52 protein-coding genes and 1 pseudogene (2 of these 53 cut by a window edge) are annotated in these 56,202 nt (G+C 72.3%); 28 read left to right on the forward strand and 25 right to left on the reverse strand.

Going from position 1 to position 56,202, the window contains the following annotated elements:
- The 4 genes in view from O7620_RS14870 to O7620_RS14885 are tightly spaced (at most 35 nt apart) and all read right to left on the reverse strand, a layout consistent with a single transcriptional unit that may run on beyond the window.
- Positions 1-202 carry the 5' end (the start) of an LLM class flavin-dependent oxidoreductase gene (locus O7620_RS14870; RefSeq protein ID WP_278123495.1) on the reverse strand. Its footprint begins 1,133 nt before the window's first position, so only the first 202 of its 1,335 coding nucleotides appear in the window; it begins with the start codon at positions 200-202; its stop codon lies beyond the left edge, outside the window.
- Between the two features lie 35 nt (positions 203-237).
- Entirely contained in the window at positions 238-1,101 is an 864-nt protein-coding gene (locus O7620_RS14875; RefSeq protein WP_278123496.1) for an ABC transporter permease, read from the reverse strand.
- Entirely contained in the window at positions 1,094-1,939 is an 846-nt protein-coding gene (locus O7620_RS14880) for an ABC transporter ATP-binding protein (protein ID WP_151492677.1), read from the reverse strand. Before O7620_RS14880 ends, O7620_RS14875 begins: the two co-directional genes overlap by 8 nt.
- Entirely contained in the window at positions 1,936-2,967 is a 1,032-nt protein-coding gene (locus O7620_RS14885; RefSeq protein WP_278123497.1) for an ABC transporter substrate-binding protein, read from the reverse strand. The genes O7620_RS14880 and O7620_RS14885 overlap by 4 nt, the downstream gene beginning before the upstream one ends.
- A gap of 458 nt (positions 2,968-3,425) precedes the next feature.
- Between O7620_RS14885 and O7620_RS14890 the strand changes: the two genes are divergently transcribed.
- Complete coding sequence (locus O7620_RS14890; RefSeq protein ID WP_030333600.1) at positions 3,426-3,605, forward strand: DUF4236 domain-containing protein; 180 nt, start codon at positions 3,426-3,428, stop codon at positions 3,603-3,605.
- Between the two features lie 182 nt (positions 3,606-3,787).
- Here O7620_RS14890 and O7620_RS14895 read toward each other — a convergent pair whose 3' ends face one another.
- Both O7620_RS14895 and O7620_RS14900 read right to left on the reverse strand, forming a co-directional pair.
- A complete protein-coding gene (locus O7620_RS14895) occupies positions 3,788-4,672 on the reverse strand; it encodes a hypothetical protein (RefSeq protein WP_278123498.1) in 885 nt (294 codons plus the stop codon).
- A gap of 24 nt (positions 4,673-4,696) precedes the next feature.
- Positions 4,697-5,218, reverse strand: coding sequence for a VOC family protein (locus O7620_RS14900; protein WP_151493279.1), 522 nt, complete (start codon positions 5,216-5,218; stop codon positions 4,697-4,699).
- A 49-nt stretch (positions 5,219-5,267) separates the two neighbouring features.
- On the opposite strand from O7620_RS14900, the gene O7620_RS14905 reads away from it, so the two are divergent.
- Complete coding sequence (locus tag O7620_RS14905) at positions 5,268-5,729, forward strand: MarR family transcriptional regulator (RefSeq protein WP_278127007.1); 462 nt, start codon at positions 5,268-5,270, stop codon at positions 5,727-5,729.
- 57 nt (positions 5,730-5,786) lie between these two features.
- Positions 5,787-7,349, forward strand: coding sequence for a tetratricopeptide repeat protein (locus O7620_RS14910; protein WP_278123499.1), 1,563 nt, complete (start codon positions 5,787-5,789; stop codon positions 7,347-7,349).
- A 10-nt stretch (positions 7,350-7,359) separates the two neighbouring features.
- Here the strand turns inward: O7620_RS14910 and O7620_RS14915 are convergent, their stop codons facing one another.
- Positions 7,360-8,805: an ATP-binding protein gene (locus tag O7620_RS14915; protein WP_278123500.1), complete on the reverse strand. Its 1,446-nt coding sequence runs from the start codon at positions 8,803-8,805 to the stop codon at positions 7,360-7,362.
- A complete protein-coding gene (locus tag O7620_RS14920; protein WP_151491219.1) occupies positions 8,802-9,458 on the reverse strand; it encodes a response regulator transcription factor in 657 nt (218 codons plus the stop codon). Before O7620_RS14920 ends, O7620_RS14915 begins: the two co-directional genes overlap by 4 nt.
- 96 nt (positions 9,459-9,554) lie before the next feature.
- Here O7620_RS14920 and O7620_RS14925 point away from each other — a divergent pair, with 96 nt between their 5' ends.
- On the forward strand, positions 9,555-10,664 hold the full coding sequence (locus tag O7620_RS14925) for a sigma-E factor regulatory protein RseB domain-containing protein (RefSeq protein WP_278123501.1): 1,110 nt from the start codon (positions 9,555-9,557) through the stop codon (positions 10,662-10,664).
- Between the two features lie 261 nt (positions 10,665-10,925).
- Positions 10,926-13,151: an ATP-binding domain-containing protein gene (locus O7620_RS14930; RefSeq protein WP_278127008.1), complete on the forward strand. Its 2,226-nt coding sequence runs from the start codon at positions 10,926-10,928 to the stop codon at positions 13,149-13,151.
- Positions 13,152-13,257: 106 nt separating this feature from the next.
- Here O7620_RS14930 and O7620_RS14935 read toward each other — a convergent pair whose 3' ends face one another.
- Positions 13,258-13,677 carry a hypothetical protein gene (locus tag O7620_RS14935; protein WP_278123502.1) on the reverse strand — a complete coding sequence of 140 codons (420 nt, stop codon included), beginning with the start codon at positions 13,675-13,677 and terminating at the stop codon, positions 13,258-13,260.
- 191 nt (positions 13,678-13,868) lie between these two features.
- Here O7620_RS14935 and O7620_RS14940 point away from each other — a divergent pair, with 191 nt between their 5' ends.
- Together O7620_RS14940 and O7620_RS14945 are read left to right on the forward strand one after the other, a co-directional pair.
- Complete coding sequence (locus tag O7620_RS14940; RefSeq protein WP_278123503.1) at positions 13,869-15,911, forward strand: glycerophosphodiester phosphodiesterase family protein; 2,043 nt, start codon at positions 13,869-13,871, stop codon at positions 15,909-15,911.
- Between the two features lie 177 nt (positions 15,912-16,088).
- A complete protein-coding gene (locus O7620_RS14945; RefSeq protein ID WP_278123504.1) occupies positions 16,089-16,457 on the forward strand; it encodes a hypothetical protein in 369 nt (122 codons plus the stop codon).
- A 69-nt stretch (positions 16,458-16,526) separates the two neighbouring features.
- Here O7620_RS14945 and O7620_RS14950 read toward each other — a convergent pair whose 3' ends face one another.
- The 4 genes from O7620_RS14950 to O7620_RS14965 all read right to left on the reverse strand — a co-directional run bounded on the left by O7620_RS14950 (position 16,527) and on the right by O7620_RS14965 (position 19,893).
- Positions 16,527-17,480: a sporulation protein gene (locus O7620_RS14950; RefSeq protein WP_278123505.1), complete on the reverse strand. Its 954-nt coding sequence runs from the start codon at positions 17,478-17,480 to the stop codon at positions 16,527-16,529.
- Between the two features lie 193 nt (positions 17,481-17,673).
- On the reverse strand, positions 17,674-18,702 hold the full coding sequence (locus tag O7620_RS14955) for a HEAT repeat domain-containing protein (protein ID WP_278123506.1): 1,029 nt from the start codon (positions 18,700-18,702) through the stop codon (positions 17,674-17,676).
- A 103-nt stretch (positions 18,703-18,805) separates the two neighbouring features.
- Entirely contained in the window at positions 18,806-19,027 is a 222-nt protein-coding gene (locus O7620_RS14960; RefSeq protein WP_151491211.1) for a DUF397 domain-containing protein, read from the reverse strand.
- Positions 19,024-19,893 (reverse strand): helix-turn-helix transcriptional regulator, encoded by an 870-nt coding sequence (locus O7620_RS14965; RefSeq protein ID WP_278123507.1) that lies wholly within the window; start codon positions 19,891-19,893, stop codon positions 19,024-19,026. Before O7620_RS14965 ends, O7620_RS14960 begins: the two co-directional genes overlap by 4 nt.
- A gap of 334 nt (positions 19,894-20,227) precedes the next feature.
- Here O7620_RS14965 and O7620_RS14970 point away from each other — a divergent pair, with 334 nt between their 5' ends.
- Together O7620_RS14970 and O7620_RS14975 are read left to right on the forward strand one after the other, a co-directional pair.
- On the forward strand, positions 20,228-20,500 hold the full coding sequence (locus tag O7620_RS14970; RefSeq protein ID WP_151491209.1) for a DivIVA domain-containing protein: 273 nt from the start codon (positions 20,228-20,230) through the stop codon (positions 20,498-20,500).
- 41 nt (positions 20,501-20,541) lie between these two features.
- Positions 20,542-20,823: a hypothetical protein gene (locus tag O7620_RS14975; RefSeq protein WP_278127009.1), complete on the forward strand. Its 282-nt coding sequence runs from the start codon at positions 20,542-20,544 to the stop codon at positions 20,821-20,823.
- 263 nt (positions 20,824-21,086) lie between these two features.
- Here the strand turns inward: O7620_RS14975 and O7620_RS14980 are convergent, their stop codons facing one another.
- A complete protein-coding gene (locus O7620_RS14980) occupies positions 21,087-21,860 on the reverse strand; it encodes a DeoR/GlpR family DNA-binding transcription regulator (RefSeq protein ID WP_278123508.1) in 774 nt (257 codons plus the stop codon).
- Positions 21,861-21,897: 37 nt separating this feature from the next.
- On the reverse strand, positions 21,898-23,889 hold the full coding sequence (locus tag O7620_RS14985) for a beta-galactosidase (RefSeq protein WP_278123509.1): 1,992 nt from the start codon (positions 23,887-23,889) through the stop codon (positions 21,898-21,900).
- Between the two features lie 285 nt (positions 23,890-24,174).
- On the opposite strand from O7620_RS14985, the gene O7620_RS14990 reads away from it, so the two are divergent.
- The 5 genes from O7620_RS14990 to O7620_RS15010 all read left to right on the forward strand — a co-directional run bounded on the left by O7620_RS14990 (position 24,175) and on the right by O7620_RS15010 (position 30,066).
- On the forward strand, positions 24,175-25,500 hold the full coding sequence (locus tag O7620_RS14990; RefSeq protein ID WP_278123510.1) for an ABC transporter substrate-binding protein: 1,326 nt from the start codon (positions 24,175-24,177) through the stop codon (positions 25,498-25,500).
- 21 nt (positions 25,501-25,521) lie between these two features.
- A complete protein-coding gene (locus O7620_RS14995) occupies positions 25,522-26,478 on the forward strand; it encodes a sugar ABC transporter permease (RefSeq protein WP_278123511.1) in 957 nt (318 codons plus the stop codon).
- Positions 26,475-27,356 (forward strand): carbohydrate ABC transporter permease, encoded by an 882-nt coding sequence (locus O7620_RS15000; RefSeq protein ID WP_151491206.1) that lies wholly within the window; start codon positions 26,475-26,477, stop codon positions 27,354-27,356. The genes O7620_RS14995 and O7620_RS15000 overlap by 4 nt, the downstream gene beginning before the upstream one ends.
- The gene (locus tag O7620_RS15005; protein ID WP_278123512.1) at positions 27,353-29,488 is read left to right on the forward strand and encodes an alpha-galactosidase; all 2,136 of its coding nucleotides are present in this window, start codon (positions 27,353-27,355) and stop codon (positions 29,486-29,488) included. The genes O7620_RS15000 and O7620_RS15005 overlap by 4 nt, the downstream gene beginning before the upstream one ends.
- Before the next feature lie 257 nt (positions 29,489-29,745).
- On the forward strand, positions 29,746-30,066 hold the full coding sequence (locus O7620_RS15010) for a multidrug efflux SMR transporter (protein ID WP_151491204.1): 321 nt from the start codon (positions 29,746-29,748) through the stop codon (positions 30,064-30,066).
- Between the two features lie 49 nt (positions 30,067-30,115).
- On the opposite strand, the gene O7620_RS15015 is transcribed toward O7620_RS15010, so the two are convergent.
- Entirely contained in the window at positions 30,116-31,462 is a 1,347-nt protein-coding gene (locus tag O7620_RS15015; protein ID WP_278123513.1) for a cellulase family glycosylhydrolase, read from the reverse strand.
- 378 nt (positions 31,463-31,840) lie between these two features.
- Between O7620_RS15015 and O7620_RS15020 the strand changes: the two genes are divergently transcribed.
- From O7620_RS15020 to O7620_RS15030, 3 genes and pseudogenes are all read left to right on the forward strand, one after another.
- Positions 31,841-32,803 carry a TIGR03557 family F420-dependent LLM class oxidoreductase gene (locus tag O7620_RS15020; protein WP_278123514.1) on the forward strand — a complete coding sequence of 321 codons (963 nt, stop codon included), beginning with the start codon at positions 31,841-31,843 and terminating at the stop codon, positions 32,801-32,803.
- 47 nt (positions 32,804-32,850) lie between these two features.
- A pseudogene (locus tag O7620_RS15025) lies at positions 32,851-33,138 on the forward strand (alpha/beta fold hydrolase); the annotation flags it as partial.
- A 17-nt stretch (positions 33,139-33,155) separates the two neighbouring features.
- Positions 33,156-33,506 carry an alpha/beta hydrolase gene (locus tag O7620_RS15030; RefSeq protein ID WP_278123515.1) on the forward strand — a complete coding sequence of 117 codons (351 nt, stop codon included), beginning with the start codon at positions 33,156-33,158 and terminating at the stop codon, positions 33,504-33,506.
- 132 nt (positions 33,507-33,638) lie between these two features.
- Here O7620_RS15030 and O7620_RS15035 read toward each other — a convergent pair whose 3' ends face one another.
- The 6 genes from O7620_RS15035 to O7620_RS15060 form a co-directional block, all read right to left on the reverse strand.
- The gene (locus O7620_RS15035; protein WP_278123516.1) at positions 33,639-34,448 is read right to left on the reverse strand and encodes an endonuclease/exonuclease/phosphatase family protein; all 810 of its coding nucleotides are present in this window, start codon (positions 34,446-34,448) and stop codon (positions 33,639-33,641) included.
- A 10-nt stretch (positions 34,449-34,458) separates the two neighbouring features.
- Positions 34,459-35,949: a phosphatase PAP2 family protein gene (locus O7620_RS15040; protein WP_278123517.1), complete on the reverse strand. Its 1,491-nt coding sequence runs from the start codon at positions 35,947-35,949 to the stop codon at positions 34,459-34,461.
- A gap of 71 nt (positions 35,950-36,020) precedes the next feature.
- A complete protein-coding gene (locus O7620_RS15045; protein ID WP_278123518.1) occupies positions 36,021-37,022 on the reverse strand; it encodes a YihY/virulence factor BrkB family protein in 1,002 nt (333 codons plus the stop codon).
- Positions 37,015-38,019 (reverse strand): diacylglycerol kinase family protein, encoded by a 1,005-nt coding sequence (locus O7620_RS15050; protein ID WP_278123519.1) that lies wholly within the window; start codon positions 38,017-38,019, stop codon positions 37,015-37,017. Before O7620_RS15050 ends, O7620_RS15045 begins: the two co-directional genes overlap by 8 nt.
- Positions 38,020-38,112: 93 nt before the next feature.
- Positions 38,113-38,691: a Clp protease N-terminal domain-containing protein gene (locus O7620_RS15055; protein ID WP_278127010.1), complete on the reverse strand. Its 579-nt coding sequence runs from the start codon at positions 38,689-38,691 to the stop codon at positions 38,113-38,115.
- Positions 38,691-38,927 carry a helix-turn-helix domain-containing protein gene (locus tag O7620_RS15060; protein WP_151488855.1) on the reverse strand — a complete coding sequence of 79 codons (237 nt, stop codon included), beginning with the start codon at positions 38,925-38,927 and terminating at the stop codon, positions 38,691-38,693. Before O7620_RS15060 ends, O7620_RS15055 begins: the two co-directional genes overlap by 1 nt.
- 94 nt (positions 38,928-39,021) lie before the next feature.
- Here O7620_RS15060 and O7620_RS15065 point away from each other — a divergent pair, with 94 nt between their 5' ends.
- The 5 genes from O7620_RS15065 to O7620_RS15085 all read left to right on the forward strand — a co-directional run bounded on the left by O7620_RS15065 (position 39,022) and on the right by O7620_RS15085 (position 44,712).
- Positions 39,022-39,588 carry a TetR/AcrR family transcriptional regulator gene (locus O7620_RS15065; RefSeq protein WP_278123520.1) on the forward strand — a complete coding sequence of 189 codons (567 nt, stop codon included), beginning with the start codon at positions 39,022-39,024 and terminating at the stop codon, positions 39,586-39,588.
- Complete coding sequence (locus tag O7620_RS15070; RefSeq protein WP_278123521.1) at positions 39,585-40,409, forward strand: oxidoreductase; 825 nt, start codon at positions 39,585-39,587, stop codon at positions 40,407-40,409. The genes O7620_RS15065 and O7620_RS15070 overlap by 4 nt, the downstream gene beginning before the upstream one ends.
- A 116-nt stretch (positions 40,410-40,525) precedes the next feature.
- Positions 40,526-41,386 carry a universal stress protein gene (locus O7620_RS15075; protein WP_278123522.1) on the forward strand — a complete coding sequence of 287 codons (861 nt, stop codon included), beginning with the start codon at positions 40,526-40,528 and terminating at the stop codon, positions 41,384-41,386.
- A 64-nt stretch (positions 41,387-41,450) separates the two neighbouring features.
- Positions 41,451-43,844: a phosphoketolase family protein gene (locus O7620_RS15080; RefSeq protein WP_278123523.1), complete on the forward strand. Its 2,394-nt coding sequence runs from the start codon at positions 41,451-41,453 to the stop codon at positions 43,842-43,844.
- A gap of 10 nt (positions 43,845-43,854) precedes the next feature.
- Positions 43,855-44,712 carry a universal stress protein gene (locus O7620_RS15085; RefSeq protein ID WP_278123524.1) on the forward strand — a complete coding sequence of 286 codons (858 nt, stop codon included), beginning with the start codon at positions 43,855-43,857 and terminating at the stop codon, positions 44,710-44,712.
- A 45-nt stretch (positions 44,713-44,757) separates the two neighbouring features.
- On the opposite strand, the gene O7620_RS15095 is transcribed toward O7620_RS15085, so the two are convergent.
- A complete protein-coding gene (locus O7620_RS15095) occupies positions 44,758-47,103 on the reverse strand; it encodes a heavy metal translocating P-type ATPase (RefSeq protein ID WP_347403767.1) in 2,346 nt (781 codons plus the stop codon).
- Between the two features lie 181 nt (positions 47,104-47,284).
- Here O7620_RS15095 and O7620_RS15100 point away from each other — a divergent pair, with 181 nt between their 5' ends.
- Both O7620_RS15100 and O7620_RS15105 read left to right on the forward strand, forming a co-directional pair.
- Entirely contained in the window at positions 47,285-48,301 is a 1,017-nt protein-coding gene (locus O7620_RS15100; protein ID WP_347403768.1) for a nitroreductase, read from the forward strand.
- 142 nt (positions 48,302-48,443) lie between these two features.
- Entirely contained in the window at positions 48,444-50,075 is a 1,632-nt protein-coding gene (locus O7620_RS15105) for a GAF domain-containing sensor histidine kinase (protein WP_278127013.1), read from the forward strand.
- 15 nt (positions 50,076-50,090) lie between these two features.
- On the opposite strand, the gene O7620_RS15110 is transcribed toward O7620_RS15105, so the two are convergent.
- Complete coding sequence (locus O7620_RS15110; RefSeq protein ID WP_151488863.1) at positions 50,091-50,729, reverse strand: response regulator transcription factor; 639 nt, start codon at positions 50,727-50,729, stop codon at positions 50,091-50,093.
- Positions 50,730-50,942: 213 nt separating this feature from the next.
- Here O7620_RS15110 and O7620_RS15115 point away from each other — a divergent pair, with 213 nt between their 5' ends.
- On the forward strand, positions 50,943-51,917 hold the full coding sequence (locus O7620_RS15115) for a nitroreductase (protein ID WP_278123525.1): 975 nt from the start codon (positions 50,943-50,945) through the stop codon (positions 51,915-51,917).
- A 12-nt stretch (positions 51,918-51,929) separates the two neighbouring features.
- Here the strand turns inward: O7620_RS15115 and O7620_RS15120 are convergent, their stop codons facing one another.
- Complete coding sequence (locus O7620_RS15120) at positions 51,930-52,922, reverse strand: NAD-dependent epimerase/dehydratase family protein (RefSeq protein WP_278123526.1); 993 nt, start codon at positions 52,920-52,922, stop codon at positions 51,930-51,932.
- Positions 52,923-53,177: 255 nt separating this feature from the next.
- Between O7620_RS15120 and O7620_RS15125 the strand changes: the two genes are divergently transcribed.
- The 3 genes in view from O7620_RS15125 to O7620_RS15135 are tightly spaced (at most 7 nt apart) and all read left to right on the forward strand, a layout consistent with a single transcriptional unit that may run on beyond the window.
- Positions 53,178-54,110: an ABC transporter ATP-binding protein gene (locus O7620_RS15125; RefSeq protein WP_278123527.1), complete on the forward strand. Its 933-nt coding sequence runs from the start codon at positions 53,178-53,180 to the stop codon at positions 54,108-54,110.
- Complete coding sequence (locus tag O7620_RS15130) at positions 54,107-54,829, forward strand: ABC transporter ATP-binding protein (RefSeq protein ID WP_278123528.1); 723 nt, start codon at positions 54,107-54,109, stop codon at positions 54,827-54,829. Before O7620_RS15125 ends, O7620_RS15130 begins: the two co-directional genes overlap by 4 nt.
- A 7-nt stretch (positions 54,830-54,836) precedes the next feature.
- A protein-coding gene (locus O7620_RS15135; RefSeq protein ID WP_278123529.1) for an FtsX-like permease family protein crosses the window boundary here: on the forward strand, positions 54,837-56,202 show its beginning. 1,820 nt of this gene lie beyond the right edge of the window; 1,366 of the gene's 3,186 nt are visible here — the first part of the coding sequence; its start codon is at positions 54,837-54,839; its stop codon lies beyond the right edge, outside the window.

Raw genomic sequence — 56,202 nt, forward strand, 5'->3', positions numbered from 1 at the left:
TGTTGTGCCGGGGGTTCGGCCCGACCGACAGCCCGTCGGCGAGGAACAGCGAGTCGAGGGTGCCGCGCTCGGCGATCCGGGCCAGCTCCTGGAAGTGCCGGACGTCGGTGACCCGACGCGGGTCGGTGCGGGGGTGCCGCCAGGCCGCCTCGTGGTGGCCGACGCCCATCAGGAACGCGTTGAGGTGCAGGGTACGAGTCATTGGTGTCTGTCCTATCCGGCTCATTGGTGTCTGTCCTATCCGGCGGATACGTCGACGCGCCAGGTGGAGAAGCGGCGTTCGAGGGCGACGAGGAGCTGGTTGACGACCAGGCCGATGGCGGAGATCGTAATGATCCCGGAGTACATGTCGGGGATCGCGAAGTTGTACTGCGCGTAGTTGATGAGGTAGCCGAGGCCGGCCTTCGCGCCGACCATCTCGGCCGCGACGAGCACCAGGATCGAGTACGCCCCGGCCAGCCGGACGCCGGTGAAGATGGTCGGCACCGCGGCCGGCAGGATCACCTTCTGGAACAGCCGCAGGTGGTTGAGCCCCATCGAGCGGGCCGAGCGGATCAGCAGCGGGTCGACGCCCTTCACGCCGGCGATGGTGTTCAGCAGGATCGGCCAGGAGCACGCGTACAGCACCAGGGCGATCTTGGAGGTCTCGCCCAGGCCGAGGATGAGCACGAAGACCGGCAGCAGGGCCAGCGCGGCGGTGTTGCGGAACACCTCCAGCAGCGGGCTCAGCAGCTCGGCGAGTGGCCGGTACCAGCCGATGAGCAGCCCGAGCGGGATCGCGGTGAGCACCGCCAGGCCGAGCCCGGCCAACGACCGGGTCAGGCTCGCGCCGACGTGCTCGGCGAGCTGACCGGTACGCAGCAACTCCCACCAGGCCACCAGCACCTCCGACAGTGGGGGCAGGAACACCCGGTCGACGAGCCCGAGCCGGGGCGCGCCCTCCCAGATCGCGGCCAGCGCGGCGATCGCGACGGTACGGTGCAGCACCTTCGCGCCGACGCCGAGCAGCCGCCCGGCTCGGCCGGGGGTGACGCGGCCGGCCACCTCGGGCGCGGCGGGCGGCGCCGCCAGTCGGGTGGGACGTTCGGCGATGTCAACCAACGCGGGCCTCCTCGGTGTGGTGGACGCCGGTGCCCTCGGCCGCCTGGGCGGCGCGGACCTCGTCGCGCAGCAGCGTCCAGATCTGATGGCGGTGGTGGCGGAACGCGTCGGTGGAGCGGACGTCCTCGACCGCGTCCCGGTCGCCGAGGTCGACGTCGATGACCTGCTTGAGCCGCCCGGGCCGGGAGGTCAGCACCGCGACCCGCTGACCGAGGTAAACGGCCTCGTCGATGCCGTGGGTGATGAACACGATCGTCTTGCCGGTACGCGACCAGATGCGCACCAGCTCGTCCTGCAACGAGTCGCGGGTCTGCGCGTCGAGGGCGGCGAATGGCTCGTCCATCAGCAGCACGTCCGGGTCGTACGCGAGGCTGCGGGCGATGGCGACCCGCTGCTTCATCCCGCCGGACAGCTCGTGCGGGTAGCGGTCGGCGAAGCCGCGCAGGCCCACCAGGTCCAGGTGGTGGGCGATCAGGTCGGCGCGCTCGGCCCGGGGCACACCCTTGGCCTCCAGCCCGAACGCCACGTTGCCGGCGGCGGTGCGCCAGGGCAGCAGCGCGTACTGCTGGAAGACGATGCCGCGGTCCAGGCCGGGCCCGGTGACGGGCCGTCCGTCGACGAGCACCTGCCCGCCGGTCGGCCGGGTGAGCCCGCCGAGCAGGTCGAGCAGGGTGGACTTGCCGCAGCCGCTGGGGCCGACGACGACCAGGAACTCGCCGGGGCGTACCCCGAGGGTCACCTCGTGCAGCGCGGTGACCGCACCGGCGTCGCCGCGCCGGGTGGCGCGGACCGGGAAGGTCTTGCTCACCCGGTCGAAGAGGATCTTGTCGGTGCTCACGCGCCGCCCCCGTCCACGAACGGGTTGAACCGGTTGGTGAAGATGTCGGTGGGCTTCGGACGGTCGCCCTTGATCTCGCCCTCGGCGGCGAGCCAGTCGATCCAGGTGCCGAACTCCTGCTCGCCGATCACGCCGCCCCGGCCCGCGACACCGCTGCTCTTCCAGTACGAGACGAGCGACGGGTCCTCGTTGCGGCCGCGCTTGGCGATGATGTCGCGCATCCGGGCGACCACGGTCTCCCGGGGCTGGGTGCGGGCCCACTCGATGGCCTTGCCGACCCCGGTGACGAACGCCTTCACCGTCTCCGGGTTGCGTTTGATGAAGTCGTCGCGCAGGACGTACGTGCCGGCGCTGAACGCGCCCAGCAGTTCGTAGTCGGTGACGATGGTGCGGATGCCGCCGCCGGCGATCGCCTTGTCCCGGATCACCCCGCCGAGCACCGCGACGTCGATCTGCTTCTGCCGCAGCGACTGCTCGGTGTTGACCGGTGGCAGGGCGACCAGCTCGACCTGTTTGATCTCGGCGGGGCTGAGCCCGCCACGGGCGAGCCAGGTCTTGAGCACGGCCTCGGCGTGCGCGCCGAGGGTGTTCATGCCGACCTTCTTGCCGATCAGGTCGCGGGCGGTGCGGATCGGGCTGTCGTCGAGCACGTAGTAGCCCTGGAAGGTCTGCGCGTCGGAGCCGTAGTAGCTGACCACGGCGGTGATCGGCGCGTTGGCGGCGGCGAGCTTGACGATCGCGCCGTTGAACGCGCCGCCGAAGTCGCTCTGCCCGGTGGCGGTGGCCTGGATGTCCTGCGGACCGCCGGTGACGTTGCCGATCCACTTGAGCTTGACGTCGCCGAGGTAGCCGAGGTCGGCGGCGAGTTCGGGGAGGGTGACCTGGCCGACGGAGCCCTGGTAACGCAGTTCGGTGGCCTGCCCGGCACCGGCCTCGGCGTCGCCGCCGCAGCCGGCCGCGCCGGTGAGCAGGGTCAACGTGGCGGCGGCGGCGAGAGCGCGCAGGAGGGTACGACGGGGTGGGGACATGGGGTGTCTCCTGATCTGTCCACGATGGGAGCGAGGAACGCCCGGATGCGGGGCGTGGAGGCACGCCGCTCCGCGATGAGCGGGCGAGCGGTGTGAGTGCGGCGATGGAGCCGAGCCGGATGAACCGGTCAGCTCAACAGAGCGCGCTCGCGTGCCGGACCAGGTCGACGTGCACGCAAGCGGTGAGGAGGAGCTCGTCCCGCTGCGACATGACCTCATGCTGCCGGCCGTGGGATCTGCCGGTCAACGGTCTTCCAGAACGTGAGACTTGTATCGCTGGCGATGTTACGACACGCCCCCAGCAGCGTTTACCGCCGCGCAACACCTATCTGTTTGATGGGGTTTACGGCCCCGCAGCCGCACCGTCCAGGCCGGACACCGAAGGGGTTTCAGACGTTGCCCGTTCGGGAATGTTCGATCTCGACACGGCAGGGAACGGTGACGAGGGGAGTCCTCCGATGGGCCTCATGTTTCGCAAGCGCAAGAAGTACGGACCGATCATCCTGAACTTCACCGAGAACGGCTTCTCCTCGTGGAGCATCAAGATCGGGCGCTGGTCCTGGAACTCCAAGGCACGGGCGCACCGGGTCGACCTGCCGGGTCCGCTGTCCTGGAAGCAGGACAAGTCCCGGTCGTAAGACATCCCGGGAGTCGAGCGGGGTGCCGGTGATTCACCGGCACCCCGCTCGGCGTCCCCGCCCAGCCCCTGCCCTGCCCCCACCCCCGACTCGTCGATCTTGCACTTTCGGTTGCCGTTTTGCGTGGAACACCCCTTAGGCCACCGCAGAAAGTGCAAGATCGCGGCGGGGGTGGGGCGGGGTTAGCTCGTTGGGGTGATGATCTCGTCGCCGGCTAGTCGGCCCGTCTCGCGGTCGCGGCGCAGGTCGCCCGCCTCGAGCAGATCGGCCAGCGCCCGGTTGGTGTCGGCGGCCCGGTAGACGGTCGCGGTCAGGGTGTGTCGGCGCAGCTCGGTGACCGGCCGTGGCCCGCCCGCGCGCAGCTCGGCCAGCAGCTCGTGGGCCAGCGAAGCGAGATCGGGATCGCCGACCACGTCGACCGTCGTGCCGGTCGGGTCGAGCGGGTCGCGGTAGCGCGCGCCCAGGTCCGCGCCGACCGCCCAGAGCGCCTCGCGCACCGCCTCCAGACTCCGGTCGGAGCGGCTGCCGAACGCGATGACACCGGCGGCCCCGCTGTCCGGCAGCACCAGAGCCACCTCGGCGACCAGGGGGAAGCCGGCGGAGACGAGCACATCCCGGGCGCTGTCGTCGGTGTGCAGCAGCACCTCGCCGGTCCGGCCGTTGGCCGCGGCGGTGAGCAGCTTCGGCGTCACCGCGCCGGGCACGTCCACGAAGGAGAACAGCGGCGCGCCGGCCGCCCCGGCGGCCTTCACCGCGACCGGCAGCCGGTACGGGTCGCCGGGCAGCAGGTGCACGGTGACCTCGGCGGGTAGCTCCGCCTCGATCGGGCCGAGTCGGGCCGGCAGGTCGGCGGCGCCGTCGGCCAGCACCAGCACCGTCACCTGCCGGCCGCGCGCCTGGTCGCCGTGCGCGGCGACCAGGCGAAGTGCGGCCTCCGCGCTGCCCGCGTCGACGCCGGCGAGAGCGACGGTGGCTCGGCGGGAGCGGTGCAGGGCCGCGGGCAGCCAGGTCGTCAACTGGCGGACCAGCAGCTCGCGGAGGAAATCAGTGGTCCGGTCGGTCGGCATCGGTCCGTTCTACCGCATGCCTGCTCAGGCCGGGACGGAGATCCCCACCCCGCCGCGGGTCTGCCCGCCGTAGCGCCGCCGCTCGGCGTCCAGGTCGAGTCGACCGATCTGCTTGCGGGCGGCCAGTGCGGCGTCGTCGAGCAGGTCGGCCGGGATCAGCCAGACCACCTCGAACTCCAGGCCGTCCGGGTCCTTGCCGTAGAGGCTCTTGGTGGTGCCGTGGTCGGAGGTGCCGACCAGGGCGCCCGCGGCGACGAGCCGCTCGGCTGTCGCGGCCAGCTCGTCGAGGGTGTCGACCTCCCAGGCCAGGTGGTAGAGGCCGACGGTGGCCCGTCCGGCGGTCGACCGACCGGCGCCGGCGCCGATCTCGAACAGGCCGAGGTCGTGGTCGTTGGTGGAGTCCGGAGCCTGGAGGAAGGTGGCGCCCCGGAAGCCGTCCGGGGTCATCGCCACCGGGCGGAAGCCCAGCACGTCCCGGTAGAAGGCGACGCTGCGGGCGAGGTCGCTGACGTAGAGGACCGCGTGGTTGAGCCGGTGGATACCCATGACCTCACAGTAGCGCCGTTTAGTTGAGCGTTCAACCATCGCGGGTATGATGGCCGTCATGACCCGCTGGCTGGACCCCGACGAGCAACGCACGTGGCGCGCGTACCTCGCCGCCTCCCGGGCGCTGATGGACACGCTCGACCGCGAGCTGCAACGCGACGCCGGCATGCCGCACGCCTACTACGAGATCCTGGTCCGGCTCTCCGAGACCCCCGGCCGCCAACTGCGGATGAGCGACCTGGCCCAGGCGGCGGGGTCGTCGCGCAGCCGGCTCTCGCACGCCGTGGCCCGCCTGGAGGCCGCCGGATGGGTACGCCGCGAGGAGTGCCCCACCGACCGCCGAGGGCAGATCGCGGTGCTCACCGACGAGGGATTCGCCACCCTCGCCGCCGCCGCACCCGGCCACGTCGAGGGGGTACGCCGGCACCTCTTCGACGCGTTGAGCCCGGCTCAGGTCGACCAACTGCGCCGGATCAGCGAGACGTTGGCCGAGCACCTGACGACATCCTGACCGATCGACACCGCCGTGGGTCTTGTACTTACCGTCGTCGGATGAGCACGATGGGGCGTGCCCTCCGGCTTCGGCGAACTGACTGATCAGGCGCACCACCTCGTCTCCTCCGGTGACCTGGCGGGCGCGCAGCGGCTGCTCTCCGACGCGCTCACCGACGCCGACCCCCGGCCGGCCAACGCCACCGAAGAGTTGGCCGAGGCCGCCAGCCTCCAGGCGCGGGTGCTGGTCGCCCTCGGCGAGCCGCACTCCGCCCGTGGCTGGGCCGCCTTCGCGTACGCGGCCACCACCCGGCTGCACGGCCGATCCGACCCGCGTACGGTCGCCGCGGCGGCGACCCTGGCCGCGGTGCTGCACCGGGTCGGCAGCCACTCGCGAGCCGCCCGGCTCTACCAGGAAGTCATCATCGAGCTGACCGCGCAGGACGGGCCCGAGTCGCTGCGGGTGCTCGCCGCGCACGCCGACCTGGCCACCGTCGAATACGCCCGCGGCCAGTGCACGGTGGCCCGCGACCGACTCCAGGACGCCTGGGAGCTGCACCGCGAGGTGTACGGCGACGGGCACCCCAGCGGCATCAAGATGCTGGCCCGGCTCGGCGCGATGCAGCGCGACTGTGGCCAGTTCGCCGAGGCTCACGACAATCTGGCGCTGGCCCGTGAGCTGTGCCGGCAGCACCTGCCCGCCGACGATCCCCTGGCCGTGCAGGTGGCGGCGCTGGCCCGGGCGGCCGCGAACCCCGACCACGTCTGCGCCGACGAGCCGTCCACCCCCCGGGACGCCCCGACGGTGCCGGCGGCCCGCGTCCCCCCGCTCGACGACCGGCCGGTCGACTCCGGCTATCACCCGCCCCACCACGCCGGATCGACGGCGGCGGGCGGGACGGTTCCGAACCCGCGCACACCCTCCGACGAGCCGGGCGACGCCACCTGGCCACCCGAGCCGGCCAGGGAGTCCGTGTCCCCGTCCAGCGAGGCGCCGGTCCCGCCGTCGGTCGTCGGGCTGGCCGGGGCGACGCAGGAGCAGTCCGGGGTGTACCGGCTGCACCGCCCCTCCGCCGACCCGTACGCGCCGCTCGAGCCGTACACGCCGTCGCGCCTGCTGCCGGTGCCCGTGCACCGGGCCCCGCCGCCGCCCCGCAACCGCCTGGTGCCGGTGCTGGTGGCCGGCGTGGTCGTGGTGCTGCTCGGTGCCGCCGCGGTGATCGCCGGGGTGGCCCGCGTCGACGGCGACGACGAGCCGACGCCGCCACCGGCCACCGGCTCCCCCACCGCCGGCCCACCGGCGACCACCGCGCCCGCCCCGGGCGCCGCACCCACCTCCGCCGGCGCCGCGCCGGCCGCGGCCCCACCCGGCAGCCCGCCCAGCGCGGTGACCCTGCGCGACAGCCGGGACAGCATCACGCTGCGGTGGACGTACCCGGCCGGCGGCGAGGGTCCGGTGGTCATCGCCGGCGGCCGGACCGGCCAGGACCGCAACGTCTTCGCGACCCTGCCCGCCGGCACCACCACCTACGTCATCTACGCGCTCAACCGCACCAACGACTACTGCTTCACAGTGGCCGTCGTCTGGTCCACCGACACCGTGGCCAGCTCGGAGCAGGTCTGCACGCGCCGCCGCTGACCGGCGTCCGTCAGCGAGGGTCGTCACCGTCCCCGGCCGGCAGCGCCGGCAGCAGTAGGCACACCCGCAACCCCGGTCGCTGGCCGTCCGCGTCGGTCAGGGTGATGCCGCCGCCGGCGCGGCGTACCAGCTCACGCACGATGGCCAGGCCGAGACCGGCACCTCCGTCGTCGCGGGCCCGGCCGTCGTCGAGCCGGGTGAACCGGTCGAAGACCCGCTCCCGGTCGATCACCGGGATGCCCGGGCCGTCGTCGGTCACCGTCACCAGGTGGTACGCACCGGAGGGAGCACCGCCCCGGCCGGTGCCGGCCGGCGGCGTCGTCTCGGCCGCGAGCAGGACGCTGCCGCGCGCGTGCCGGACCGCGTTGTCGACCAGATTGGCCACCACGCGGCGCAACTCGTCGACGTTGCCGAGCGTCCAGAGCGGGCCGGTCGGCGGCAGCACGCGCACGGGCGGCGACGGATAGCGGGCGGCGACCTCGGTCAGCAACCCGCCCAGTTCCACCGGGCCGGTGCCGCGGGCCTGCGGCGCCTCGTCCAGACGGGCCAGCAGGAGCAGGTCGTCGACCAGGCGACTCAGCCGCTCGGTGTCGGCGAGCAGGTTCCCGGTCACCGTCGTCCAGTCGGTCCGGTCGGCGAGCCGCTGGGCCACCTCCAGCTCGGTCCGGATGTTCGTCAGCGGGCTGCGCAGCTCGTGCGCCGCGTCGGAGACGAACGCCCGCTGCCGCGCCCGGGCGGACTCCAACCGGGCCAGCATGCCGTTGAGGGTGACCGCCAGCCGGTGGATCTCGTCGGCCGAGGCGGGCACCGGCAGTCGACCGGTCCCGGCCCGTCCGGTGATCTCCTCGGCTCCCCGGCGCAGCGCCTCCACCGGCCGCAGCGTCGCGCCCACCACCCGCCACGCCACCCCGGCGAGCACCGCCACCAGCAGCGGGAACGCCACCAGCAGGATGACCCGGACCACGTGTGTGCTGTGCCGCACGTCGGCCATCGAACGGGCCACCAGCACGGTCAGCGGATCGGCGGCCGTACCGGCGGGCACGGTGACCACCCGGACCGGCCCGGCCAGCCCGACCCGTTCCGCCGGCACCTCCAGCCGTTGCCGGCGGCCCGGGTCCAGTCGCTGCGGCCGGACCATCGGCACCAGCCGGTCCGCGTCGATGGAGGCGGCCCGGATGCGTCCCTGCGCGTCGATGACCTGGACGCGGACCTGCCCGCCGGCCACCGGCAGCGGATCGGGCAGCGCGTCCTCGGCGGCGAGCAGCGCGACCGCGTCGGCGGTCCGGAACGCCTCGGTGTCGACGGTCCGTTGCAGCACGAAGCCGAGCGCGCCGAGCAGCACCACCCCGCCGAGCGCCAACCCGACCGCGAGGCCGAACACCCCGATCGCCATGAGCCGCCCCCGCAGCCCCAGCACCGGCAGCCGACCCCGCCACGGCCGGCCGGCGCCGGTCATGTCGCCAGCCGGTAACCGGCGCCCCGCACCGTCTCCAGCCGGTCCCGGCCGAGCTTGCGGCGCAGGTAGCCGACGTAGACCTCGACGGCGTTCGGCGCGGTCTCGACGCTGGCGTCCCAGACGTGGTCCAACAGCTCGATCTTGGAGACCACCTGGCCGGGCCGGCGCATCAGGTAGTCCAGCAACGCGTACTCCCGCGCGGTCAGCGTCACCTCGGCGTCAGCCCGGGTGACCCGCCGCCGCGCCGGGTCCAGCCGCAGATCGCCGACCGCGAGCACCGTCGGGCGTTCCGGGGCACCCCGGCGCAGCAACGCCCGCAGGCGAGCCAGCAGCACGACGTACGAGAAGGGCTTGGTCAGGTAGTCGTCGGCGCCGCAGTCCAGGCCGTCGGCCTGGTCGTACTCGCCGTCCTTGGCGGACAGCATCAGCACCGGCAGCCAGTGCTGCTCCGCCCGCAGCCGCCGGACCAGCTCGTAGCCGGAGAGGCCGGGCAGCATCACGTCGAGGATCATCGCGTCGTACCCGCCGTGCCGGGCCGCGTCCAGGCCGGCCGGGCCGGTCGCCGCGACATCCACCGCGAACCCCTCCGCCTGCAACCCGCGTTGCAGGGCAGCCGCCAACCGGGCCTCGTCCTCCACCACCAGCAACCGCACGGCTCAAGGGTGCCACCCGGGTCAATGACCACGGTTCCGCGTCCTCAGCACGTTCACAGCCTCGACCGGGCAGGATGATGCGCAGGAGGTGCCACCATGTCCGTTCTGAGAAGCCGTCCCGTCCTGCGCTGGCTGGTTCCGGCGACCGCCGCCGTGGCCGTCATCGGCGGCGGCGCGGCCATCGGCACGTTCGCCGCCGAGGCCGAACCGAGCCTGCCGCCGCGTACCGCCGCCCAGCTCCTGGTCGATCTGCAGACCTCCCGGCTGGAGGGGTTGTCCGGCACCGTCGTGCAGCGCGCCGACCTCGGCCTGCCGCCACTTCTCGGCCTGGCCGGCGGCAACGACGCCACCACCCTGCTGACCGGTACGCACACGCTGCGGGTCTGGTACTCGGGGCCGGAGCGGCAGCGGGTCGCGCTGCTGGACACCCTGGGCGAGCGGGACGTGGTCCGCAACGGTCGGGACCTGTGGACGTGGCAGAGCCGATCCAACACCGCCAGCCACCGCACGCTGGGCGCCGACGCCGCCGAGAAGCGGGCCCCGGAGGCGGGAACGAACCTGCCGGCCACCCCGCAGGAGGCCGCCGACCTGGCGTTGGGCGCGATCAACCCCAGCACCGAGGTCAGCGTTGGCCGGTCGGCCACCGTCGCCGGCCGGGACGCGTACGAGCTGGTGCTCCAGCCGCGCGACCGCGACTCGCTGGTGCACCAGCTGCGGATCGCCATCGACGCCAGGCAGCACGTGCCGCTGCGCTTCGAGGTGCTCGCCAAGGGCAGCGACCAGCCGGCCTTCGAGGTGGCGTTCACGCAGGTCGACTACCGGCGTCCCGATGCCGACCAGTTCACGTTCAACCCGCCGCCCGCGGTGACCGTCAAGGAGGAGAGCGCCGAGCGGTCCGCCGCCGGTAAGCCCGAGCACGCCGCGCCGACCGGGGACCCGAAGGTACGCGCCGTCGGCTCCGGCTGGACCACCGTGCTGGTCGCCCGCGTCGACGGGGCGCTCGGCGGCAAGCCGGCCGACGCGAAGCCGGCCGGCGACGCACCCGACGTGTCGAAGCTGCTCGGCGGTCTGCCGGCGGTCAGCGGCGACTGGGGCAGCGGTCGGCTGCTCACCGGCAAGCTGTTCAGTGTGCTGCTCACCGACGACGGTCGGGTGCTCGCCGGAGCGGTCACGCCGGAGCGGCTCTACCAGGTCGCCCGCGGCTGATCTCCGCGGTGTTCGCGCCGGGTCGACCTGACGGTCGGCCCGGCGTTTCGCCGTGTGTGGGCCGCGCGTCGGCCCGTCTGGCTTGGTGAGTGCCCGCGGAACGCGCTATCTTCAACAATTCGAGGGCACAAAAAAGAACGGCCTAAAGCCGTTCCTGCAAAGGATTCTAATCTTTAGGGAGACGGCTTGTCAAGGCACTCCGGCGGTTCCGGTGAATTGCCGCTCGACGACGAGATCGGCCGCGAGCAGGAGTACGTCTCGATGCTCTACGACCGGCTGGACGGGCTGCGTGAGCAGGCCGCCAACCGGCTGACCGACGAGCTGCGCAGCACCGGCGGCACCCTGCAGGACCGCTCCCAGCGCGACAGCTCGGTAGCCATGTACGCCGACCAGGTCGAACAGTTCTCCGCCGTGGAGAACGGCCTTTGTTTCGGCCGGCTGGACGGCGACGACGACTCCCGCCGCTACATCGGCCGGATCGGCATCTTCGACACCAGCGGTGACTACGACCCGCTCCTGATGGACTGGCGGGCCCCCGCCGCCCGCCCGTTCTACCTCGCCACCGCCGCCAACCCGCAGGGCGTACGCCGCCGCCGGCACCTGCGGACCCGCCAGCGGAAGGTGACCGGGCTCAACGACGAGGTGCTCGACATCGACACCGCCTCCCCCGGCGCGCACGAGGAGCTGACCGGTGAGGCGTCCCTGCTCGCCGCCCTCAACGCCGGGCGCACCGGGCGGATGCGCGACATCGTCGAGACCATCCAGGCCGAGCAGGACGGGATCATCCGCGCCGACCTGCCGGGCGTGATGGTGGTCCAGGGCGGCCCCGGCACCGGCAAGACCGCGGTGGCGCTGCACCGGGCGGCGTACCTGCTCTACACGCACCGGCGGGAACTCTCCAGCCGCGGTGTGCTGCTGGTCGGTCCGAACGCGACCTTCCTGCGCTACATCTCCCAGGTGCTGCCGACGCTGGCCGAGACCGGCGTGCTGCTGCGTACCCAGGGTGATCTCTTCCCCGGGGTGAGCGCCCAACGGACCGAACCGGCCGCGACCGCCGCGCTCAAGGGTCGGGCCGTGCTGGCCGAGGTGCTGGCGTCGGCCGTACGGGACCGGCAGTGGGTGCCGGACGAGCCGCTGGAGATCGAGGTGGAGCGGGAAGCGCTGACCCTCGACCCGGAGACCGTGCGCACCGCCCGCGACCGGGTACGCCGCACCGAGCGGCCGCACAACCTGGCCCGCGCGCTGTTCGACGTGGAGATCGTGCACGCGCTCGCCGACCAGGTCGCCGAACGCATCGGCGCCGACCCGCTGGGCGGCGACAACCTGCTCGACGAGGCCGACCGGGCCGAGATCCGCCGGGAACTGCGCGACGAACCCGAGGTGAAGGCCACCCTCGACCGGCTGTGGCCGGTGCTCACCCCGCAGCGCCTGCTCGCCGACCTGTACGCCGACCCGGAGCGGATCGCGGCCGCCGCGCCGACGCTCACCGATGACGAGCGGGCGCTGCTGCACCGTGAGCCGGGTGGTTGGACGCCGGCCGACGTACCGCTGCTGGACGAGGCCGCCGAACTGCTCGGCGAGGACGAGCGGGCCGCCGCCGCCCGTCGCGACCGGATCCGCCGGTTGGAACGCGAGTACGCCGAGGGCGTCCTCGAAATCGCCCGCGGTTCCCGCTCGATCGACGTCGAGGACGAGGCCGAAGGTGGCGAGATCCTCGGCGTGACCGACCTGATCGACGCCGACCGGCTGCTGGAACGGCAGGAGGAGGCCGACCGGCTCACCACCGCGCAGCGTGCCGCCGCCGACCGGAGGTGGGCGTTCGGCCACGTCATCGTGGACGAGGCGCAGGAGCTGTCGCCGATGGCGTGGCGGCTGCTGATGCGCCGCTGCCCGAGCCGCTCGATGACCATCGTCGGGGACGTCGCGCAGACCGGCGCGCTCAGCGGCACCCCGTCCTGGGCGGAGGCCCTCGCGCCGTACGTGGCGCAGCGGTGGCGGCTGACCGAGCTGACGGTCAGCTACCGCACCCCGGCCGAGATCATGGCGGTCGCCGCCGACGTGCTGGCGGAGATCGACCCGGGGCTGCGGCCGCCGCGCTCGGTGCGGGAGAGCGGCGTACCCCCGTGGGACCGTGCGGTGCCCGACGGGCAGTTGGCGGCGGAGTTGGTGGCGGCGGCCACCCGGGAGGCCGCCGGCCTGGCCGAGGGTCGGCTGGGCGTGATCGTGCCGGCCGGCCGGGTGGACGAGTTGGGCGCCGCGCTGACCGCCGCGCTGCCGGAGGCCGCCGTGGGCGAGCATCCGGAGTTGGAGAGCAGGGTGGTCGTGCTGACCGTCGCGCAGGCCAAGGGTCTGGAGTTCGACTCGGTGCTGGTCGTCGACCCGGACCGGATGGTCGCCGAGTCCCCGAGAGGCCGCAGCGACCTGTACGTGGCGCTGACCCGCGCCACCCAACGCCTGGGCATCCTGCGCCCCCAAACCCAACCCTAACCCCGGCCCTGACCCGGACTCAGCAGTCGATCATGAGGTTGACGTGGAGTGTGATCTCCGATCGCCACGTCAACCTCATGATCACGCGGGGAGGGCGCCGGGGTGGTCAGTCGGTGGCGCGGTCTCGGATGGACTTGGCTGGTTCCGGTGCGGAGGTGGACTGGTCGCTGGTGCCTCCACCCGTCGGGGTGCTCAGACCGCCGGTGGTGGCGTCGCCGGTCGTGGTCGGTGCGACCTTGCCCGGGTGCCGCTCCGGCTGCCGGGCCACCCGCCGCACACTCGCCGGGCCGGCCGTGCCACCGGTCGTGGTCACCGCGCCCTGACCGCCGACGGGGCCGCCGTCGCGCAGCACCTGCGGGTCGATCCGCTCGCGTGCCGGGTCGAACGAGTCGTCACGCTGATTCTGGCTCTCCACATCGGTGCGGGGCACCGTCACCTCATCGAGGGCACCCTCGCCGTACACGCCGCTGGCGATCCGGTTCTCCGCCCGGCGGGCGGCTTCCTGCCGCATGTCGTCCTCACGCACGTCCATCACCTCGCAGAAGCTGTGGAACTGACTGCGTGCCCGGCCACCGGCCGACCAAACCCGCGCCGGCCGGGAGGTCGTCCACCCCGGTTCACCGTCGCGCCGCCCGCTGGCCGCCTGCCCGCCGCCGAAGCTGTCCATGCTGGCCGGCGACCGGTGGGAGACGCCCGCCGGCAGGAGGGGAAGACAGCGTGCGCACAGTACGCCGTACCGCCGTCGCGGCCCTGGTGGCCGCGACGGTGACGACTGGGCTCGCGGTGCCCGCCCAGGCGAAGCCGCGACCGGACCGGACATTCGACGTGCAGGCCCACCGCGGCGGCCTCGGATTGCGCGTGGAGAACACCCTTGCCTCCTTCGGCAACGCCCTCCAACTCGGGGTGAGCACCCTCGAACTGGACGTGCAGATCACCGAGGACGGCCAGGCCGTCGTCACCCACGACCGCAAGATCAGCGGCGCCAAGTGCGTCGACACCGCCCCCGTGACGGTGGGCGACCCGGAGTACCCGTACGTCGGGAAGTACATCAACACGCTCACGCTGGCCCAGGTGCGCTCGCTGGACTGCGGGTCGAAGACCCTCGCCGACAAGCCCGGCCAGCTCGCCGTTCCGGGTGCCCGGATGCCGCTGCTGCGTGAGGTGTTCGCCCTGGTGAACCGGTACCAGGCGAAGGACGTGAAGCTCAACGTCGAAACCAAGGTGGAGGCCGGCGCGCCGACCGAGACCGCGCCCCGCGAGCAGTTCGTCCGGGTGACCGCGGCGGAGATCCGCGCCGCCGGGCTGCTGAAGCAGGTCACCATCCAGAGCTTCGACTGGGGCGCGCTGATGCGTATGCGCCAGGTCGAGCCGAAGCTGCCGTTGGTCGCCCTGACCAACTACGACTTCCTCCAGACCGGCCAGCCGGGCGCCTCGCCGTGGCTGGGTGGGCTGGACATCGACGACTTCGGCGGTGACCCGATCAAGGCGATCCGCAGCTTCGGCGGCAGCGCCTTCTCACCGGTGCACGGCATGCCGCAGAACGGCACGGTCACCGACCCCGGCTACAAGCCGTACGTCACCAAGGAGATGGTCGCCCAGGCACACCGCTACGGGATCAAGGTGATTCCGTGGACGGTCGACGACCTGCCGACCATGGCCAAGCTGATCGACGACGGCGTGGACGGCATCATCACCGACTACCCGGACCGGCTGCGCGCTCTGTTGGCGCAGCGCGGTTACCGGCTGCCGAAGGCGTACGCCGCGCCGTTCGACATCCAGGCGCACCGCGGCGGTCGGGCCACCCGCCCGGAGAACACGCTGCCGGCGTTCGCGAACGCGCTCGCCAACCGCGCCATCTCCACGCTGGAACTGGACACCGGCGTGACCGCCGACGGGCAGCTCGTGGTGCTGCACGACCGCACCGTCAACGGGTCGCACTGCGTCGACACCGCCCCGGTACGCCCCGGCGACCGGACGTTCCCGTACGTGGGCAAGCCGGTGCACGAGCTGACCCTGGCGCAGCTCAAGACCGTCGACTGCGGCACGAAGACGCTGCCCGAACTGCCCGCGCAGGTGCCCGCCCCGGGTGCCCGGATCCCGACCCTGGACGAGGTCTTCGCCCTGGTGAAGGCGAGTGGCCGCAGCGACATCGGGATGAACATCGAGACGAAGATCAGCCCGGTGGAGAACGACACCGAGCCGTACCGCAGCTTCACCCGCAAGCTCGTCGACGCGATCCAGCGGGCCGGCTTCACCAGCCGGGCCACCATCCAGTCGTTCGACTGGCGCACCATCACGTACGCCCGGCAGCTCGACCGGCGGATCGGTACGGTCGGCCTGGTCTGGCAGTACGGTCCGGCCGAGTGCGCCACCCTCGCCGACGAGTGCTCCCTGGAGGCGGTGTACGGCAACCCGTCGGTGAAGAGCCCGTGGACCGGTGGGCTGGACTGGTGGAAGTACCAGGACCTGGGCAAGCTGACCCGGGCCGCCGGTGCGGGCACGGTGTCGGCCAACTGGCAGGTGCACGACCCGAAGCAGGGCACGGTCGCCTCGGCCGACTGGTACCTGCGGGAGAACCCGGCGTACTTCCACGGACCGGACGTGCGGACCCTTCAGACGCGCTACGACCTGAAGGTGATCCCGTACACCGTCGATGACGCGACGGTGATGCAGCGGGTCATCGACCTCGGTGTGGACGGCATCATCACCGACGACCCGGACCTCCTGGTGAGCGTGGCGATCCGCAACGGCCTGCGCTGACGCGCCGACCCGACCGCCGGCCGGACAGATTTTCGGCCGGCGGTCGGTGTTACCTGCTCAGCGGCCTCGGGTAGTCGGGGGGTGTCCCCGCCGTGAATGCGAACCGTGCCGTGGCCGAAACGCGGTAGCGGGGCGAGGGAATGCAGGTACGACTCATCGCATCCTGAGGAGGACCAGATGAGCACGCAGGCTGCTTCCACCCGGCCGATGAACCGGCCGATGAACGACCCGCAGAATCCGGCGATGATGCGGGACACGCAGCAGATGCCGGCCATGCGGGACGGGCACCGAGACCCGATGCCGTCGCCGGGTACGGAGACCAAGCAGGCGTTCCTGACGACGGAATTCTGGGTCTACGCCGCTGCCGTCGCGCTCCTGGTGATCGCCGCGTTCTGGAAGGGCACCACCGCCAACGGGTTGAACATCAACAACCCGGGCCAGACGTGGCTGTTCCTGAGCATCCTGACCGGTGGTTACCTGGTCAGCCGTGGTCTGTCGAAGGCAGGCTCGGCGCGCCGGTCCGGCAGGGAGCGGAACAAGCACTGACGCGTCGTGCGTGAACAGTGGCCTCCGGGAGAGTTCTCCCGGAGGCCACTGCCGTCGTGTGTGGACGGCTTACTCGTCGCCGCCGAAGTCCCCGAAGTCGCCCTCGAACGCGTCCTCGATCAGTTCGCCGGCGATCATGCCGCCGGCGACACCGAGCGCGGCACCGGCCACCATGCCCCCCATGCCCCCCATGCCGCCGTGCCCATGGCCGTGGCCGTAGCTCGGGCCGTACTGGGAGCGCAGGCTGCCGTAGCGGGACGTGGTTTCGCGCAGCCAACCGTCGACGACCTGCGCCCAGTCGACGCGGTCGACGTCGGCGTGCGACACCTGGTAGCGGCCGAACGCGTCGTGCCCGGCGCTGAGGAAACCGCCGCGCTTGTCACACTCCAGGATCACCTCGACGCCGTACTGGTTGGTCACGAAGGTCAGCTCGACCTCGTTGATCGTGCTCGCGTACTGCGGGGACGCGAAGAACTCGATCTCCTGGTAGAACGGCAGCGTCTGCTGGACACCCTGGATGTGGCCACGCTCCAGGTCGGCGTGCTTGAACCGGAAACCGAGGCGCTGGAACGCCTCCAGGATCCGCTCGTGCACCGGCAGCGGGTGCACCGCCACCTGGTCGAGGTCGCTCTTGTCGACCGCGCGGGCCACGGACAGCTCGGTCCGCAGACCCATCGTCATGCCGTGCAGGCGCTGGCCGTACACGTCGGTGATCGGCGTCTCCCAGGGCACCGGCAGCCGGAACGGAATCGACAGCTGCTGCTTGGGGGCGAGCTCGAACGCGCCGCTGACGCCCATCCGGTGAAACTCCATGGTGCCCGCGTACTCGGTGTCGTGTCCCTCGACCTCGACGCGGGTGACCAGGCCGATCACCACCTGCTCGATGGCCGCCGGGGCGTCACCGCCGACGAGGTTGACCTGCCCGTCGAGGGTCAGGCCGGGCCGGGTGTTGGGGTTGGTCAGCACGGTGTCCACACTCGGACCGCCCACGCCGAACGCGCTCAACATCTTCTTGAAGACCATCGAAACTCCTGTGCGACGCCGACCGCTCCAGGCTGGAGTCGGACGTTGACTCGACCGGCACCCTATCCAGCGCCCCTGTGAGGTGGCTGTGAAGCGCCGCGCCCCGCGTTCCGGCCCTTGATCGACTCGGGTTCCTGGAAACCGGGACATCACCACGACCGGGACACCCCCGGTTCCAGCGAGCCCGAGTCGATCAGCGTCGCAGATCCTCGATCGCCAGTTCGGCCGCATGGTCCGGGTCGCCGCCGGCCCGACTCAGCAGCCCGTCCGCGAACCAGTGGCCGGCGATGCCCGATCCGTCGGTGACGTCGAGGTACAGGCCGAGGTCGCAACGCTCCCCGAAGACGGTGACCTGCAGATCGGGGCGGCGACGATGGACGGCGTCGAAAAGCCGCCACACCGACTCGTCGCGCTGGCCACGGCACACCGGGTCACACTCGCGCAGCGCCTCGGCGACACCGGCCGCGGTGGGATCGAACCCGTCCAGCAGCGGCAGCAACGACGGGTCCGCCAGGTAGGCGGCGGCCTGGAAGGTGAACGTGTGCACCGCGTCCTGTGCGAGCAGCCCGCGTACCAGTGGAAGCGCCCGCACGTCCCGTCGCCGCGCCAGCCCTCGGGTGCCTTCCGCGCGTACCTCCGGGTCGACGTCGTGGGTGCGGTCCCACAGTGCCCTCCGGACGGCGTCGCCGTCGGCGGTGCTCGCCCAGCCCAGACCGAAGGTGGCCCGCTCCCGCACCGTCGGGTCGGGATCCGCGCACAGGTCGATCAACACCGCCGCGCCGGCGTCGGCCGGCGGGTCGTCGAGGACCGCCGGCACCGCGACCGCGACCTGGAACCGTACGTCGCTGTCGGCGCTACTCGCGAGGGTGACCAGGGTCGGCAGGGCGCGGGGATCGCAGGTGGCACCCAGGGCCCGCGCGATCGACCAGTGCACCTCGGGATCGGCCTCGGTCGTGGCCAGCGAGATCAGGGCCGTCGCGGCGTCCCGGCGCAGGTCGTCCCCATGCACGTCACTCGCGAAGCCGAGCAGGTCGCAGGCCGCCGCGCGCACCACGCGGTCCGGATCGGCGAGGTGTCCGACCGCCAGCCGGACGGCCGCCACACCCGAGCCGGCCGCCTGCCGAAGCAGCTCCGAGCCGTCGTCGTAGTCGCCCTGCTCGACGGTCCGACGCAACTGCCGTACCGCCCGGCCGAACAGGTCCGCGATCTCATGCGCCTCCACGCCCGGGATGGTGCCCGCCGGCCAGGTCTTGATCAACCCGATATCGCCGATGTGGCGGTATCACCGTGACCGGGACACCCCCACTTCGGCAATGTCGAGTCGATCACGGATCGGTGCGCGCGAACGTGCCGTCCTTGACCCCGTTGACGAACGCGGTCCAGCCGCGGGCGCCGTAGAGGAGGGTCGCTGCCGCGCGGTCCTTGCTGTCGCGCACCGCCACTCGACCTGACCCGTCGAGAACAGGCCCCGCTTCGACGCAGCTCCCGCCGTTGCTGTTGCTCCGAGTGCTGATGTGCCAGGCCACGGATGGCAAGGCTTCGTTCATGGCAGTTCCTCCGTGATCGTCGCGATCAGCTCGGCCGCCTCGCGCTGATCGAGCGCGACACCCTGGAGGCGATGGTACGCAAGCGCATAGCGTTTCGACTTCGGAGATTCCATGAATCGGCGCCCGCCCAGGGTCTCGGCATAGGCGACCTCGGGATACGGCTTGGGCATCCGGAAGAGGACAAAGGAGCCGTCAAGACCGGCATGTAGGCCGACCCTCGATGGCAGTACACGGATGTCGATGTTCCGCTGCCGCATCAGCTCGGCGAGGTGTTGCAGTTGGCCGCGCATCACGTCAGGGCTTCCGACCGGTCGACGAAGAACGCCTTCGTCGATGATCGCCGTTACGCGAACGGCAGGCTCGCGAGTTAGCACACGTTGACGGTCGATCCTCAATTGCAGCCACTTGCTCACCGAGAAATCCGTTGCCTGCTCGCCCTCCGCATTGCGGATCACTGCCTCCGCGTAGGCCGTCGTCTGCATCAGTCCCGGCATCAGGAATGCATCCCACGAGCAGATGTGCTCAGCCCTCGTCTCCAACCAGGGGAAATCGATGAAGGAGGCATCCACCAACTCGTCGTAGTCGTCGTCCCACCGATCCGTCCGCCAGGCATCTTCGGCGAGCTGAATGAAGCGGCTCCGCTCGCGTCCGTCATGCTCGCCGTAAAGATCGAGCAGCGACACGACGACTCCCCGGCGGAACGGCCACTCGGCGCGCTCCCAACGGGCGATCGATGAGAAGTCCCGCTCCAGGAATTCGCCCGCCTGCTTGAGGGTGATGCCGCGCTGTTCCCGCAACTGCCGCATCTGCTGGCCGAGCCACTGTGCGCGCAATGTCTGGACGAACGATTCACGTCTGCCGGGCATGGGTCCCCTCTCATGACATCCCTCATGACGAACTTCGTTGGTGTCGTTGCACCAATACCGAGGCCACTGGAAGCGTGGCCTTCGGGTGAGGGTGATCGCCGGCCCCCGGGGACGCCCGGTGCAAACACGGCAACCGCGGCTGTGCCAACAGCCGAGAAGGTGACGAGAGACGGCCTCGCGAGTGGCAGTCGCATACCGGCTCTCGTCGGGTCTCAACTAGAGCGTCGGGATGCGCGAATCCCGGCTCCGAACCGACTTGACGAATAACTACCACGGCGAAGGGCGCCCTCGCGACCCTGACCCGCCCATCGGTCGACGACTCGTGAGGTGATGAATGACCCGAGGCACGCTCTACGACGGCACGCTGCACGGCGGCGCTCGGCTGGCCCGACTGCATCCGAGCCAGGTCCGCGACCGGCAGTTCACCGTGGTCGGCTTCGGCCGGCGCGGGTTGGACCCCCAGGAGGTACGGCGGTTCCTGCACCGGGTCGCGCTCGACCTGGCGACGCTGCACCACGATGTGGCTCGGCTCAGCGAGGAGAACGCCCGGGTGAAGCGGGCGCTGCGCGACTGGCAGAGCGCCTGGTCCGAGCGGCGTCAACCGTGAGCCCGGGATGGGAGCACCAGTACAGCGGGCTTTTCACGCCGTTGCCCCGGTTCGCCGTCGAGGCGTACACGGAGCGGCCCTGGCATGTCATCCACCTGCCGGTGGCGGTCACCGACCTGGCCGGGGCACTGGACCTGGCGCGGACGCTCGCCCGTGCACTGGCCTCCACACCGCAGGTCGACGTGGGCGGCATCACCGTGTCGGCCGAGGACGCGCAGCACGTACGCCACTGGGTCTTCTGCGACCGGATCATGCCCGGTCGCCGCCGCTGCACCCTACCGGCCGACCACCCCGGCCCCTGCCAGCTCAACGACGACCCCTAGGCCCGCGCGCCCCGGCAAGATCCGCTCAGTTTCCGGGAAACTGCTGCCTCCAGGACGCTTGAGGGGCCAACTTCCCTGTTCTTGTTCGGATCTTGGCCCGAGTTCGGTGGCGAGAGGGCGCGCTGGCGCAGGACGATCCCATCGTCTGGGTGTCCTACGTGCCGCTCCTCCCCCTTGCCCTGCTCCTGTTCACCGGGCTGTACCTGTTCGCGTTGCCGTACCTCAGCAAGCGGAGGCAAGCCGGGCGGCCGAGATGAGGGGCGTCATGGCTCCACGATGACCAACTCGCCGACCTGTTCGCCGATCGTGGTGCGCGCCTCGGGCGGCAGCCCCCCGTCGGTGATCAGCACGTCGGCGGCCTCCAGTGGGGCGATGGTGGCGATGCCGATCGTCTCCCACTTGGTGTGGTCGGCCAGCACCACGAGCCGGCGGGCGGCGCCGATGAGGCAGCGGTTGACGCCGGCCTCCAGCAGGTTCGGGGTGGTGAAGCCGGTGCGTGGGCTGAGCCCGTGCACGCCGAGGAACAGCAGGTCGACGTTGAGCGCGCTGATCGCCGCCTCGGCGACCGGCCCGGTCAACGCGTCCGACGGGGTACGGATGCCGCCGGTCAACACGACGGTCTGGTCGGCGCGCGGGTTCTGATAAAGAGCGTCGGCCACCGGGATCGAGTTGGTCACCACGGTCAGCCCGCGTACGTCGGACAGGAGCGTGGCCAGCGCGGCCGTGGTGGTGCCGGCGGACAGCGCGATGGCCATCCCCGGCTCCACCATGCGCGCCGCCCGCTCGGCGATGGCCCGCTTCTCCTCCTGCTGGCGGATCGACTTCGCGGCGAAGCCTGGCTCCTCGGCCGAACCCGGCCCGGCGAGGGTCGCGCCGCCGTGCACCTTGTCGACCAGGCCGCGTTCGGCCAGCACCTCCAGGTCACGCCGGATCGTCATGTCGGACACGCCGAACCGGCTGACCAGGTGACTCACCCGCACGCCGCCACGCTGGCGGATCAGATCGAGAATCGCGGTCTGCCGCTGCTGGGCGAGCATCTGAGGAACCTCCTTCGCGCCGTGACTGCCGTGCGGATCAGACCCGATCCTCACGGACGACCGCCACCTCACCGGCCGGCACGGTCAGCTCACCGGCACACCGCGCCCCGGTCAACAACTCGACGCCGGCCGCCGGGATTCGTACCTCCGCCTCGGTGTGGTTGATGACGAACAGCCAGGTCCGCTCACCGTCGCGCCGCCGTACCACCTCCACGCCGGAGGGCGCCGGCGCCGCCGGACGGACGCCGGCCTCGTCGACGAGCCGGGCGACCAGCCGGTCGGTGGCCGGCTCGTCCAGCCGGGTGCCGACGTACCAGGCGGCGCCCGCGCCGACCCGGTGCCGGGTCAGCGCCGGCACGCCCGGCAAGGGCCCATCGGTGTACGACGCCAGCACCTCCGCGCCGTCGGGGTGCAGCCATTCGGTCCACACGTCGGCGACGCTGCCGTCGTCGAGGCGCACCTGCTCGCCCTCGCGCAGCGGGAAGAACTCCTCGGTCCGTACGCCGAGCAGCTCGCGGAACGCGCCCGGGTAGCCGCCCAGCCGGATGTGGTCGTTCTCGTCGACGATGCCGCTGAAGTAGGTGACCGCGGCGGTGCCGCCGGCCTGCACGTACCGGTGCAGTGCCTCGGCGTCGGCGTCGCGGACCAGGTAGAGGGTCGGTGCCAGAACGAGGCGGTAGCCGCTGAGGTCGGCCGACGGGTGGACGATGTCGGCGGTCACGCCGGCTCGCCACAGCGCGCCGTAGAGGGCGGCGAGCCGGTCGGTGTAGGTGACGTCGACGCTGGGGTGTGAATCCAACTCGACCCCCCACCACGCCTCCCAGTCGAACAGGATCGCGACGTCGGCGTCCACCCGGCTGCCGCGTACCTCCGCGAGGGCCTTGAGGTTCGCACCGAGCTGGCAGACCTCGCGGAAGACCTTGGTGTCCGGGCCGGCGTGCGGCACCAGCGCGGAGTGGAACTTCTCCGCGCCGGCCCGGGAGGCGCGCCACTGAAAGAACAGCACCCCGTCGGCGCCGCGGGCGACGTGCGCCAGGCTGTTGCGGCGGAGCTGCCCGGGAAGCTTCGCCACGTTGCGCGGCTGCCAGTTGACCGCGCTGGTGGAGTGCTCCATCAGCAGCCACGGGTCGCCGCCGGCGACGCCCCGGGTGTGGTCGGCGGCGAGGGCCAGGCCGAGCTGCGCCTGCGGGTCGGCGGCGGTCAGGTAGTGGTCGTTGGAGACGAGGTCCACATCGGGGGCCCAGGAGTGGTAGTCCATGTGCTTGATGTCCATGCCGACCATGAAGTTCGTGGTCACCGGCTGGCGGACCATCGTCTTCAGCAGCTCGCGTTCGGCACGCAGTTGGGCGCGCTGCTCGTCGGAGGAGAAGCGCAGGAAGTCCAGCTGCTGGGTGGGGTTGGCGATGGCCGTCACCGTGCGCGGCGGGTTGATCTCGGCCCAGTCGCCGTAGCGCTGGCTCCAGAAGGCGGTGCCCCAGGCGTCGTTGAGCCCGTCGAGGTCGCCATAGCGTTCCCGCAGCCAGCCGCGGAACGCCTCGGCGCTGACGTCGCAGTAGCAGTGCACGTTGTGGCAGCCCAGTTCGTTGGAGACGTGCCACATGACTACGGCGGGGTGATCGGCGTACCGGCCGGCGACCGCGCGTACCAGCTCCAGCGACCGCTCGCGAAACACCGGGGAGCTGGGGCAGTACGCCTGCCGGCCGCCCGGCCAGAGGATCGTGCCGTCGGCCCGGCGGGGCAGGGTCTCCGGGTGGGCGCGGGTCAGCCACGGTGGCGGGCTGGCGGTGGCGGTGGCCAGGTCGACCTGGATGCCACCGTCGTGCAGGAGGTCCAGGACCCGGTCCAGCCAACCGAACTCGAACCGGCCCGGGGTGGGCTCCAGCAGTGCCCAGGAGAAGATGCCGACGGAGACCAGGTTGACCCCGGCCCGGCGCATCAGCTCGATGTCCTCGGACCAGGTTTCCTCGGGCCACTGCTCGGGGTTGTAGTCGCCGCCGAAAAAGATGCTGTCACCCTGCCATCGCCGCATGACAGCTGAGGGTGCACCGGAGGGTCAACGGAAGTCAACAGGTTCCAACATCCAGTTCTTTTCCAACGTTTACCACGTAACAGCCGTGTCACGACTGGGTTATCGGAGGCGAACAGCCCTCTTGACAGCGGCCTGCGGAGGGGTAGCTTGAGGCCCCAATGGCCGTTCGTGTTCGCCAATGTGGATTCTCGGTGGATCCCGATGGGTGATCACGACGCTGGACCTGCCTTCACCACCCCCTGATGGCCCTTGGGCGTAGCACCTCTTCATCCGCAGGAGGCACAGATGTCCCGTCCCCGCTCCCAAGCCGAGTACCTGGCTCGGCTCGTCCCGCCCTCCGTCGCCGGCATCAACCGACGCTCGTTGCTGGCCGGCGCCGCCGGCACCGGCGCGCTGCTCGGCACCGGCCTGCTCGCCGGCTGCGGCGACTCCGGATCCGGTGGGTCCACCAAGGACGTGTCACTCGGCTCGAACCAGTCCGACCCGAAGCCCAAGGACGTCGTCGCGAAGGTCACCGACGGGTTCAAGACCTCGTCCGGTGTGCAGGTCGCGGTGAACACGGTCGACCACAACACGTTCCAGGAAAACATCAACAACTACCTGCAGGGCAAGCCGGACGACGTGTTCACCTGGTTCGCCGGCTACCGGATGCGCTTCTTCGCCCAGAAGGGCCTGGCCAGCGACATCAGCGACGTGTGGGGCAAGCTCTCCGGCTACTCCGACGCGTTCAAGAAGGCGTCCACCGGTGACGACGGCAAGCAGTACTTCGTGCCGGCGTCGTACTACCCGTGGGCGGTCTTCTACCGCAAGTCGGTCTGGCAGCAGTACGGCTACCAGCCGCCGAAGACCATCACCGAGTTCACCAATCTCGGCGCGCAGATGAAGAAGGACGGCCTCACCCCGATCGCGTTCGCCGACAAGGACGGCTGGCCGGCGATGGGCACCTTCGACATCCTCAACCTGCGGATCAACGGCTACCAGTTCCACGTCGACCTGATGGCCGGCAAGGAGGCCTGGACCTCCGACAAGGTCAAGAAGGTCTTCGACACCTGGGCCGGCCTGCTCCCCCTGCACCAGCCGGACAGCCTCGGGCGCACCTGGCAGGAAGCCGCGCAGTCGTTGCAGCAGAAGAAGAGCGGCATGTACCTGCTCGGTCTCTTCGTCGGCCAGCAGTTCACCAACGAGGAGCAGGACGACCTCGACTTCTTCACCTTCCCCGAGATCGACCCGTCGATCGGTGCCAAGGCGCTCGACGCGCCGATCGACGGCTACATGATGGCCCGCAAGCCCAAGAACGAGGACAACGCCCGCAAGCTGCTGGAGTACTTCGGTGGCAAGGACGCCGCGAACATCACCGTGAAGAACGACCCGGCCACCCTGGTCGCCAACACCGGCGCCGACGTCAGCGGCTACACCGCGCTGCAGAAGAAGGCCGCCGAGCTGGTCGGGTCGGCCACCGAGATCGCCCAGTTCCTCGACCGGGACACCCGGCCGGACTTCGCCTCCACGGTGATCATCCCGGCGCTCCAGCAGTTCATCAAGGACCCCAAGGACATCGGCGGGCTCACCACGTCCATCGAGAACCAGAAGAAGTCGATCTTCACCGACTGACGGCGGAAGGGGGAGGACATCGTGTCCGACCTGCCCCTGATCCAAGCGGATCGCGCCGTGCCGCCGCCGGCCGCGACCACCTCCACGGGTGGTCGTCGCCGGCGGCTACGGCTCCTGTCCCGCACCGACCGCGTGGTCATCACGCTGATGGTGCTCGTCCCGTTGCTGCTCGTCACCGGATTCGTCTGGCTGCCGGCGGCGGCCACCGTGCTGCTCTCCGGCACCAACTGGGACGGCATCGGCCCACTCAACGAGATCGAGTTCGTCGGCGCGCGCAACTACAGCGACGTGGTGAACATCTACCCGCCGTTCGTGCCGGCGATCCAGCACAACCTGCTCTGGCTGGCGGTGCTGTTCGTGGTCGCCACGCCGTTCGGCATGTTCCTGGCCGTGCTGCTCGACAAGGAGCTGCGCGGCAGCCGCTTCTACCAGACGGCGCTCTACCTACCGGTGGTGCTCTCGCTGGCGCTCATCGGCTTCGTCTGGCAGCTGCTCTACTCCCGCGACCAGGGCCTGATCAACGCCGTCTTCGGCAGCAACATCGACTGGTACGGCGACTCGAGCGTCAACATCTGGGCGGTCATGATCGCCTCCGGTTGGCGGCACGTCGGCTACATCATGCTGCTCTACCTGGCCGGGCTGAAGGGCGTCGACCCGTCCCTGCGGGAGGCCGCGGCGGTCGACGGCGCCTCGGAGAGCCGGACGTTCTTCCGGGTCGTCTTCCCGGTGCTGCGGCCGATCAACATCATCGTGCTGGTGGTGACGGTGATCGAGTCGCTGCGCGCGTTCGACCTGGTCTGGGTGGTGAACAAGGGCCGCAACGGGCTGGAGCTGATCTCCGCGCTGGTCACCCAGAACGTGGTGGGTGAGGCGAGCCGGATCGGCTTCGGCTCGGCACTGGCGACGATCATGTTGGTCGTCTCGCTGGTCTTCATCACCCTCTACCTGGCGACCGTGATGAGGGAGAACCGGCAATGAGCACCGACATCCCGGTCCGCCGCCGCACGCTCACCCCACTGCGGCTGCTGCTGCACGGCTTCCTCATCGTCGTCTCACTCGCCTGGCTCTTCCCGATCGCCTGGGCGGTGCTGACCTCACTGCGCTCGTACGAGTACACCGCCGCCAACGGCTACGTCTCGTTCGGCGGCTGGACCTTCGACAACTACGTCACCGCCTGGCGGACGGCGGAGTTCGGCAAGCACTTCCTCAACTCGGTGTACATCACCGTGCCGGCGGTGCTGCTGACGCTCTTCCTCGCCTCCTGCGTGGCGTTCGTCATCGCCCGGTTCAGCTGGAAGCTCAACCTCGTCCTGCTCGGGATCTTCACGGCGGCCAACCTGCTGCCCCAGCAGGCGCTGCTCATCCCCCTGTTCCGGGTGTTCACCGAGGTGCCGCTGCCGGAGTTCATGAGCGACTCGGAGCTGCTCTACGACAGCTACTGGGGCCTGATCCTGATCAACGTGGCCTTCCAGTGCGGTTTCTGCGTCTTCGTGCTCAGCAACTACATGAAGGCGCTGCCCCGCGACCTGTACGAGGCGGCGATGGTCGACGGGGCGAGCATCTGGCGGCAGTACTGGCAGGTCACCATGCCGCTGTGCCGGCCGGCCCTGGCCGCGCTGGCGACGCTGGAGGTGACCTGGATCTACAACGAGTTCTTCTGGGCCACCGTCCTGATGCGTACCGGGGACAAGTTCCCGGTGACCAGCTCGCTCAACAACCTGCGCGGTGAGTTCTTCACCGACAACAACCTGGTCTCGGCGGGCAGCGTGCTCGTCGCGATCCCCACCCTGGTGATCTTCTTTATGCTCCAGCGGCACTTCGTTCGGGGCCTGACCTTGGGAGCCTCAAAGGGATGACGATCCTGCACCTGCGCCGCGCGCGGACCAGCCTGGTGCTCGACGCGCGCGGCCCGGGGCTGCCCCGGGTCGTGCACTGGGGCGGCGACGTCGGCGACCTCGACGACGACGGCCTGCGCCACCTCGTCGACGCCACCGTGCCACCGGTGGTGCCGAGCAGCTTCGACGAGCCGACCGTGCTGTCCCTGCTGCCGGAACTCAGTGCCGGCTGGAGCGGCCGTCCCGGGCTCGCCGGACACCGCGACGGGCGGGACTGGTCCACCGCGTTCCGGCTGGACGGTCTCGACGTCGACCAGCCCGGCGACGCTGCGGCGCTGGTGACCGTACGGGCGTCGGACCCGGCCGCCGGACTGGCCCTGACCATCGAGATCGCCCTGGACCCGTACGGCCTGCTGACCATCCGGCACCGGTTGCGCAACGACGGCGACAGCGCGTACGAGCTGCGGGAGTTGACGCCGGTGTTGCCGGTGCCGGCGGTCGCCACCGAACTGCTCGACCTGACCGGGCGCTGGTGTCGGGAACGCTCCCCGCAGCGGCACCCGTGGCAGCAGGGCGCCTGGGTCCGCGAGGGCCGGCACGGACGTACCGGACACGACGCCACCCTGCTGCTGGTCGCCGGCACGGCCGGGTTCGGTTTCGGCCACGGCGAGGTCTGGGCGGTGCACACCGCCTGGAGCGGCGACCACGTCACGTTCGCCGAGCGCCGCCCGACCGGCGAGTCCACCCTCGGCGGTGGCGAGCTGCTGACACCCGGTGAGGTCCGGCTCGGCCCCGGCGAGTCGTACGAGACTCCCCTGCTCTACGCCGTCTGGTCCGACGACGGGCTGGACGGGCTCAGCGACGTACTCCACTCCCACCTGCGGGCCCGGCCCGGCCACCCGCGTTCCCCCCGCCCGGTAACCCTCAACGTGTGGGAGGCCGTCTACTTCGACCACGACCTGGACCGGTTGCGGGCACTCGCCGACCGGGCCGCGCAGATCGGCGTGGAACGGTTCGTCCTCGACGACGGCTGGTTCCGCGGCCGGCGCGACGACACCGCCGGGCTCGGCGACTGGTACGTCGACGAGGGCGTCTGGCCGGACGGCCTGCAACCGCTCATCGACCACGTCACCGGCCGGGGCCTTCAGTTCGGTCTCTGGGTGGAGCCGGAGATGGTCAACCCCGACTCCGACCTGTTCCGCGCACACCCCGACTGGCTGCTCGCCGTACCGGGCCGGCTACCACCGGCCTGGCGCAACCAGCAGGTGCTCGACCTGGGCCGCCCCGAGGCGTACGACCACCTGCTGGAACGGCTCGACGCCCTGCTCAGCGACCATCCCGGCATCAGCTACCTCAAGTGGGACCAGAACAGGGACCTCACCGAGGCCGGGCACCACGGCCGCCCCGGGGTGCACGGACAGACCCTGGCGGTCTACCGCCTGTTCGACGAGCTGCGCCGGCGCCACCCGGGCGTGGAGATCGAGAGCTGCTCGTCCGGGGGCGCCCGGGTGGACCTGGCCATCCTGGCCCGCACCGACCGGGTCTGGGCCAGCGACTGCAACGACGCCCTGGAACGGCTCAGCATCCAACGCTGGACCGGGCTGCTGCTGCCACCGGAGCTGGTCGGCACGCACATCGGTCCGGAGCGCTCGCACACCACGAACCGCGTACACGACCTGGGTTTCCGGGCGGCCACCGCGTTGTTCGGCCACCACGGCATCGAGTGGGACATCGCGTCGATCAGCGCCGCCGAGCAGACCGAACTGGCCGCCTGGGTGGCGCTGCACAAGCGGCTGCGTCCGCTGCTGCACGCCGGGCGGGTGGTCCGGGTCGACCATCCGGACCCGGCCGTCTGGGCGCACGGCGTGGTCGCGGGCGACGCAACCCGAGCGGTGTACGCGGTGGCGCGGCTGGCCACGTCGGTGACGCAGACCCCGGGCGCGGTACGACTGCCCGGCCTCGACCCGGCCCGGCGTTACCGGGTCCGGCCGGTGGCGGACGTGCCGGTGCCGGCGACCATCGACCGGTCCGCGCCGACCTGGCTGGCTGCCGGCGTCACGCTCACCGGGGCGGCGCTGGCCCGGCTGGGCGTGCAGCTGCCCGCCTTGCACCCGGAGCAGAGCCTGGTCCTGGAGGTCACCGCGATCGGCTGAGAATTTCTTCGGCCGGGGGCCGGGGTAGGTGTGCGGGCTGCCTTTGAAGTTGATGCCGTAGACGAATCACCCACTACGCGCCCCCGTGAGGGCCTAGACCGGGACGGATCCGATTCGTTGCGGCATCAACTCCACAGGGGCCGGATGACACACGTCGGGCCTGCGCGGACGGTACGGCCGCGGGTGCGGGTCGGCTCCGGGCGACGGCACTAGCCTGGGCACCGACGGTTTCACCGACCACGAAGGCCGAGGGGCGTATGGCGTACGTGCTGCTGGGGATCGCCATCGTCGCCGAGGTGCTGGCGACCAGCCTGATCAAGAGCACCGCCGGGTTCACCCGCCTCTGGCCGACGCTGGGATGCCTCACCGGCTACGCGTTGGCGTTCCTCCTGCTGGCCCAGGCCGTCAAGGAGATACCGGTCGGTGTCGCGTACGCCCTCTGGTCGGGTCTGGGCACCGCCGCGATCGTCGCGATCGGGGCGGTGTTCCTGGGCGAGTCGGTCGGGCTGGTGAAACTCACCGGCATCGCGTTGATCATTGCTGGGGTGGTCATCGTGAACCTGGTCGGAGAACACTGAACGACGGCAGGCGCTGGTGGCCGGGTGTGCCCGGCCACCAGCCCGTCGTTCAGCTCGGGGTGCAGCTCACCTCCGGCTTGGTGTTGCTGCCGGTCCAGCCGCCGATGAAGCCGAAGCTGACACTGGCTCCGGCCGCGAGTCGGCCGTTGTAGTCCACGTTGCGCGCGGTCACCGCGGCTCCGCTGCTGGTCAGCGTCGCGTTCCAGGACTGGCTGACGCTCTGGCCGTTGGCGAAGGTCCACCGCGCGGTCCAGCCCGTGATGGCGCTGGCGCCGGCGGTCACCCGCACCTCACCCTGGAAGCCGCCCTGCCACTGGTTGACCACCGTGTACGCCGCCGTGCAGCCACCCGTGGGTGGAGGCGTCGTGGGTGGAGGCGTGGTGGGCGGGGGCGTGGTGGGCGGCGGGGTGCCGCCGAAGACGCTGGCCTCCCGGGCGGTCTGCCGGATGCCGTTGGCGCCGTTGAAGAGCCGCTGACCCCAGGTGGTCAGGCTGGCCGCGTTGAAGGAGGTGGCCAGGTCGAGATACTCGACGCCGCCGCCGTTGCCGCTCCACGACCAGCCCAGCCAGCCGATCCCGTTGGCCTGGCTGTAGGCGAGGATGGTGTCCTCGTCCGGGTCGCCGTCGGAGTGGTTGAAACCGAACTCACCGACCACGATGGGGAGCCCTGCGGCACGGAAGCGGCCCAAATAATCGCTGATCTCCGCGGCGGTGTCGAACACCCCGTACATGTGGATGGAGAAGACCGTGTTGCGGGCCGGATCGGCGGCGAAGACCGAGGCGGCGTTGTCGCGCATCGTGAACGACCAGTCCTGACCCCAGTTGGGCGCATCCACCATGATCGTGTGTGTCAGCCCGGCGGTGCGCAGCCGTTTGATCGCGGCGGAGTTGTCGGTGGCCCACGTACCGTAGTTCTGGTTGCCGTACGGCTCGTTGCCGATGTTGACGATGACGTACTTTTCCTGGCCGGCGAGGACGTCGGCGAGACTGATCCAGTAGTCGACCGCCCGGGCGAGGGTGATCGCGCCGCTCTGCTCGCCGTACCCCGTGGTGTCGTGCACCTCGAGCACGCAGATCAACCGGTTGGCCTTGCACAGCGAGATGACGTTCGCGACGTCGGCGTTGGTGTTGCGGGTCCACCGGTCGCCGCTGGAGAGCACCACCCGTACGGTGTTCGCGCCGAGCGCCTTCACGTCGGCGAACGAGCTGGTCTGCTGCGGATACCAGGTGTGCGCGTGGTTGACCCCGCGCATGATGAATTCGGTGCCGTTGGCGTCGTACAACCTGCCGGCGGCGACGGTGAAACCAGCCGCGGCGCGCGCCGGCTGGCCGAACGCCAGCACCGCGACGAGCAGCGCGAGCAGCGCCGCGCCAGCGGCGGAAAGACGAGTCTTCATGGCCTTCCTCAGGGAGGACCCCCGGTGCCCGACAGGGGTGGGACGTGACAGGGGAAGGACGGCTGCAGCCCGGCAGCCGCCACCCGGCTCCCGGTGGCGCAGGCATCAGCGTAGGACGATGGATTGGTCGACGCAACCGGTTCAGTGGCTGCACGGGGGCCGCAGACAGCCGTGACGGCCCACGCGAACGCGGGCCGTCACGGGGCGGTCATCCCCACCACAGGATGTGCGCCACAACCGGGTCTTAACCGGTTAAGAGCGACGGTAGGCAGGTCGCCGTTATCCGTCAAGCACCGCCGGCCGCGAACCGGACGGGAGGGTTGACGGCGGCCAGCCTGGGTATCTCGGGAATGATCCGTCGGTGGAAGGGAAACCAGGATGGTCAGCGTCGGCTACACCCTGATGTGCGAACAGGCCGGTCCCAAGCAGTTGGTCGACCACGCGGTCCGGGCCGAGGCGGCCGGCTTCGACCAGCTGGTGATGTCCGACCACTACTACCCCTGGCTGGGCTCCCAGGGCCACTCCCCGTACGCCTGGTCGGTGCTCGGCGCGGTCGCGCACGCCACCTCCCGCGCGGAGCTGATGTCGTTCGTGACCTGCCCGATCCGCCGCTACCACCCGGCCGTGGTCGCGCAGAAGGCCAGCACGGTCGGGGCGCTCTCCGACGACCGCTTCACCCTCGGCCTCGGCGCGGGTGAGAACCTCAACGAGCACGTGGTCGGCGGCTGGCCGCACGTGCAGCAGCGGCACGAGATGTTCGAGGAGGCGTTGCAGATCATCCGGCCGCTGCTCAACGGCGAGACGTTGACCTTCTCCGGCAACCACTTCGACGTGCCCGACGCCTACGTCTGGGACCGCCCCGAGCGGCCGGTGCCGATGGCCGTCGCGGCTTCCGGTCGGCAGTCCGCGACGCTGGCCGCCGAGTACGGCAACGGCATCATCTCCACCGAGCCCGACCGACGCATCATCGAGATGTACGACGACGCCGGTGGCGCTGGTCAACCCCGCTACGGCCAGGTGGCCATCTGCTACGGCCCGGACGAGGCGGAGTGCCGCAAGATCGTGCACGACCAGTTCCGCTGGTTCGGGCTGGGCTGGAAGGTCAACGCCGACCTGCCCGGCCCGGAGTCCTTCGCCGCCGCCACCCAGTTCGTTCGCGAGGACGACGTCGCCGAGGGCATCCCCTGCGGCCCGGACGTGGACGCGCACGTCGAGGCGTTCCGCAGGTTCGTCGACGCCGGCTTCACCCACGTGGCGATCGTCCAGGTCGGTGGGGAGACCCAGCCGATGTTCCTGGACTGGGCGCAGGAGCAGCTGCTGCCCCGGCTGCGGCAACTGTGAGATTGACGCCCGCCGGCCGGTTCGCTAGGGCCGAGCTGCGTCTCGCCATGGCCGCGCCCCGGCCGGCCGAGGGGTTGACCAGCGAGTGGCGGCTCGTCGACGGTCTGCGCACCCACACCCGGCGCGGCGGATCGCCCGACACCGGTGCCCCACCCGTGGTGCTGGTCCACGGACTGGCGGTATCGCACCGCTATCTCACGCCGCTGGCCGTCGCGCTGGCCGCCACCCATCCGGTGTACGTGCCGGACCTGCCCGGGTTCGGGCTGTCCGAGCGCCCACGCGTCGCGTACGACGTGCGCCGGCACGCCGAGCACCTGGCCGCCTGGCTGGCCGCGTCCCGGCTGCCCGCAGTGTGCCTGCTCGGGCACTCGTTCGGCGCGGAGGTCGCCGCCTCGCGCCGGTCCTGGCCCGCGACATCGGCAACGCCCGGCCCTGGCGGGTCTTCGCGACGCTGTCGCACTCCGCGCGCAACGCGATCGAGTCCGACCTGGTCCGGATCACCGTGCCGACCCTGGTCCTGACCGGCGAACGCGACCCGATCGCACCGCCGCGATGGCGGGAGCAGGCGGCCCGGCTGGTCCCCGACGCCGACCTGATGGTCGTCCCCCGCGCCGCGCACAACGTGGCCACGACCGCCGCGACGGAGGTCGCGAACGCGGTGCGCCACCTTCTCGCTCTCGATCCCGCACTCACGGACAGGTGAACGTCATGCGCTTCGGCAACACGGAGATCCGCCCGCTCGGCGGTGGCCTCGGCTGCCTCCTGATGATCCTCTTCTCGATCGTGGCCTCGGTCGTGCTCACCGTCCTGCTCAACCTCGTGCTCTGAGCCGGGGTCAGCGGGCGGTCAGATCCAGCTCGGTGAGCAACGGATAGTGGTCGGAGGCCGTCTCCGCCGCTCCGCCACGGATCACCCGGCAGTCGCGGACCCGCTGCGCCACCGCGGGGGTGGCAAGCAGATAGTCCAGCCGCATCCCGGCGAACTCGGCCCCGCCGAACCGGGTGGGCACGGTGAGTCCGTCGGCCTCCGGTGCTCCGCTGTTGGACGACGGCCAGAGGTCGATCAGGCCGGCGGCGAGCAACCGGGCGATCGCGCGGGTGTCCACGCCGCCACCGGCCCGGCGCAGGTGCCGCCGCCGGTAGAGGGTGGGCAGCCCGGCCAGCCGCTCGGTGTGGTCGACGGTCGGGTCGAGCGAGTTGAGGTCACCGGCGACCAGCGTCAGCGGCCCGGGAGCGCGTCGCACCGCGGCGGCCAGCCAGTCGACCTCCATCCGCCGCCGACCCCCGGAGTACGGGTAGAGGTGGGTGCCGAGCACGGTGAGCGGGCCGTCCGAGGTGTCCACCACGACCCGGGCGGCGGCGTGGTGGAACGGCCGGCGCAGCGACCCCGCCTCGATGACCTGGTACGGCGGTCGGACCAGCACCGCCACCGGCTGCCCGAAGCAGGACCGGGCCAGGTGGGGGCTCATCCCCACCCGGCTCGCCACCTCGGCCATCAGCCCGCCGCGGTCGAAGCCGCGCAGCTCCTGCAGGGCCAGCACGTCCGGCGCCTGCTCGGCGACGACCTCGACCACCTGATCCAGCCGGTCCGAGCCGCCACGATCGCGGCCGCCGGTACGGATGTTCCAGGTCATCACCCGCAGCACGGTGCGGCGCTCAGTCGGCCCGGCCGGCCCGCGCCAGCTCGTCGTCGAGGGTGTCCACGTCCTCCGACTCGATGGCCGGCTGGTTGCCCTCCTTGAGGTCGGCGTTCGGACGGATGATCAGGTAGAGCAGACCGATCCACAGCGCGGAGAGCAGGATCGCGCCCATGAAGTCCGTCGGGTGGTGCATCCCCCGGTACATGCGGGACGTGGCGACACCGACCGGCATGATCACGGCCAGCGCCACGAAGATCCAACGCCACCACCGGTCGGTACGCGGGAACACGATGAGGGTGATCGCCAACCAGACGCAGATCGTCGCCGCGATGTGCCCGGACGGGAACGACGAGGTGGGCATCTGCCCGTCCAGGTTCTCCACCGGCGGGCGCGGCCGGTCGACCGCCCGCGCCGAGACGAGGAAGAGGGTCAGCTCACCGACCATCGCCAGCGCCACGAACAGCACCGGCCGCCAGCGCCGCCACACCGCCAGCACCAGCGGGCAGAACACCAGCGAGATGATCAGGATGGCGTGGGTGTCGCCGAACTTGCTCCACCACCAGCTCACCTCGGTCAGCACCTCGGTGTGCCGCTCGGCGAACCAGCGCGGCACCTCCGTGTCGAGGGTGGCGAAGAAGGTGCCCTTGGCGTGGTAGCTGACGTACATGCCGAAGCCGTACAGCGCACCGAACACGAGAACCCAGCCGACCAGCAGCTCGGCCACCGCCGAGCGGGGGTGGGCCAGCACGTGTTCCTCGGCCGGGGCGGGGGCGATGTCGTGCCCTGCCTCCGGCTCCAGGCCCTCGCTCAGCGGCGGCACCGGCCGACCCCGCTCGCGCCGCCACAGCCGGAAGGCGTACGCGGTGACGCCCAGCCAGGCCGCGCCGAGCAGCCAACCGGCGAGCACGTCGGAGATGAAGTGCACGCCCAGCGCGATCCGGGTCAGGCCGATCAGCGCCACCAGCACGCCGACGCCGACGATCGCCGGCTTGCGCCAGCGTGGTGCCATCGCCGGGAGGAACACCAGCAGCAGCGCCCCGTACGCGACGAACGAGCCGAGCGCGTGCCCGCTGGGGAAGCTGTTGCCGGGCGCGCTGGCGATCGGCACGTCCACGACCGGGCGGAGCCGGCCGACCAGCGTCTTGAGCGACGGGTCGAGGATCAGCCCACCGACCCCGGTGATGATCAGGTAGACGGCCAGTCGGGGCTGCCGCCGGATCAGCAGCCCGACGACGGCGATGGTGACCAGCCAGATGAGGATCGGCCGGCCGCCCAGATCGGTCACCGCCTGGAGCACGGTGACGAGTGCGTGGTGCGGGGCGACGAGCCCGTTGAACCATTCGGCGACCGCGTGGTCGGCGTCCTGCAGCGGGCTCCACCGCACCCGGACGAGCAGCAACAGCAGCCCGAAGGCCACCCCGGCGCCGGTGACGGCCACCAGACCAGCGATGCTCCGTTCGGCGAAATGACCGATCGGACGCCGCGCCACCTCTTTGACCGCGGTCACCCCGCACCTCCCTTGTCGGCTCTGGCGAGGCGCAGTACCCGATCCGCGTCGCGCGTACACGCGACACGCCGCTACAGCGCGGTCATGTCCCCGGTGTCGAGCAGTTCGACGCGGTCGGCGTCGGGCTCCCACAGGTCCGGTTGGGCGGGCTCCTGCACGCCGATGCGCAGCGCCTCCAGCTGGGCGGCGAAGGCCAGCCCACCGAAGAGGGCCATGCCGGTCAGGTTGGCCCAGAGCAGCAGCGCCATCATGCCGGTCAGCGCGCCGTAGGTCTGCCCGAAGCCGTCGCTGAACCGCACGTACGCGGCGAGCAGGAGGCTGGCCAGCCACCACAGGACGGTGGCGATGCCCGCGCCGAACAGCAGCCAGGACAGGCCGGGTTGCCGGCGGCGGGGCGCGTGCCGGAACAGCACGGCCACGGCGAGCACGGTCAGCCCGAGGCTCAGCGGGAGGCGGATCACGTCCCAGACGCCGTGGGCGACGTCGCCCCACTCGTAGTGCTTGCGCACCGAGTCGCCCATCGCGCCGCCGCCGACGAGGATGAGGAAGCCGGCGAGCGCGGGCAGGCCGGCGGTGACGGCCAGCACGGCGGCACGCAGGTACTTCCACAAGGCGGGGCGGTCGCGTTCGACGCCGTAGATGCGGTTGGCGCCCCGCTCGATCTGGGCCATCGTGGTGGTCAGCGCGACCAGGCCGGTGAGCAGACCGAGGGTGAGTGCCAGCTCCCCCGCGTCCTCGACGCGTTCGCCCTCGCCGAGCAGCTCGGCGACGACCTGCGCGCTCTGGCCGGGGGTGAGCGCCAGCACGGTGTCGGCGACCACCTGGCCGCCCTCCTCGACACCCAGCTCGCTGATCAGGCCGGTGAGGGCGATCAGGAACGGCACCACGGCGAGGCAGAGTTGCAGCGCGAACGCCCGGGAGTGGCTGAACCCGTCGCCGTAGCGGAACCGGATGAAGGCGTCGCGCAGCAGGGGCCAGCCGCCCTGCCGGCGCAGTGTGTGCCAGGCGTCGTCGGCGGACAGCTCCGCGTCGGCCATCAGCCGGGTCTCCGGCACGATGCGGGTGCTACTCACGGCGCGCTTCCTCGATCAGCTGCTCGCCCCGCTCCCCGGCGCCCTGCGCGTCGACGGCCAGGTCGGGGGCGTCCTCGGGCTGGGGGACGCAGAGCCAGAGCGCCTGCGGCCGGATGTCCGCCCGCAGTTGCCGGTCCGGGGCGATGAGGTCGCCGTCGAGTTCCCGGGGTTGGGAGCGGTTGCTGGTGACCACCACGGTCCGGGCGCGGAACACCTCCATCTTCGGCACCTGGCCGCTGCGGCGGACCAACGCCCAGCCGAGCGCGAGCCAGTGCCGCAGGTTGCGCGGGGTGAGCACCGCGACGTCGAGCCAGCCGTCGTCCGGCTCGGCCTCGGTCAGCAGGGTCACGCCGCCCTGGAGTCGACCGACGTTGGCGATCAGGACCGAGCGGGCACGGCGGCGTACCGGCGGTCGGTCGTCGATGCGGATCTGCACCCGCATCGGCCGGTCGCGCAGGTGCCGGGCGGCGCCCACCACGTACGCGGGCCAGCCGATGCGGGCCTTGGTGGTCTCGTTGGTGGCCTCGAGCATCTGGGCGTCGAAGCCCATGCCGGCCATCACGGTGAAGTACTTGTCCTCGACGGCGCCGACGTCGAGCAGCCGCCGCCCTCGCTCGATGGCGACCTGCAGGCCGGCGGCCAGGTCGGTGGAGAGCCCCAGGTTGGCGGCGAGCAGGTTGCCGGTGCCCTGCGGCAGCACGGCGAGGGCCACGTCGGTGCCGACCAGCCCGCTGACGCAGGACATCACGGTGCCGTCGCCGCCGCAGGCGAAGACCAGGTCGACGCCGTCCTTGACGGCCTGCTCGGTCTGGCCCCGGCCCGGGTCCTCGGCGGTCGTCTCGTACCACTGCGGCGCCGGCCAGCCGGCCGCCGTCAGGGCGCCGTCGACGGTGCGTCGCAGCTCGTCGAGATCGTCGACCTTCACCGGGTTGACCACCACGGCGGAGCGCAGCCCACCGTCGCCGCCGGCGGGCCGTCTGTCCTGTCCAGCATCCACGGCGCCAGTGTGCAGCACCCGGCCGGCTTCAGCGACCCGATGAACGGCCGGCGTCGGAAGTGCCACAGACAGGTTTCAACGCGTGGGCGCCCGTCAGGCGGCGGTCCGCAGCGCGGTCTCCACCCGTCGGCGCAGATCGTCGAGGTCGACACCGGACTCGGTGAGCACCTGCGCGCCCAGCCCGTTGCCCTCGCGGAGCACGCCCAGCAGGATGTGCTCGGTGCCGATGTGCCTGTGGCGCAGGCGCAACGCCTCCCGCAGGGACAGCTCCAGGGCCTTCTTGGACCGGGGTGAGAAGGGGCCGTCGAGGTACCGCTTGCGACCCCAGCGGCGGCGTGGCGCCGGCACGGCCTCGCGGAGCGCGTCCGGGCCGAAGGACTGTTCGATGCGGGCCACGATCGCGGCCAGGTCGATGCCGATCTCCCGCAGGGCGGCCGCGTCCGCGTCGCCGAGGCCGGCGCCACCGCTGGCGGTGTGCCGGCGGACCCGCTCGCGCAGGTCGTCGGCGCGCACCCCGGCGTCGCTCAGCACGCGGCTGGCCAGGCCGGCCTCGTCGTCGAGCAGGGCGAGCAGCAGGTGCTCGGTGCCGACGGGGCGTTGCCCCTCGACCCGCGCCTCCTCCAGTGCCCGCCGCACCACGCCACGCGCCCGGTCGGTGAATCGTTCGAACATCACGCCTCCCAGGATGAGTTGACCGCCGGTCGCCCGGCGTGCTTCTTGTGCACTGCCTGCCGACTGACTTCGAGCACGTCGGCGATCTCCTGCCAGGACCAGCCCTGTCGGCGGGCGTTGTCCACCTGGACGACCTCGAGCCGCTCGAGCAGCCGGCGCAGCGCGCGGACGGCGCGCAGCCCGACCCGGGGGTCGGTGCTGCCGGCTGCCGCCGCGAGTTCCGTTGCCTGACTCATGCCGTCAACATACGTTGACAGCGGCGCCCTGTCAACCTTTGTTGACGACAGCCCAGGGCTTGACAACCTGACAAACAATGCAATTATTGTCAGCATGTCGCACGACCGGCTGGACCTGATCCTCGCCGCCGCCTACGAGTGCTTCACCCGGCACGGCGTACGCCGGACCACCATGGACGACATCGCGGCCACCGCGGGCATGTCGCGCCCGGCCGTCTACCAGTACGTCCGCAACAAGGACGACGCCTACCGGCGGCTCGCCGAACGGATCTTCACCAGCTCGATCGCCGAGGCGCGCACCGCCGCCACCGACCCCGGCGCGTCGACCGAACAGCGCCTGCACGCGGTGCTCGGCGCCAAACTGGAGCTGACCCTGAGGCTGCACCGGGAAAGCCGGCACGCCGCCGAACTGCTCGACGCCAGCACCAAGCTCAGCGGCGACCTCGTCGAGGCGTACACCCGGGAGTTGACCGACCTGGTGACCGGCGCCCTCGCCGACGCCGCCGGACCACGGGCCCGCGTCGTCGCCGAGGTGCTGGTCGCGCTCACCCGCGGCCTGGAAGCCGACCTCACCGACCCTGACCTGCCCCGGCAGCGGCTGCGCGACGGCGTCGCGCTGATCGTCGCCGGGCTGCCCATCGCACCGGGAGACCCATCATGACCACAGTCCTCATCACCGGCACCTCCTCCGGCATCGGCCGGGCCACCGCGCGTCGGCTGGCTCGGCGCCCGGAGCTGACCGTCTACGCCACGGCCCGCAAGGTGGAGGCGATCGCCGACCTGGCCGAGGCCGGCGCCCGACTGCTCCCGCTCGACGTCACCGACGAGACGTCGATGCGCGCCGCCGTCACCGCGATCGAGGCCGAGCACGGTCAGGTCGACGTGCTGATCAACAACGCCGGCTACGGCGAGTACGGCCCGATCGAGGAGGCACCGATGGACCGGGTGCGGGCACAGTTCGAGACCAACGTCTTCGGCCTCAGCCGTCTCACCCAGTTGGTGCTGCCCGGGATGCGCCGGGCCGGTCGCGGCCGGATCGTCAACGTCAGCTCGATGGGCGGGCGGCTGGTCTTCCCCGGCGGCGGCTACTACCACGCCAGCAAGTACGCCGTGGAGGCCATCTCCGACGCCCTGCGGCAGGAGGTGCGCCCCTTCGGCATCGGCGTGGCGATCGTGGAGCCGGGGCTGATCCGTACCGGCTTCGGCGCGGTGGCCGCCGAATCGCTCGGCGCGGACACCGCGGCCTCCGGGCCGTACCGGTCGATGGTCGCCGCCGTGGACCGGGTGATGGCGTCGTCGTACGACAACCGGCTGCTGGCCGCCACCCCGGACACGGTGGCCCGGGTGATCGAGCGGGCGGTGACCGCCAGTCGTCCGCGCACCCGCTACGTGGTGACCGCCGCGGCGCGGGCGATGGTGCACACCCGGCGACTCTTGGGCGCCCGGCTCTTCGACGCGGTCAACCGGCTCCAGTTCCGCTGACCCCTCGCCGTCGACGGCGGCGCGGCCTGATCCGGCCCGCCGCCGCGACCACGCGACTACCCTCGGTCAGGGACAGCGCGGTCGTGCCGGGCGCGACGCCCGGGAGGTGATATCGGATGGCGGCATCCGCCGACGCGGAGGTGCTGGTCGGCCTCGGCTCGGACCGCGACCTCCCGGTCGTCGAGCAGGCCGCACGGGAGGCCGCCGGGCAGGGCCGCCCGCTGCACCTGCTGCACACCTTCGACTGGCACGCCGCCTTCGCCGCGGACACCGTCGCCGCACCCCGGGACGCGGCCGAGCAGCTGATCACCCAGGCCGCCCAGCTCGCCCACCAGACCGAACCGGGGCTCACCGTCCGCGGCGAGATCGTCGAGGGCGCGATGCTGCCCACCCTCATCCGCCGCTCGGAGTCGGCCTACCTGTTGGCGGTCGGCGACAGCGGTATGGCCGGCAGCGGCCAGTGCGTCCCGGCCGAGACACCGGCCGTGCAGTTGGCCGCCCGCGCCGGATGCCCGCTGCTGGTGGTCCGCAGCGAGCCGCCGCCGCAGGGGCCGGTGCTGGTCGGCGTGGACGGCTCCCCCAGCTCACACCTCGCCCTGCGGTGGGCGGTGGACTGCGCGTCCCGACGCGACGCCCGCCTGCTGGCGCTGCGGGTGGTGGAGAGCGACGAGGACACCGACGCGGTCACCGAGCAGCTCGGCGAGGCCCTGGCACACCATGTCGGCCAGCAGACCAGGGTGCCCACCGAGTGTCGCGCCGTACGCGGCGACCCCGGTCAGGTGCTCGTCGACACGTCACGCTCGGCGCAGGTGGCACTGGTCGCCGCCCGCGGCGACGAACCGGGCCGGGCCATGCTCGGCTCGGTCGCCCAGTCCTTGCTCTACCACTCACCGGCCCCGGTGATCATCGTCCGCGGCCTGGCCGAGATGCCGCTGACCGGGCCCGACGCCCGCCCGGGGCGGGACCAACGGCCCTGACCCCGGGGCACCGCCAGCGGCGAGGCTGGACGCCGGACGCCCCCTACCCGCGAGAGGCAGCAACATGGACACCGCTCTCGACGTGCACCGCGCACTCACCGATGACGAGCTGCGCCGGCTGGACGCCTACTGGCGCGCCGCGAACTATCTCACCGTCGGGCAGATCTACCTGCTGGACAACCCCCTGCTGCGCGAGCCGCTGACCGCCGACGACATCAAGCCGCGGCTGCTCGGGCACTGGGGCACCAGCCCCGGGCTCAACCTGATCTACGCCCACCTCAACCGGGTGATCGTCGCGCGGGACCTGAACGCCATGCTGGTCACCGGCCCCGGGCACGGCGGCCCGGCCATCGTGGCGAACACCTGGCTGGAGGGCACCTGGTCGGAGCGCTACCACGACGTGGCGCGCGACGAGGCCGGGATGGCCCGGCTGTTCCGGCAGTTCTCGTTCCCCGGCGGCATCCCCAGCCACGTCGCGGCGGACGTGCCGGGTTCGATCCACGAGGGCGGTGAGCTGGGGTACGCGTTGAGCCACGCGTACGGCGCCGCGTTCGACCACCCGGACCTGGTGGTGGCCTGTGTGATCGGCGACGGCGAGGCGGAGACCGGCCCGCTGGCCGGCAGTTGGCTGTCCGACGTGTTCCTCAACCCGGCCCGCGACGGCGCGGTGCTGCCCATCCTGCACCTCAACGGCTACAAGATCGCGAACCCGACGGTGCTGTCCCGGATCCCCGAGACGGACCTGCTCGAGCTGATGCGCGGCTCGGGTTACCAGCCGTACGTGGTGGCCGGCGACGATCCGGCCCAGGTGCACCGCACGCTCGCCGCGACGATGGACCGGGCCATGGACGAGATCGCCGAGATCCAGCGTCGGGCACGCTCCGGCGGCGTCGTCGACCGGCCCCGCTGGCCGATGATCATCTTGCGGACACCGAAGGGCTGGACCGGCCCGAGCGAGGTGGACGGCACCCAGGTGGAGGGCACCTACCGCGCCCACCAGGTGCCGCTGTCCGGGGTCCGCGACAACCCGGCACACCTGGCCGAACTGGAGCAGTGGCTGCGCAGCTACCGCCCGGAGGAACTGTTCGACGCCACCGGCGCGCCGGTCGACGAGCTGCGGACCCTGCCACCGCGCGGCGACCGGCGGATGAGCGCCAACCCGGTCACCAACGGCGGAGTGGTGCTGCGCGACCTGACCCTGCCCGACTTCCGCGACTACCGCGTGGACGTCCCCGAGCCGGGCCAACCGATGGCCGGGGCGACCGGGGTGCTGGGCCCGTGGATCCGCGACGTCATCGCCGCCAACCCGCAGACGTTCCGGCTGTTCGGGCCCGACGAGGTCGCCTCCAACCGGTTGGGCGCCGCCTTCGAGGTGACCGACCGGGCCTGGGTGGCCGCCACGGTGCCCGGCGACGACCACCTGTCCCCCGACGGCCGGGTGATGGAGGTGCTCTCCGAGCACCTGTGCCAGGGATGGCTGGAGGGCTACCTGCTGACCGGCCGGCACGGCGTGTTCACCAGCTACGAGGCGTTCATCCACATCGTCGACTCGATGGTCAACCAGCACGCCAAGTGGCTGAAGGTGACCCGGGCCATCCCGTGGCGGCAGCCGATCGCCTCGCTGAACTACCTGCTGTCCAGCCACGTCTGGCGCCAGGACCACAACGGTTTCTCCCACCAGGACCCCGGCTTCATCGACCACGTGGTCAACAAGAAGGCCGAGGTGGTCCGGGTCTACCTGCCGCCGGACGCGAACACCCTGCTCGCCACGATGGACCACTGCCTGCGCAGCCGGCACTACATCAACGTGGTGGTCGCCGGGAAGCAGCCGTCGCCGAACTGGCTGACGATGGACGAGGCCATCCAGCACACCCGGCGCGGCCTGGGCATCTGGGAGTGGGCCAGCAGCGACGCGGGCACCGAGCCGGACGTCGTGCTCGCCTGCTGCGGTGACGTGCCCACCCTGGAGACCCTCGCCGCCGTGGAACTGCTGCGCCAGCACCTCCCGGAGCTGAAGGTGCGGCTGGTCAACGTGGTCGACCTGATGCGGCTCCAGCCGGACACCGAGCACCCGCACGGCCTCACCGACAACGAGTTCGACACGATCTTCACCGACGACCGGCCGGTCATCTTCGCCTACCACGGGTACCCGTGGCTGATCCACCGGCTCACCTACCGCCGTACCAACCACGAGAACCTGCACGTGCGCGGCTACAAGGAGGAGGGCACCACCACCACCCCGTTCGACATGGTGATGCTCAACGACCTGGACCGCTTCCACCTGGTCATCGACGTCATCGACCGGGTGCCCGGGCTGGCCGCCCGCGCCGCGCACCTGCGCCAGCAGATGGTCGACGCCCGGCAGGCGGCCCGCGACTACACCCGCCGGTACGGCGAGGACGATCCCCGGGTCGCGGAGTGGCGCTGGGTCCGCGAGACCGATCCGACGAACCCCTGAGGAGGACGACGTGCGGGACGCGGACATCCTGGTCGGCTACGACGGCTCCACCGACGCGTCGACGGCCCTGAACTGGGCGCTGGAGGAGGCCCGGCACAGCGGCCAGCCGGTGCGACTGGCGTACGTCTTCGAATGGCTGACCGTCGCCGGCTGGGTCGGCCCGGGCGTGGCGCCGGGCGTCTGGCCGGACGACACCGCCCGACGGCAGGTCGAGGACCTGGTCCGCAAGGCCGCCGGGGACGCCGCGGCCGCGAATCCTGGCCTGACGGTCACCGGCGAGGTCTACGACGGGCCGCCGGCCCTGGTGTTGCAGGAACGCTCGGCCGAGGCCGGGATGCTGGTGCTCGGCAGCCGGGGCCACGGCGGGTTCGGCGGCCTGCTGGCCGGGTCGACGGCCGTGGCGGTCGCCGCGCACGCCCACTGTCCGGTCGTGGTGGTCCGCGACGGGGCGGTCGCCGCGACGACCGACGCGCCGCCCGGCCCGGTGGCGGTCGGTGTGGACGGCTCGGAGCCGTCGCTGGTGGCGCTCGGCTTCGCGGCGGAACGGGCGGCGCAGCGGCAGGTGCCGCTGCGCGTCCTGCACGCCTGGACGCCGGGCCCCAACGCTGAGGCCGGGGTGCCCGATGAGCGGGCCTCGGTGGAGGAGGCGCTGGAGCCGTGGCGGCGGACGTTCAGCGAGCTGAGCATCAGCGTCGACCTGGTGGCGGGCAGCCCGGCCGCGATGCTGATCGAGGCGAGCCGCGACGCGCGGCTGGTGGTGGTCGGCACCCGGGGCCGGGGCGGGTTGGCCGGGATGCTGCTCGGCTCGGTCAGCCAACAGCTGATCCAGCACGCCCACTGCCCGGTCGCGGTGGTCCGGGAACGCTGACGCCGGCCCGGCCGCGCCCTCGGACGGGTGCGGCCGGGCCGGGAGTCACGGCCGCTCGGGCGCCGGGTCGGACGGGTCGAGGGAGAAGAACTCCTCCTCTTCCTGAGCCAGGTGCAGGCGGACCACGGCGTCCAGGCCGTAGAGGGTGGACAGCAGGTCGGGGACCTGATCCGGGCGCAGCCGCCCGTCGTCGGTCTGCGCGAGCTGGACGCCGAGCAGGTCGACCTGGCGGCGGATCTCCACGTGCGCCCGGCTCATCGTCGCGGTCGCCTCGCCGCCGCCCAACGGGTCGGCCAACGCGGGATACAGCTGCCGTTCCTCGCCGGCCTCGTGCGGCAGCACCTGCTCGGTCAGCCGGCGGTGGGTCTCCCGCAGCGCCGGCAGGCACCGCGCCGAACCCGCGTCGGTGGCGACCAGGTCGGCGGTGTCGCGCAGCCCGGCCAGCACGTCGCGGACCGCCTGGTGTTCTCCGGCGAACCGGGCGAGCAGCGCCCGCGTGTGCGGCGAGACGTCCCGGCGACTCAACCCGCCGCCGAGGGCCCGCAACGCGTTGAGGATGACCAGCACGTCGATGCCCTCCTGCAGGAACGCGCCGACCACCGGCGGCAGCAGGCCCGCTGCCGCCGCGAGCATCGCGAGCACCGCCAACCCCATCCCGACGGTGGCGCTCTGCACGGCGATGCCGCGGGCGTACCGGGCGATCTCCACGGCGTCGGCGAGCCGGTCCAGCCGGTCGACGGTCAGCACGGCGTCGGCCACGTCCGCCGACGCGGTCGCACCGGTCGCGCCCATCGCCACACCCACGTGCGCCTCGGCCAGCGCCGGCGCGTCGTTCACCCCGTCGCCGACCATCACGGTGACCGCCCGCTCGGCCTCCGCCCGGACGCGGGCCACCTTCTCCCTCGGCGTGCAGCGGGCGAGGACGTCGTCCACGCCGACCGCCGCGGCGACCTGCGCGGCGGTGGCCGGACGGTCACCGGTGACCAGCACGATCCGGCGCAGCCCCGCCGCGCGCAGCCGACGCACGGTCCGGCGGGCGTCGGGGCGTACCGGATCCTCCAGCAGGATCGCGCCGAGCGGCCCGGAGCCGTCGCTGACCCACACCGCCGACCAGCCGGCCAGCTCGGTGCGGGCGCGCGCCCGGTCCGCCCACGCCGGCAACTCGCCGGCGAACTGCCCGACCCGGACCAGCCGCCCGTCGACGCGGCCGCTGACCCCCCGGCCCGGCTCCTCGGTCACGTCGGCCGGCTCGGTCAGCGCCAGCCCTCGCTCGCGGGCCTGCCGGACCAGCGCGGCGGCCAGCACATGCGGGGAGAGCTGGTCCACCGACGCCGCCAACCGCAGCACCTCGTCCCGGTCGCCCCCCGGGGCGACGACCGTCTCGGCGGCACGCGGGTGGCCGGCGGTGAGCGTGCCGGTCTTGTCCACCAGCAGGGTGCGGGCCCGGCCGAGCAGCTCCAGCGAGCCACCGTCGCGGACCAGCACCCCACGCCGGGCCACCCGGGACAGCCCGGAGACGATGGCGATCGGGGTAGCCAGCAGCAGCGGGCAGGGGGTGGCGACCACCAGCACCGCCACCGCCCGGACCACGTCACCGGAGAGCAGCCACGCCAGGCCGGCCAGGACCAGGGTGAACGGTACGAACGCGGCGGCGTACCGGTCGGCCAGCCGGACCATCGGCGCCTTGCGGGCGGTCGCCTCCTCGGCCAGTCGCACGATCCCGGCGTACGTGCTCTGCGCCGCGCTCGTCGTCGCCCGCATCCCGAACCCGGCGCCGGCGTTGACCACGCCGCTGGCCACCGACTCCCCGGCCGCCCGCTGGACCAGGCGCGACTCCCCGGTCACCACCGACTCGTCCAGGGTGACCGCGACGTCGACGGTCCCGTCGACCGGCACCACGTCACCCGGCCCGACCAGTAACCGGTCCGCCACCGCCACCTGATCCAGCGGCACCACCTCGATCGCGCCGTCGCGTCCACGCCGACGGGCGGTACGTGGGGCACGCGCCAGCAGCGCCCGCAGGTCACGGGTCGCGCGACGCTGCGCGTACGACTCCAGGGACCGCCCGGTCGCCAGCATCACCGCGATCACCGCCCCGGCCAGGTACTCCCCGACCCCGAGCGCGCCGGCCAGGGCCAGCACGGCGATCACGTCCACGCCGAAGTGCCGGTGCCACAACGCCCGTAGCATCGACCAGGCGGCGGGCAGCAGCGCGGCCACCGTGACGGCCGCCCAGATCAGGTCGGCCGCGCCCGGTCGACCAGCGATCCGCAGGGCCGCGCCGACCAGCACCGCGACGCCGAGCCCGAGCAGTGGCGTCCACGCCCACCACCGCCGGACGCGGCTGCGGACCGGCCGCTCCGGTACGCACTCGGTCGGCTCGGCCCTCACCTGCGCATCGTCGCAGCCCATTGCCGTCTCCGGCCGGACACCGGCCGATTCGCCACCGGGCCGACCCGGCCGACGGGCGTAACGACCCGACGGGGTCGGGACCTGCGGCCCCTGTGCGACGGCACCGGATGCCACACGATGGTGCGGCAAGCCACGCGCGGCACCGCACCCGTGAGGCACGATGGGCAGAGACGGAAAGGTCGTGACCATGAGTCAGGAGAGCCAGCTGACCACCGCGCTGGCGGAGGCCGCCGCCACCGCCGGCCACGCGCCCTCGGTGCACAACACGCAGCCGTGGCGTTGGCGGGTGCTGCCCGACGCGCTGGAGCTGCGCACCGTCGCCGACCGGCAGCTCGCCGCCACCGATCCGGAGGGCCGGCTGCTCGCGATCAGCTGCGGCGCCGCCCTGCACCACGCCCGCCTGGCGCTGGCCGCGCAGGGATGGCGCGCCGTGGTGGAACGACTGCCCGACCCGGGCGACCGCGAGTTGCTGGCCCGGCTGACCGACCTGAGCCGCGCCGACGCCGACCCGGACGCCATGCACATGGTGCAGTGCATGCAGGTCCGGCACACCGACCGGCGGCCGGTCAGCGACGAGCCGGTGCCGACCGCCGCGATCGAGCAGATCACCCGGGCGGTCACCGGCGAGGGTGGCCGCCTGCAGATCCTCGACCGTGACCAGGTGCTGGAGCTGGCCGCCACGGCCGGGCACGCCGACACGGTCGAGGCCGAGGATCCGGAGCTGCGCGCCGAACTGGCGTACTGGACGGGCCGGGCCGGCGCGGGCACCGGGCTGCCGGCGGAGGTGCTGCCCGAGCAGCCACCGCAGACCACCGTGCCGGCCCGCGACTTCGGCCGCCCCGGCAGCCTGCCGGTCGGTCCCGGTCACGACCGCGCGGCCGTGTACGCGCTGCTGCACGGCGACGAGGACGAACCGGACAGCTGGCTGCGTGCCGGTGAGGCGCTCTCCGCCGGCTGGTTGACCGCCACCCGGCTCGGTGTGTCGGTGGTGCCGCTCAGCGCCGTGGTGGAGGTGCCGGGCACCCGGGAGATCCTGCGTCAGCTGCTCGCGGGGCTCGGCTTCCCGTACCTGGTGCTGCGGTTGGGGATCGCGGACCCGGCGCATGCCGGCCCGCCGCACACCCCGCGGCTCGCCACCGAGCAGGTGGTCGACACCTCCGCGGTCCGCGGCGAGTGACGGGTCCGGCCAGGAGTGGCACCGGCGCTACCATCGCCCCGTGACGAGCAGCGTCCCGCACCCCCGTCCGGAATCGCCGGTGACCCCGTCACTCGGGCTGAGCCCCCTGTCCCGGGTCCGCCTCGACGAGCTGCTCCAGGAGATGCTGGTCCGCGTCGGCGAGGTGGTCACCAGTCGGGAGCGGCTGCGCGCCCTGCTGGACGCGGTGGTCGGCATCGGCACCAACCTGGATCTGCGCACCACCCTGCAACGCATCGTGCAGGCGGCCTGCGAGCTGGTCGGCGCCCAGTACGGGGCGCTGGGCGTGGTCGGTCCGGACCGGCTGCTGCACGACTTCATCGTGCACGGCATCACGCCCGAGCAGCACGCGCGGATCGGCGACCTGCCGCACGGGCGGGGCGTGCTCGGCCTGCTCATCGACGACCCCCGGCCGCTGCGCATGCCGGACATCACCCAGCACCCCCGCTCGTACGGGTTCCCGGCCAACCACCCGCCGATGCACAGCTTCCTGGGCGTTCCGGTGCGCATCCGCGACCAGGTGTTCGGCAACCTCTACCTGGCCGAGAAGCAGGGCGGCGCGCAGTTCACCGAGGACGACGAGGAGATCGTCGTCGCGCTCGCCGCCGCCGCCGGCGTGGCCATCGAGAACGCCCGCCTGTACGCCCTGGCGCACCGGCGGGAACGCTGGCTCGCCGCCACCGCCGAGATCACCACGGTTTTGCTCGGCGAGGTCCGCCGCACCGACGCGTTGGCGTTGGTCGCCCGCCGTGCCCGGGAGGTCGCCGAGGCCGAGCTGGCCCTGGTGCTCCTCTACGACAGCGACGCCGCGCAGTTCACCGTCGAGGTGGTCGACGGCGCCGACGAGCAGGCGCGGGCGCTGGTCGGCACGGTCCTCCCGGCGGCTGACACCAGCTTCGGCGCGGCGCTCGCCGAGGGGCGGCACGACCAGGTGGACGATCTGGCGCACGCCGCGCCGTGGCCGGCGCTGCTGCACACCGGCCCGGCGATGATCTCACCACTGGCCACGGCCGAGACCCTGCACGGTGTGCTGATCGTGGCGCACCGCCCGGAGCGCGGCGGCGGCGCCAGCGAGGAGGACGTGGCCCTGCTGGGCAGCTTCGCCGGGCAGGCGGCGCTGGCCATGGAACGGGCCCGCGGCCAGGAGGAACGGGAGCTGCTGGTGGTCCTGGAGGACCGCGAGCGGATCGCCCGTGACCTGCACGACGTGGTGATCCAGCGGCTCTTCGCCACCGGCCTGCAACTGCAGAGCGCCGCGCCGATGATGACCCGCCCGGAGGTCGCCAAGCGGATCAACGCGGCCGTCGACGACCTGGACGCCACCATCCGCGACATCCGCCGGACCATCTTCGAGCTGCGGACACCGATGACCGCCGCGCTGCGCACCGAGATCCGGGAGGCGATCGAGCTGGCCGCCGAGGCGCTGGGCTTCACGCCACACCTGGAGCTGACCGGGCCGGTGGACAGCGCCGTCCCGGACGCCATCCGCCCCGACCTCACCGCCGTGCTGCGCGAGGCCCTGTCGAACGCGGTCCGCCACGCGCAGGCCGGTCGGGTCGCCGTCGCCGTCCGTGTCGACGCCGGCCAGGTGAGCGTGACGGTCACCGACGACGGGGTCGGCTGCGACCCGGCCGCCGCCCGGGGCGGCCTGGTCAACCTGCGGGAACGCGCCGACCGCCACGACGGCACCTTCACGGTCGGCCGGGTCGAACCGCACGGCACCGAGTTGTGCTGGGCCGTGCCGCTGCGCGACTGACCGGCGCGGGGCAGGTCAGGTGGTCTTGCCGAGCAGGCGGGTCGCCAGGACGGCGGCCTGGGTGCGGCGTTCCAGGCCCAACTTGGCCAGCACGCTGGAGACGTAGTTCTTCACTGTCTTCTCGGCGAGGAACATCTTCCCGGCGATCTCCCGGTTGGTCAGCCCCTGCGCCACGTACTCCAGGATCCGCCGTTCCTGCTCGGTGAGCGACTTCAGCTCGCGCGGCTGCTCGACGCCGTTGCGGATGCGCTCCAACACCCGGGTGGTGATGGCCGGGTCGAGCAGCGACTGCCCGGCCGCGACCCGGCGCACCGCGTCGACCAGGTCGGTGCCGCGGATCTGCTTGAGCACGTACCCGGCGGCGCCCGCCATGATCGCCGCGAACAGCGCCTCGTCGTCCTCGTAGGAGGTGAGGATGAGGCCCTTGATGGACGAGTCCACGGCGCGCACGTCGCGGCACACGTCGATGCCGTTGCCGTCGGGCAGCCGGGCGTCGAGGATCGCCACGTCGGGCCGCAACGCCGGAATGCGGCGGGCCGCCTCCTGCGCGGAGCCGGACTCGCCGACCACCTCGATGTCGCCGCTGCTCTGCAACAGGTCGGCCAGGCCACGGCGGACGACTTCGTGGTCGTCGAGGAGGAACACGCGGATCATCCCTCGTTTCTACCCGGTGCCCGCGCACCGCCGCACGGGCCGAAGGTCCCGACCACCACGGACCGACGGCCGGGGACGCCCGGTCAGGGCCGGTCGGGCCCGGCGGATCGGGACGTCCGGCCCTGCTCAGCGCCGACCCCGCGGACGGACCGTAGGGGTGCGCCGCCGTACCGGCACCACCCACCGCCGGCCCACCGGGAAAGGAGCACCGCCATGGACATCGGCTACACCGCGGCCCACCTGCGGGCCGCCGCCGTGGACGCGGTCCGGGCACCGTCGCTGCACAACACCCAGCCGTGGCGGCTGCGACTGCGTGACGGCGGAATCGAGGTGCTGGCCGACCCCACCCGCCGGCTGCCGGCGACCGACCCGAGCGGGTGGGGCGTACGGATCGCCTGCGGCGCAACCCTGTTCAACCTGCGCGTCGCGCTGGCCGTGGCCGGCGTACCGCCCCGGGTGCGGCTCCGACCCGACCCGGCCGAGCCGGACCTGGTGGCCCGGCTGGTGCCGGACGTTCCCCGCCGGCCCACCCCCACCGAACAGTCCCTGCACGCGGCCATCGCCCGCCGGTTCAGCAACCGGATGCCGTTCTGGCCGGACCCGGTGCCCGCCGACGCCCGCTGGCGTCTCGGAGAGGCGGCCCGCGCCGAGGAGTGCTGGTTGGAGCTGCTGATCGGGGTGAGCGCGGTGACGGCGTTCGGGGAGATCGCCCGCAGCGCGCACCGGGTGCTGGAGCGCGATCCCGCGTACCGGACCGAGCGTGACCGGTGGCTGCGTCGGGAGCCCGCGCCCGACGGCGTACCCGCCTCGGCCGGTGGCCCGCAGGGCGAACCGCAGGACGTGCTGCCGACGCGCGGCTTCGGTGGACGCGACCGCGCCCCGGGGCGGGACTTCGAGCCCGAGCCACTGGTGGGCGTGCTCGGCTCGGTGGGCAACACGGCCGTGGACCAGGTGATCGCCGGGCAGGCGCTGCAACGGCTGCTGCTCACCGCCACCGACGCCGGGCTCAGCGTGTCGATGCTCTCCCAACCGATCGAGGTGCCCACCGCCCGGGAGCAGTTGCGACTGTCGCTGGGACGGTTCGGCACGCCGCAGATGGTGCTGCGGATCGGGTACGGCCAGCCGGGCCGACCGACACCCCGCCGCGACGTCGACGAGGTGCTGGACCTGCCGGTGGCGCAGACCTGAGCGGTCCACGGCTCAGGCGGCGAGCAGTGCCGCCTCCCGCTCGGGGTCGAGGCCCACCGGCGCGCGGGCCGGTCGGCCGGCGCGCGGCGGCACCGACCCCACGGCGGTCAGCCAGCGCCAGGTGTCGGCGACGGTGTCGGCCACCGGCCGGCAGGTCAACCCCGCCGCGTACGCCTTGCGCACGCCGCGCTCCTGCAACCACCGGAACTCGTGACCGCGCGGCACCCAGATCGGCAGGTCGTTCCAGGGGATTACACCGGCGGCCAGGATCGCCTCCGGGTCGGTCCACCGCAACCGCGCGTCGGACCCGGTCACCGCGACGGCCGACTCCAGCAGCTCGCCCATGGTGGTGTGCCCCGGCCGGCTGATGACGTTGAACGCGCCGCCCGTCCCCTCGGCGGCCCGGTCCAGCGTCCACCCGGCCAGGTCCCGCACGTCGAGGTACTGCACGGGCAGGTCCGCCGGGCCGGGCGCGAGCACGACCCCGCCCCGGGCCACCCGCAGCAGCCACCAGGGCAGGCGGCCGATGTCCTCCCCCGGCCCGAGGATCAGCCCGGCCCGCACCAGCAGCGCCCGCTCGCCGTAGACCTCCGTGGCGGCCCGCTCCCCGCCCGCCTTCAACTGCGGATAGTCCCCCTCGGTGGCGTCGGCGGCCCCGTCCACGATGGACGCCTCCTCGCCGACGTCCGCCGGCACCGGCGGGGCGTAGACCGAGCCGCTGGAGATGTAGGCGTAGTGCGGGGCCGCGCCGACCAGCGCGCGGGCCGCGTCGCGTACCGCCCGTGGGGCGCCGTCCCAGGTGTCCACCACCACGTCCCACTCGCCGCCGGCCAGCGCCGCCAGGCCGTCCGGCGCGGTGCGGTCACCCCGCAGCCGGTGCACACCGGGCGGCACCGCGCCGTGCAACCCCCGGTTCAACACCGTCACCGACCAGCCACGGCGGACCGCCTCGGTGACCGTCGCCCCGCCCACGAAACCCGTACCGCCCAGCACCAGCAGTCTCATGCGCCTAACCCTGCCGCGCGGGTCGGCCGACGACACCCCTGTTCACCGGGAGCGGATCTGCCCATGGCAGAACTCACGACCCACCATCGCGAAGACGGCATCGCCAGGTGGCGGAAAGCCGCCCCGGGGCATGGTCAACGAAGCCGCCGGTTGCGAAACTACTTCAATCTGCGTCAACACCGGCGATCGAGGCGCTTGGCGCATCCGCTACCCGAGGCGGGCTCAACCTCGACACAACCGGGACGGAGAAGGGGAATGTCCAGCACACCGCTGCCCCTGCCGCAGCCATCCGCGCGGGCGCCCGAGTTCGGCCGGGACGCGCTCATCGTCTGCGAGAACCTGGTGCGGATCTACCAGACCGGTTCGATCGAGGTGCAGGCGCTACAGGGACTGGACCTGGCCGTGGACAGCGGCGAGCTGGTCGCCGTCGTCGGTGCCTCCGGGTCGGGCAAGTCGACGCTGCTCTCCATCCTGGCCGGCATCGACGCGCCCACCGCCGGGCGGGTCCGCGTCGAGACGTGGAATCTGCTGGCGATGTCCCGCGCGGACCGGGTGGACTACCGGCGGCACACCGTCGGGTTCGTCCGGCAGCAGACGGCGAGCAACCTGATCCCGTACCTGACCGCACGGGAGATGGTGGACCTGCCGATGACGGCGGCCCGCACCGCGAAGAAGGAACGCCGGGAGCGCGCGGCCGACCTGCTGGACAGCCTCGGTGTCGCCGACTGCGCCGATCGGCGCCCCGGGCAACTCTCCGGCGGGCAGCAGATGCGGGTCGCGATCGCGGTGGCGCTGGCCAACCAACCGCGGGTCCTGCTCGCCGACGAGCCGACCGGCGAGCTGGACGCCGCCACGTCCGCGGAGGTCTTCGGCGTGCTGCGGGACGTCAACCGGCGGTACGGCGTCACCGTCGTCGTGGTGACCCACGATCCGGAGGTCAGCGGCCAGGTGGAACGGACCGTCGCGATCCGCGACGGTCGCACCAGCAGCGAGGTGCTGCGCCGCACCACCACCGACGCGGAGGGCGACACGCACACGATCGCCGAGGAGTACGCGGTGATGGACCGGGCCGGGCGGGTCCAGGTGCCCCGCGAGTTCCGCCAGGCGCTGGCGCTGACCCGACGGGTCCGGCTGGCCCTGGAACCCGACCACATCACGATCCGCTCCGACTCGGCACGCGGCGAATGAGCAGCGAACCGCTGCTGCGCGTGCGCGGCGTACACCGGCGCTTCCGCACCGGGCCGAGCGTCGTACACGCCCTGCGCGGCGTGTCGTTCGACGTGGCCGCCGGTGCGATGGTGGCGCTCGTCGGCCGGTCCGGCTCGGGCAAGACCACCCTGCTCAACGTCATCGGCGGTCTGGACCGCCCGGACGCCGGCACCGTGCACGTCGACGGCACCGACGTCACCGCGCTCGACGAGGACGGCCTGTCCCGGCTGCGGCGCGACAAGGTGTCGTACGTCTTCCAGAGCTTCGGGTTGATCCCGGTGCTGTCGGCCACGGAGAACGTCGCCGCGCCGCTGCGGCTGGCCCGCGTCGCCCCGGCCGAACGCGAGCGGCGGGTCGAGTTGCTGCTGGACCTGGTCGGCCTGGCCGACCACGCCCAGCAGCGGCCGGCCGAGCTGTCCGGCGGCCAGCAGCAGCGGGTGGCGATCGCCCGTGCGCTGGCCGCCTCGCCCCGGCTCCTGCTCGCCGACGAGCCCACCGGGCAACTGGACGCCGAGACCGGACTGTCGGTGATGGCCCTGCTGCGCGGGATAGCGGAGTCCGAAGGCGTCACCGTCCTGGTGTCGACGCACGACGCGGTGATGATGGCCCTGGCCGACCGGGTGATCCGCATCCATGACGGACACCTCGACGAGCGGGCGGCCGGGCAGCCGTACGCGCCCGGGCCGGACGCCGGGTGACGCGACGATGCTGAGGCTGGTCAGCCGGCGCGCCCGCGCGCAGTGGCCGTTGCTGGCCGCCCTCCTCGGGGTCGTCACGATCGGCGCGGCCCTGCTGGGCATCTGCACCCTGCTGGTCACCCGCACCGCCGAGCGGGCGCTGGAGGTCGCCATGGCCCGCGCCGCCCCCACCGCCGTCGACGTGACCGTCTACACCGGCACCGTCGAGGGACGGGACGTGCCGTCCGTCGCCGCCGACACCCGCGCCGTGGTGGCCTCCGCGCTGGCACCGTTCCCGGTGACGACGACCGCGCGGGCGTCGACAGTGCTGCGGGCGCTGCCGCCGGCGCTCGCACCGGGCACCACCGTCGCGCCCCAGGCGTACCTGTCCGGGCTGGACGACCTGCCGACCCGAGCCGAGTTGGTCACCGGGCGCTGGCCACAGCACCCGGGCGACGCGGTGCTGCTGGAGTCCACCGCCCACCTGCTCGGCCTCGCCCCCGGTCACCGGGTCCGCCTCGGCGCCGAGTTGGCCCACCCGCCCGTCGCGGCCCTCGACGTGACCGTCGTCGGTGTCGTACGCCCGCTCGCGGGGCGCGGCTGGGACCGTGACCCGCTGGCAGCGGCCGGCTCCGCCACCGGCTACCGGGACGGCCGTTTCATGCAGCCGGTCAACGCCTACGGCCCGTTCCTCGTCGACCTCGCCGACCTGGCCACCACCGGTGCCACCGTGGACCGGATGGAGGTCACCGCCCATCCGGACCTGTCCGACCCCGACCGCCGCGACCTGGAGACCGTGGCCGGGGCCGTCCGCGCTGCCGACCGCAGGCTGGCCGGCACCCTCGGCGACCGCGTCCAGCTCGCCCGTGTCGCCTCCGACCTGCCGCTGACCCTGCGGTCCGCCGACGACCAGCGGCACGTCACCGCCGCCGTGGTGCTCGCCATCGCCGCCCTCGGCGGTGTGCTGGCCGCGACGGCCCTCATCCTCGCCGGCCGGTTGACCGCGGGTATCCGCGCCGCCGAGACCGCCCTGCGGTCCGCCGTGGGCACCAGCCGTCGCCAACTCGCCGCCACCGCGACAGTCGAGGCCGGGCTCCTCGCCGCCGTCGCCGCCGCACTCGCCATACCGGCCTCGTCGGCCCTGCACGCCGGCCTGACCCACCTGCCCCCACTGGACGACGCCGGCCTGACCGCCCGTCCGGCCATCGTCGGCGCCCAGGTTTTCGCGGTCGCCGGCGGCGCGCTCGTCCTCGCCGCTGTCCTCACCGTCCTGGCGATCCGGCCCGTCCCGGCGGCCGGCGACCGGCGCACCCGCCGCGAACTGCTGGCCCGATCCGGCGCCGACCTGATGCTCGCGGTGTTCGCCGGCACCGGATGGTGGCAGCTGTACGCGC

The organism is Micromonospora sp. WMMD710 (assembly GCF_029626045.1).
Classification (GTDB): Bacteria; Actinomycetota; Actinomycetes; order Mycobacteriales; family Micromonosporaceae; genus Micromonospora.

What these genes read in the sequence shown, in the direction of transcription:
- O7620_RS14885 (WP_278123497.1), bottom strand. Translation starts at nt 2,967, where the DNA reads ATGTCCCCACCCCGTCGTACCCTCCTGCGCGCTCTCGCCGCCGCCGCC.
- O7620_RS14890 (WP_030333600.1), top strand. Translation starts at nt 3,426, where the DNA reads ATGGGCCTCATGTTTCGCAAGCGCAAGAAGTACGGACCGATCATCCTG.
- O7620_RS14895 (WP_278123498.1), bottom strand. Translation starts at nt 4,672, where the DNA reads ATGCCGACCGACCGGACCACTGATTTCCTCCGCGAGCTGCTGGTCCGC.
- O7620_RS14900 (WP_151493279.1), bottom strand. Translation starts at nt 5,218, where the DNA reads ATGGGTATCCACCGGCTCAACCACGCGGTCCTCTACGTCAGCGACCTC.
- O7620_RS14905 (WP_278127007.1), top strand. Translation starts at nt 5,268, where the DNA reads ATGGCCGTCATGACCCGCTGGCTGGACCCCGACGAGCAACGCACGTGG.
- O7620_RS14915 (WP_278123500.1), bottom strand. Translation starts at nt 8,805, where the DNA reads ATGACCGGCGCCGGCCGGCCGTGGCGGGGTCGGCTGCCGGTGCTGGGG.
- O7620_RS14925 (WP_278123501.1), top strand. Translation starts at nt 9,555, where the DNA reads ATGTCCGTTCTGAGAAGCCGTCCCGTCCTGCGCTGGCTGGTTCCGGCG.
- O7620_RS14930 (WP_278127008.1), top strand. Translation starts at nt 10,926, where the DNA reads ATGCTCTACGACCGGCTGGACGGGCTGCGTGAGCAGGCCGCCAACCGG.
- O7620_RS14945 (WP_278123504.1), top strand. Translation starts at nt 16,089, where the DNA reads ATGAGCACGCAGGCTGCTTCCACCCGGCCGATGAACCGGCCGATGAAC.
- O7620_RS14950 (WP_278123505.1), bottom strand. Translation starts at nt 17,480, where the DNA reads ATGGTCTTCAAGAAGATGTTGAGCGCGTTCGGCGTGGGCGGTCCGAGT.
- O7620_RS14960 (WP_151491211.1), bottom strand. Translation starts at nt 19,027, where the DNA reads ATGAACGAAGCCTTGCCATCCGTGGCCTGGCACATCAGCACTCGGAGC.
- O7620_RS14965 (WP_278123507.1), bottom strand. Translation starts at nt 19,893, where the DNA reads ATGCCCGGCAGACGTGAATCGTTCGTCCAGACATTGCGCGCACAGTGG.
- O7620_RS14970 (WP_151491209.1), top strand. Translation starts at nt 20,228, where the DNA reads ATGACCCGAGGCACGCTCTACGACGGCACGCTGCACGGCGGCGCTCGG.
- O7620_RS14980 (WP_278123508.1), bottom strand. Translation starts at nt 21,860, where the DNA reads ATGCTCGCCCAGCAGCGGCAGACCGCGATTCTCGATCTGATCCGCCAG.
- O7620_RS14985 (WP_278123509.1), bottom strand. Translation starts at nt 23,889, where the DNA reads ATGCGGCGATGGCAGGGTGACAGCATCTTTTTCGGCGGCGACTACAAC.
- O7620_RS14990 (WP_278123510.1), top strand. Translation starts at nt 24,175, where the DNA reads ATGTCCCGTCCCCGCTCCCAAGCCGAGTACCTGGCTCGGCTCGTCCCG.
- O7620_RS15000 (WP_151491206.1), top strand. Translation starts at nt 26,475, where the DNA reads ATGAGCACCGACATCCCGGTCCGCCGCCGCACGCTCACCCCACTGCGG.
- O7620_RS15005 (WP_278123512.1), top strand. Translation starts at nt 27,353, where the DNA reads ATGACGATCCTGCACCTGCGCCGCGCGCGGACCAGCCTGGTGCTCGAC.
- O7620_RS15010 (WP_151491204.1), top strand. Translation starts at nt 29,746, where the DNA reads ATGGCGTACGTGCTGCTGGGGATCGCCATCGTCGCCGAGGTGCTGGCG.
- O7620_RS15015 (WP_278123513.1), bottom strand. Translation starts at nt 31,462, where the DNA reads ATGAAGACTCGTCTTTCCGCCGCTGGCGCGGCGCTGCTCGCGCTGCTC.
- O7620_RS15020 (WP_278123514.1), top strand. Translation starts at nt 31,841, where the DNA reads ATGGTCAGCGTCGGCTACACCCTGATGTGCGAACAGGCCGGTCCCAAG.
- O7620_RS15055 (WP_278127010.1), bottom strand. Translation starts at nt 38,691, where the DNA reads ATGTTCGAACGATTCACCGACCGGGCGCGTGGCGTGGTGCGGCGGGCA.
- O7620_RS15060 (WP_151488855.1), bottom strand. Translation starts at nt 38,927, where the DNA reads ATGAGTCAGGCAACGGAACTCGCGGCGGCAGCCGGCAGCACCGACCCC.
- O7620_RS15065 (WP_278123520.1), top strand. Translation starts at nt 39,022, where the DNA reads ATGTCGCACGACCGGCTGGACCTGATCCTCGCCGCCGCCTACGAGTGC.
- O7620_RS15070 (WP_278123521.1), top strand. Translation starts at nt 39,585, where the DNA reads ATGACCACAGTCCTCATCACCGGCACCTCCTCCGGCATCGGCCGGGCC.
- O7620_RS15075 (WP_278123522.1), top strand. Translation starts at nt 40,526, where the DNA reads ATGGCGGCATCCGCCGACGCGGAGGTGCTGGTCGGCCTCGGCTCGGAC.
- O7620_RS15080 (WP_278123523.1), top strand. Translation starts at nt 41,451, where the DNA reads ATGGACACCGCTCTCGACGTGCACCGCGCACTCACCGATGACGAGCTG.
- O7620_RS15100 (WP_347403768.1), top strand. Translation starts at nt 47,285, where the DNA reads ATGGGCAGAGACGGAAAGGTCGTGACCATGAGTCAGGAGAGCCAGCTG.
- O7620_RS15105 (WP_278127013.1), top strand. Translation starts at nt 48,444, where the DNA reads ATGCTGGTCCGCGTCGGCGAGGTGGTCACCAGTCGGGAGCGGCTGCGC.
- O7620_RS15110 (WP_151488863.1), bottom strand. Translation starts at nt 50,729, where the DNA reads ATGATCCGCGTGTTCCTCCTCGACGACCACGAAGTCGTCCGCCGTGGC.
- O7620_RS15115 (WP_278123525.1), top strand. Translation starts at nt 50,943, where the DNA reads ATGGACATCGGCTACACCGCGGCCCACCTGCGGGCCGCCGCCGTGGAC.
- O7620_RS15120 (WP_278123526.1), bottom strand. Translation starts at nt 52,922, where the DNA reads ATGAGACTGCTGGTGCTGGGCGGTACGGGTTTCGTGGGCGGGGCGACG.
- O7620_RS15125 (WP_278123527.1), top strand. Translation starts at nt 53,178, where the DNA reads ATGTCCAGCACACCGCTGCCCCTGCCGCAGCCATCCGCGCGGGCGCCC.
- O7620_RS15130 (WP_278123528.1), top strand. Translation starts at nt 54,107, where the DNA reads ATGAGCAGCGAACCGCTGCTGCGCGTGCGCGGCGTACACCGGCGCTTC.